We start from the raw sequence: 57,671 nt of genomic DNA, 5'->3' as shown, positions 1-57,671 counted from the left end.
TACTCACGACCGAAGCCAATACACTTTTAGCTGAAATATACAATCATAAAAAAAGAATGCCTGTAGTTTTAAAACGAGAAGAGGAATCCAAATGGTTGAATCATGAACCAATAGAGCATTTTGCATTTCCTTATTCTGCAGATTTAATAGCTGTCAAATTATAAATGGTAATATTCAAAAACTACGGTTGTTTCTACTTTGGTTTCACCACGCTCTTCTAAAACAATATTGCCGCAAGGGATATGATTCTCTACAGCATTCAAAAAAGCTTCTCTCACTGCTTTTGATTCCGCATCCACATCAATTCCCAAAACTGTTTGAGGAACATCAAATCGGAATAAAACCCCATTAAACAAAGCTTCATCAATCCCATCAGCGCCATTATCAGGAACTAAGCCAAAATAGTTTATCGCTTCGGTATCATTCTGCAGCATCTCAACTATTTCATTTTGAAAATGAGAAAATAATTGATCTTCCGGAAGTTCGTTTGGTAAAGTAACGGCAGGGGCATCAATAATTAAAGAAAATATTACAGCATCATTTATCATCTTGATATTTTTTATAAAATTACAAAAAACTTTAGTATCAGGTTTAGTTACCTAAAAAATGTATCTGTCAAAAACAATTTTTAGGTAAATTATTAAACTTGTTCTAACCATTAATTACTGTCTTACCACAATATCTATCAAAATCAATTTCTGGAAATTTATAGGTTTCACTGCTTTGTTTTGGAGCCACTTTATGTTCATTTATCTCATTCTGATTGTGAAATTTCAAGTATTCTGGGAAAAATGGTTCCTTCCTGCTACTTGCTTCTTCAATGCTTATCTGATTAAAAACACTATTTTTCATATCTGTATTGTAAATGCTGTCTGAATTTGAAAGGACCGGAACTACACTTTTGACCATTATAAATCTTTTATCAAACTCTTTTATTGCCACTTCACAATCTAAATAAATACATTTGTCAATTGTATTTATTAATTCTAATTTGAGTTGGTTTTGTAGTTCTTTGTTTTCAATAATCTTTACATCCATTTTTTGACCCACTATTTGTCCAAGAATTAGTAGTAATTGGTGTGCGATTGGCCTATTGTTTATAAATCGGTTACGCTCTTCTAATTCACGCTCCTTTTTCTTGTTCTGTCTTGCCAAAGTGGCTTTCGAAGTTCTATTTGTTGTCGTAATCGGGTTAAGAGGTAAGCTCTTTATAGCAGTATTATAAAGAGCTTCCCTTTTAACTGTTTTTCGTGGGCTTCGCTCAATTCCATTACACAACGAATTAAACTTTTTAACGATAACATACACCAGTAAATTGTTTCTTTTATGTCCTTTAACAGATAGTTCATTTAGAAATCCATAATCATCATTTGAAATTCTTTCTTCTATTAAAAAATATAATTCCTTCAAATTATGGTTGTAATTCACAATTCCTCTAGCTGTATTTAATGACTTAACAAAATCACTTTTAACTTTAAATTTTAGTTCTTCAATTAATTCATAATCTCTCGCTTTTGTTAAAATATGTGAAGGATCATATTGATATCGCTTTACCTTGTAATACATTGCTCTTACATTATAGACAATATTAGTACATTCCCTAATATGCTTCAATATTAAATAGATGTGCCTAGGATTTGTAGTTTGTTTATTTAAATATTGTAAAGTTGAAAACATAACTTTACAATTAATATTAAATGAGGCATCATCAAGATAAAAATCATTCGTATTAAATGAGGCACTTATATATTTGTATTTTGCATCATAAAACCGAAAACCACATGCCGCCCCAAGCATGTTTGGTTTTGAATAATCATGTCTTGCAATTAAATTTAAGCCTTTTGGAATACTATTCATGTAGGCATAAGGCAGCCGTTTATTAGACAATTTAAAACTTTCTTTGCAGACAGGCCGCTTTAGCACCTTGAAGCCAAAATCACAATTTTGATTGACTTTTAAATTATAGGACTCCGCTTTTAGCTTTGTATCTAAAAATAGTAAGGCATCGTGCAACCTCGCTCCTCGCTCCAAATTATTTTGTTTAACAAAAGTATTGATAGCATTTTCCTCACGACGTGTCATAAATTGATAAAATTTTAAATGATCATTGTGAGTATAATATAGCAACATTGTAATATGTTCCTGAGAATAACCACACGAAATAAAAAATTTGGTCGTAAAATATTTTAGTTTGTATTCGCTACTGTTGCAAATTTTGTTAAACATGATTTTTGCTTCACTTCTGGAAATAGATTGTGACTTCATTAAATTATTATAGACCTTATCTTTTAACTTAGCGCCGGATAATGCATCCAAAAATGTTGGAAATGCACATTTGATATCACATTCAATAATTTTAAAAGGCGCCAAGGGTCTTAACTGTCTGGACATCTTGGTCAAAGGATTGTACTCTCGGTTATCTTTTATTTTAATTTTAAAATGAGTTGTAGAGAGGTCCAACTCTTTACACACCAGAAACAAAATACCAAAATACCACTGACTCACTAAAGAAAAGCCATTTATTGGAATTTGTATGATTTTTGCCTGGTCAATATCATTGTATTTTTTTTCTAAATAATCTCTATCGAAATTATAACTATCAATTGGAAGTTTGTCTCCCGTTTTTAAATAATGGTTAACAAAATCAATATGTTGGTGGTGTCCGAAATGTTCCGAATTAAAATACCAAGCACTTTGGATGATCAGCCAGCAATGCCTGTAGTAGGGCGCATTGTTTAACTTGTAAAAGGTAACGTCAATTTCATGAATTGCTGTGTAATCTGTCAAATTATCTGCATCTAAAAAGCCCTTGACCATATCCAAGGTGTAAATGTGATCTGTAAATTTACCCGTGAATATCTCAGAGAAAAAATAGGCCATTGCCAAACGTACTATTTCAGAGAATGGGATACCATTTCCATTTCTATTATCACCTTTAATATCATGTAAGGCATAAATAAAATTGGTCGCTATGTCAACGGATACCCGATTTTGAATATCCGTTTTTAAATTAGAACAATTAAAAAAGTCTAATATACACCATTTTGGAATGTACTTTTGGTGTCTGCTATTGTGTGAAGCCGCTTCCAAAACCGTTAAAAATTTAATGGTTTAACAGCCTGAAGTACCTGTTCTCTTGAGTAAAAAACTCGGTTACCAATTCCTAGACTCTTTAATTTCCCGCTTTTGGTGTGTTTCCACAATGTTGAAAAATTAATGCTCAGTAGAGCACAAACTTCCTTGCGGGTCATCAAATCATTTAGGGGTTGTGGATTTTCAACTTGTTTAAGTTGCATTAATGGATAGAGAGCATCAACTAACTCTTGTAGTGAAATGCCTTGTAAAAAAATTTGTTTCATTGTAATTCGGTTTAGTGAATCACAATGATATTTAGCCATTAGGGTATTATAAAAACATGCAAAAGGCAAAAATTAGGCAAATTTTAGGCAAAAAACATTTATTTAAACCTCATTGCGAAAATCAGCTGCAAATGCATTTAAAACTGGAATCTCATTGTCTTCAAAATCAAACTCAGCTGTCCTAAAAGTGGTTAATTTTATGTTGTGTTTTGATTCAATAAAAGTTTTATATTGATCAATGGTAAATGAAAATACGTAGATATTTTTATCAACCTTATTTTTAAGATAGTAGAAAATATTTATAAATTTTACTTTGCCTTTTTTTTCATAATTATCAATTAAATAATTGAAAAGTTCAAAACATTTTTCGTTCCAGTGGTTTCTATTGAAATCAGGTTTGTTTTTAATTTTATTTTTATTTGATTCAACTACGGTATCTTCTGTTTTTAAAAAGTTTTCAGTATTGGAAAATAAAAGCTTATCCACTTTTTTATTTATAAATTGCTGTTTCAATTCATTTTTACGTTCAATAAGATTTGGGAGAATGAATTTATTTAAAAAATTGAAGTCATTTGATTCATAACCTTTTGTTTGCTCTATTAAATGAAAAAAATGGGTCATTTTATTATGTCGTATTGCCTGATTAATTTTCTCTAAATCATGCCCCTCATTAAGCAAATCTTTTATCTGTATGTCCAATAATAATTTTGCATCAATCATTTCTCTGATGATAAATTCATATTCGGATTGAGTCTCAAATGGAAAATCATAGGACTCGTCAATAGTAATTAACATTCCGCTTTTAAGTTTAAAATCTTGATTACCGGTTAATACTCCTGCCAGTTTTAGATTCAAAACATTATTACAATCCCAGCTGAATAATAGGTTAATGTCTGATAATATTGCAACTGATAATTTCAAAAATTCCATATCAGCGCTATTATCGGCCCAATCATTCAACAAAACAGTATTGGTCAATATTTCTTGAGTTAAATCTGTAATATAGGTTGGTTTATTTTTTGCCATAAAAATTGCTATTATTATTCAGCGTTTTTTCTAATTACCTTCATAACAGGAGGCGCTTGTATTTTAGGTGTTAATTTACTGAAATATTCTAACATATGATAAGCACTATCGTAGGAAGTCTTACCGATGTATGCCAAGAACATTCTCTCAGAACCATGCCCTGTAATATCCTTTAAAATTGGAGTTGGAATACGCCCATAAAAATTGGTTGCAAAAGAGCGTCTACAGATGTGACTGCTAACCATTTTATATTTTGGGTAAGTATCTTTGACATTTGGTTTTCCTTGATTAATTTTTTTACGCCCTTTAGTTGGAGTGTGGAGCTCTGCCGCTTCGCAAATGTCTTTTATGTATTCATTAAAATGAACAAGTGATGTTTTGTACGGCAAACCACTTTCTATAACATGGATAGCTTCCGGCAATAAAGGTATTGCCACTATTTTGCCAGTTTTTTGTTGTTTTAATTCAATAATTTTTATGCCATTGATTTCTTTGATATTTTTTTGGGTGATGTTCAGCAAATCGCCGCCCCGCTGTCCGATCAAGCAACCCAACAAAAGCCATTTACGGGCATTAATTAATGCTTCCCTGATAAGGGGTGCTTTTTTGATTGCTTCTTGTTCTTCTTCGCTTAAAAAAACGATGTCTTCTGGTTCTTTACTTTCTGATATTCCTTTGATATTTTTAATCTGTGGGGAGGTTTCTATATCATTTTTGGAAGCATCCAGACAAATCGTTCTGACATTGGCAATGTTTTTGCCGACGTAGTTCGGGGAATAGCCCAGATTAAACAACCACATTTTGTATTTTTCCACCCACTTTAAATCAATCTCTTTAATCAATATGCTTTTCTTGTTTAAAGCATCTCCTTCATACCGCCCAATGGTCTTCTTAAAAAGTTTTAAATTCTGGACGCGTCCGTTACTCAATCCAAGTCCTTTTTTGGCGTTTTGTTTGAATGGTGCTTCGTCAATGTATTTTTGAATATAGGCCGTCAAAACGTCCAAATCGACCACGGGAATTTTATTGTTGTACAAATCAATTTGAAGTTGCAGCCACTCGCCATCAAATTCGATTCCGGCACTAATGGTTTTATTGTGTGCTTCATTGATAAAAAGGGCTAATTTTTCCAATTTTGATTTTAACCCTTTCAAATCTTCATTGCTCGTTTTTGGCAATGATTTGTCCTCGCTCCAATCTTTGGCATCGATCATAAAACCCGTTTTGCGTTTCAACACAATATTTCGGTTAATGGAATACCGAACATAGATATTGGAGTTTTCTTTTTTGCTCTGAAGCAAGAATTTTACAGTAGCCATTTTTTGATTATTTTAGTCCAATCAAATATAGCTAAATAATATAAATCTAGTCAACCGTTAGTCAACCGATTTCATATTTAATCATATTTGGTCATATTCGGATACATCTAAAAAAATACAAAGCATTGATTAACAGTGGTTTTAAGTGTTTTTAAAAATATCGAAATATGTGGGTAATGTCCCCGCCGTGGTCACAAAACAAAATGCTTCTGAAACAATCAAGTATACTTGAAGGTTTCAGAAGCATTTTGCTTTTTACAAAAAATCATTTTATGGAAAATAATGAGGCGATAATAGTAAACAATCGTTTTTTTCAATTTTGAAAAACATTTCCTAACGCGTTTAAAAAAAAAATAACCATCAAAATTCCCACGGACAGGCTTCCTGCAAAAAAGAAGAAAGTACCAATGTATAAAAATGTTGTATTGTTTTTTGCTTTTATAGGTTTACCGCTTTGTCTTTCTGGTGCTGTGTTTCCCATCTTTAGTGCTGTATTAATTCGATAAATAATGATTCCATTGAAAATCTCTACTTATGCAAAATTACGGGTATCAAAAGGCTTTCACAATACCAACTTTTAGTGATTTTTTAATTGAATCTAAGATTGATAAAGTTTATTCAAAATAAAACCCATTTCTATTCGTTAACTAAATAACTAAAAAAAGAATTGTACCTTTATATAATTGTTACCTATTAATAATTAAAGAAATTCCCCCAATTTCAAACCTTAAATTTTATGAGAAAATTAGTCCTACTAGCATTATTATTAAGTTCCTTAGCAGGATGGAGTCAAAATCCAATCGCTTATGACTTATTTGACAAAGCGTTAAAGAAAGCAGAAGTCGGAAACAACAAAGGCGCCATCGATGATTACAGCAAAGCGATTAGAATTGATCCTTTATTCGCCTCGGCCTACTTGAACAGAGCTCTTTTGAAACAAAAATTAGGCGACATTAAAGGTGCTTTAAACGATGTAGACACAACAATAAAAGTAGAACCTAAAAGAAGTGATGCTTACACCACAAGAGCCGACATTAACTATAAAGCGAAGAATTACAAAAGTACTATCGAAGATTGCACCATGTCTATTAGTTTAAACGAAAAGGATTATATCGCGTATAATTTAAGAGGCCTTTCTAATTTTCATTCTAAAAATAAGAAAAATGCCTGTGCCGATTTTACAAAAGCAATCCAATTAGGCAGTCAGAGTGCCGTAAAAAACAAAAAAATGTTTTGTAAATAACAGGTTGACACAAATTATTCAAAATTTACCCCATAAAAAAAGCGTCTTGAAACTATCAAGACGCTTTTCATTAACTGTAAACCCGTTTATTTCAGTAATTGCTGTAATGGTTTCAATTGTTCTAAATCGATGTTGGATTGTTGTAACACACTTATCATATTCATCACACTCGTAGGGTTCATATCTTTACCCAAAATTCGGACCACCGCAAAACCATTTTCTTTTTTATTGGCATAAAAAACAAATTCCTCGATGTGTTCATCGGTACCAACAAAGCTAACCGAAGCACCTTCTTTGCCTGAACCAAATTTCATCAGTTGCTGATACTTTTTGTCTTTTAAAATTAAGTCAACTTTGGCGCGTTCCGTTTCAAACTCCGCCTTGTTGGTCTCATTTAATCTGAAAGCCAGCACATTCATTTTGTCAAAGGATTTCAAAGCATCAATTTGTGCCACTGACAATTTTGTTTTATCCACATTCAAAATATCGGGAGAAACATCAAGTGCAACAAAATTTTTATTTTCGGTGTTTTCCACAAAATACTTTTGCAAGGTTGGCTCCGAGTTGCAACTAATCAGGAACAAACTGATAATTAGTGCAATTCCATAGATCATTTTCATCTTATTTTTTACCTTTAGTTGCTTTCTTCAAGTCATCGCCTCCAGGAATTCTCATCTTATCGGTAAGAATCGAAATTTCATTCAAATCAAAAGTACCGGTCAGAGACATTAGAACCGTATCGTCATTTTTAGCCCCTTCAATAAACATCAGTAATTCTTTTATTTGTGAATCAGTTGAACCTGATTTTACCAAAATTTTTATGTTTCTGCCATTCTCATTTACGCGCATCAACTCTTCTAAGCCGGCTGATTTGATGTACTTGTCAGCAACTAATTTCATTTCTCCTTCTACTCGAGTGCTTTTGGTAGTGAAAACTTTTAAATTATCAAGCTTTTTAATTAACGCCAAGTATTGTTGGGTTTCTTTATCAGAAGCGTCAACTTTTACTTTACTCATCAAGTCAAACATTTTTTTATTGACAATAATTGAGGTTACATCATCTTGTCCGTCGAATTTATCGAAGGCTGTTTGCGCAAAAATTGGACTCGCAATAAAAACCAGTAATACGATGATTAAAAACTTTTTAGCTGAACTTAGACGTGAGTTCTTTTGAATCTGTTTTGCTGGTGTGCAAAAACTTGGATTGGGATTGATTGATTTCATTTTTTTTAATTTGTTTACTTTTATTTTAATTGACTGTAGCGTTTTACGCCTTGATTATTATTTTTCGGAAGATATTAAATGCCTCCGGATTTATTTTTTTCTTTTCTGAACACTTTATTTTTAGCAATTTGGTATTCTTCAATATACTGTACACTTTCTATGCCAACGTTTACATTATTCGACAATAAAGACAACGCTTTTTGAGTTGCTTTGAAAGCTAGTTCAGGATCATCATAGGTTCCTAAATCTTTATTTTCAGTCACCGGTTCCGAATCATAATACATATACGTTCCTATTCCCATCAAAACAACAACCGAAGCTGCAATAGAGACCCAGACTAAATTCCTTTTTTTATTCCTGTTTTCAACTGTACTAATTTCGAATGCTGGAATTTCCTGCTTGAACTGCTGCACTTTTGCAACAGCAAAATGGTTAAATAATGATGCATATTGTTGTAAATGTGGAGCAACTTCGGGTGACGCAAAATAATCCTGCAATTCTTGCTCGTCATTAAGCGTGGTTTCCCCTTCAAAATATTTTTCTAATAACGTTTCTACTTTATATAATTCCATAATTATGTGTTTTTGTCATGTATTCTCGTATCGTTTTTCGTGCTCTGGAAAGTGAAACTCTAATGGCACTCTCGGTCATATTAAGCATTTTAGCCATTTCTTCAAATTCGTACTGCTCAATATCCCTGAGTTGAATAATCATTCGTTGTTGCTCTGGCAATTGACTTATACTTCTTTCAACCCAATTCAAACTATCATTATCTTCCAGTTTCTTGTCTAAAGCGGGAGCTGCATCTGTATAGTTAGTAGAAACAATTTTCAGATTATCTGCTCGTTTGGATTTCAATTGGTCTAAACAATAATTTTTTGTAATGGTCATCGCAAATGCCTCAATACTGCTGCAACTGGAAAGCCCTCCATTCTTGCTCCATAATTTCACCAAAACTTCTTGAGTCGCATCTTCGGCTTCCTCGGTACTCACCAGCAATCGCTTGGCCAACCTGAAGACTTTGTCTTTGAAAGGAGCCACAATTAGCACAAACTCATTTTGGTTCATAAAAATTAGGTATTAAACTGATTATATAATTAAGACGATTCAAATTTATTTTTGCAACATAGAACATAAAATAAAACTAAAGTTAGTATTTTTACGTTAATTAAGATTAAAACAAATATATGAGAACTGCATTCAAATTTACACTTTTATTATTCATCGCTACGTTTACATTCCAAAGTTGTCAGGACAATGATGATATTGCACCGCCAGCCAGTTTAGAAATCCAGGATTTCATCTGGAAAGGCATGAACCAATACTATTTATGGCAAGCTGATGTTCCAAATTTAGCAGATAACCGTTTTGCAGATCAAACTGCATTAAACACTTTTCTAAGAGGTTATCCGGTTCCTGAGGATTTATTTGCTGCTTTAAGAGTGAGTACTTCTATCGATAAATTCAGTTGGATTGTAAGTGATTATTTAGAGCTCGAAGGAACTCTTCAAGGAACTACAAAAAACAACGGAATCGATTTTGGTTTAAGCTTTAAACCAGGAAGTACTACCGAAATATTTGGTTATGTTCGTTATATTATTGCAAATTCAGATGCTTCTACTAAAAATATTAAGCGTGGTGATTTTTTTACGGCTGTAAATGGAACACAACTGACTGTCAGCAATTATAAATCATTACTTTTTGGTGCCAACGAAAGTTACACGCTAAATCTTGCGGAATTCAGCGGAACTACAATTGTTGGGAATGAAAAATCAGTCTCATTAACAAAAACAGTACTTTCTGAAAACCCAATTTTAATCAATAAAGTAATCACTTCTGGTGCTCACAAAATAGGATATTTGATGTACAATGGTTTTTATGCCAATTATGACAAGCAGTTAAACGATGCTTTTGCTGCTCTAAAATCACAAGGAGTTACGGACTTAGTATTAGATTTAAGATACAATAGTGGTGGTTCCGTGCAATCTGCGACACGATTGGCAAGTATGATTACTGGACAATTGACAGGAAAAGTTTTTGCAAAACAACAATGGAATGCGAAAATCAATGCCTATTTCGAAGCTGAAAATCCAAGTGCTTTATTCAATTATTTTACAGATAAAATTGAGTCAACAACAATAAACAGCTTGAACTTAACTAAAGTTTACATCTTAACTAGCGCAAGTTCAGCATCAGCAAGCGAACTTGTAATCAATGGATTAGAACCTCACATCAATGTAATACAAATTGGTGATGTAACGGTAGGAAAAAATGTTGGATCTGTTACTCTTTATGATTCCCCAAGTTTTGGTTCAGAAAATAGAAATCCAAACCATAGATATGCGATGCAGCCTATTGTATTAAAAATTGTCAACTCAGTTGGGTTTGGAGATTATTTCAAAGGATTGCAACCTGATTTTTCAGTAAAAGAGACTTTGAGCACATTAGGCGTTCTTGGTGACACAGCTGAACCTTTATTAAGCACAGCTATCGGAAAAATAACCGGGACATCACGTATGTCAAGACAAATCCCAGGAAAAGAATTTGACTTTTTCACTGATGCAAAATCGATAAAAGGAATGCAAAACCAAATGTATATTGAGAAAGCACCGGAAGGACTTTTGAAAGCTTTGGAATAAAAATACCGTTACACAATAAATCTTACTTTTTATAAGTTATTATTGAATAACCAATTAAAACAAAATCAAATGAAAAAAGCAATTCCGTTCTTTCTGACTTTTGCAACCATTGTATCTTTTGCATTCGTAACAACAAACACTGGAAAATCCAAACATATCAATGTTGTTATTGATGCCGGGCACGGCGGATCCGATTTTGGAGCTACTTCGAGCAGCAGCAATGAAAAACAAATTGTAGCCCAAATAACGGATAAAATCAAATTTTTGAATAAAAACGAAAATGTTACTATTCACCTCACGAGAATTGGAGATCAATTTCTTTCTTTGAGCGACCGTTCTGCACTGATTAACAAGATTAAACCTGATTTAGTTTTGTCATTGCATATTAATCAAAATGCAAATGTAGCAAAATCAGGAATGGAATTTTATGTTGCTACAGAGTCGATTGCGAACGAAAAGTCAAATGAAATTGCGGTTGAACTTCGCAACAAATTTATCCGCAATACTACTATAAAATCATCTGAAGTAAAGAAAGCTCCCTTTTATATTTTAAAAAAATCGGAAGTTCCGGCAGTACTTGTTGAATTGGGTTATATGTCTAATCTTGATGATAGAGAATATTTAACAAATGATTTGGAACAAAACAAAATTGCAGCAACTATCGTAGAATTCATTTCAGAGTTGAAATAACAATAAGTTACAAACAAGAAAAGGCTTTCAGCGATGAAAGCCTTTTTCTGTTTACATAGATTCGAATTACAATTTGATATTCATACCTAATTTAAAATTTCTTCCTAAAGTATTATAGCCTACATTTTCAATAAAATCAGCGTTCAACATATTGCTTACCGCACCAAAAACGGACAATCTGTTTTTTACCAATTCATACCGAACAGAGGAATTTATTAACTGATACGAACCTAAAACAATCTTTGTTGTAGCAAAGCTGTTTCCATCAAAAAAAGCATCATTTCTACTGTCAACATATTGATAATCTAGGTTCAAAAACAACCTATTATTGATTTGAAAATCCAATGCTGAATTCACTTTATGTTTGGGAATCAATCGATCCAGTGCGCTATCCACTTGCGTAAAAGTATAATTTGAATTCCAGTGGATTTTTTCGCTCAAGGCAAAAGAGGCTTCGATTTCAACTCCTTTCGCTTTATTCAATCCGTCAATATTAATGTAGTTCGAATCAAAAGTTACCGGATTGAAATAAAATCCAATGAAATTAGTTTGCTCACGGTAAAAAGCAACTGTATTCAGTTTTATTTTTTTATTCGATAATAGCGTCTCAAAACCTGCTTCCAAAGTCCTATTTTTCTCTGGTGTCAAATTGGAATTTCCATATTCAGAATACAATTGATACAAACTTGGCGTTACAAAAGCAGTGCTGTAAGATGCTAAAATCTTCAGTGGAATCGATTTAAAATCATACGATGGATTTACACTATAAACCAATTGATTACCATATTGACTGTGGATATTCAACCGCGCTCCAGCATTCAAATTCAACCCAAAATCCGTGGTAAAAACACCCGTGACATAAGGATCAATCATATTGAATTTAGTAGCTTCCTTCAAAATTCCGCCAAAAGGAGTGATGCTATTCATGTCATGAAACTGATATTGCGCTCCGGCAACTAGGAAGAAAGATTCTGAAAATTCGTATTTGTTATAACCATCTACGTTGACACTTCGGGATTCATACTCCGAAAATCCTGGCGTATTTGAATAAAAATCGAAGTCGTTATATGTACGTACGATTTTGTTAAAGCTGGAATTCATAACAAATTCCCCTTTGGAATATTTGTATTTTGGTAAAAAACCAAAACGAAATTGTTCCGATTCTGTGGAATTCAAATCGGTATCATTTGTACCGGTGTTATCAAAAGAAGCATCATAATCAGAGCCTATTTTATCATAATTACCAAAGAAATCTAATGTCAATTTTTCTGTAACTTTGTATCCTAACTTTGCAAGATAATTGATTCTGGAAAAACGATCCTCTTCGTAATTGTCAGATGGATTTACAGGAGCAATTTGTGACATTCCACTTATTTCAGCACTATTTAAAGACACAAAATAATTCACCTTATTAGCATTTCCGTTAACCGAAAAACCTTGATTGTAATTTTGTGAGCTGGTTTTATCAGTATTTGAAGTATTATTGGTTCCCACATTTACATACGCATTCCCTTCAATAGATTTCTTGCCTGATTTTTTCAAAGTAATATTTATTACTCCAGTTGCAGCGCCTGAACCATACAACGTGCTGGCTGCACCTTTCATAATTTCAACACTTTCCACCTGCTCCACCGGAAGCAAACGCAAATCATATTCAAAACTAATTCCTGACGCATCATTCACCGGAATTCCATCAATAAGAATCAACACTTGATTGTTTTTTCCACCCCGAATGTAATACCCTAAATTTTTGCCGGCAACACTTTGGTTCCCGTTAATTTCTAATCCCGCAACAGAGCTTAAAATGTTTGCCAGGCTTTGTCCGGCCTTGTTTTTTAAATCCTCAGCTGTAATTTTAGTGATTACTTTTCCTGATTTTTCTTTTGCTAAAGCAAATTTGGAGTCGGAAACCACCACTTCTTTCAATTCATCTTCAGAAGTGATAGTTTGATTTTGTTGCGCAAAAGCACAGGTTGTCATTAATACGAATAACGTACTAATACGAACGATTTTTTTGTTCATTTTATTAAACATTTAGTAACAGCTATTTTCTGCTACATGACTAAAAAAGGGGAGAAAAGCATAGAATTACCCATACCCAAACCTTTTTTCCCGAAAGTTTGATACTCGATGTAGTAGGCAGGTCTCCTGGCTTGCGTCTTGTTGTTTACCTTCTCATTCGTGATTTAGGATTGTAGATTTTTTATTAAGGATTTTTCAATCCTAATTCCCAAATCATTAATTCTTGAATTTTCGAACAATGGTTTTGTAGTTAACAACAAGCTTGATAGCTTACAGTTGCGGGTACAGCCCAGGATTTTAAATTCTTGATTTAGGATTCTTGATTTAGGATTTAACTCCTGAAATCTGAATCCTGAAATCTGTAATCTTTCACCTGATTCCCTTTTAATGCTGGTTTGAAAAAACAAAACAGCAACCTCATTACGGGTGCAAATATAGCTTTATGATTGGAATAAAAAATAAAATTTGATTTTTAAAACGGATTAAATATACCTTTGCAGTTCTTGAAAATCATTTTATGAAATCATTTTTATTAAAATTTACGCTCTTTTTATTTGTCGTCACTTTAGGTGGATGCAAACAAAATGACAAGACTTCCACTGTTGCAATTACAACCTCAACTAACGAAGTTCAGTATGCGGAAGGTTTGGAAATCTATAAATACCCAGGCTATACAATTGTAAAAGTCACCCGACCTTGGCCAGAAGCCAATGAAAATTTCACTTATGTTTTACAAGAAAAAAACGGTATTATTCCGGATAGTTTAAAACAGTTTTCCATCATTCCAATTCCAATACAATCGATTGTTGTTACCTCGACCACTCACATTCCGGCACTTGAAATGCTGGGCGTCGAAAATACTTTGGTTGGTTTCCCGAACACCAATTATATTTCATCTGAGAAAACCAGAAAACGCATTGATTCCGGAAAAGTAAAAGAAGTAGGAACCAATGAAACTCTAAACACCGAAGTTTTGATAGATATGGCTCCAAATGCCATCGTCAGTTTTGGTTTGAATGACAGTAATCCAACGCTCGATAATCTTCAAAAAAGCGGTTTGAAAGTACTGTTAAATGGCGATTGGGCAGAACAATCACCACTTGGAAAAGCGGAATGGATCAAGTTTTTTGGGGCCTTGTACGGATTAGATTCCAAAGCAAATACTATCTTTTCCGAAATCGAAAAGGAATACACAAACACTTTGACTTTAGCCAAAAAAACAACTTCAAAACCTACCGTTTTGAGCGGTGCAATGTTTCAGGATCAATGGTATGTGCCTCAAGGCGACAGTTGGGCAGCATTATTTTTAAAAGACGCGTATTCAAATTATTTGTGGGCTGACTCAAAGGGAACTGGTAGTTTGCCCTTGCCATTTGAAAAAATTTTAGAAAAAGCTAAAAATGCCGAATATTGGATTGCTCCCGGAGATTTTTCTTCGTTAAAACAAATGAGCGACAGTAATCCGCATTACAGTGAATTTGCCTCTTTTAAAAATAAAAAAGTATATTCGTACGGCATAAATAAAGGCGCAAAAGGTGGGATTTTATATTTCGAATGGTCTCCTACCCGACCTGATTGGGTCCTGAAAGATTTGATTAAAATTTTTCATCCAGAGTTGCTACCAAATCACAAACTTTTTTTCTTTCAGAAATTAGAATAAATTGACCAAAACCAACCGAAATACCGTGCTCTTTATCTTCCTGACCATCGGGATGATTTTTTTGTTTCTCATAAACATCAGTTTAGGATCCGTTTCCATTCCTGTAAAAGATGTTTTTAGGAGTCTAACCGGAGAAAATGCGAGCAAAGAAACCTGGGAATATATCATAATTAATTACCGCTTACCAAAAGCCACTGCCGCTATTCTTGTTGGAATGGGATTATCCATCAGCGGCTTATTAATGCAAACATTATTTAGAAATCCATTGGCTGGGCCTTACGTACTTGGATTGAGTTCCGGTGCCAGTTTAGGTGTTGCAATCGTCATTTTGGGCGCAACACTGTTACCGCCATTTTTAGCGACACTTTTACTTTCTTCTTACGGGATTATTCTGGCATCAAGTCTGGGTAGTTTTACAGTTTTACTGGCTGTTTTAGCCGTTTCCCATCGGTTGCGAGATACCATGGCCATTTTAATTGTTGGACTAATGTTTGGAAGTTTAACCAGCGCCATTGTTGGAACGCTGACGTATTTTAGCACTGCAGAACAATTGCAGAAATTTACATTCTGGTCTTTAGGAAATCTTGGCAATTTGTCTTGGACCTCCATTTCTCTTTTGTCCATCTTTGTGGCCATTGGGTTATTGCTAAGTTTGCTCAGCATCAAACCTTTAAATTCCTTACTTCTGGGAGAAAATTATGCCAAAAGTTTAGGTTTAAATTATAAAAAATCACGATTGATTATCATTTTTGCGACCAGTATTTTAGCGGGAAGCATTACTGCTTTTGCAGGGCCAATTGCATTTATAGGATTAGCTGTGCCACATATTGCAAAATTGGTTTTTCAGACCAGTAATCACACTATTTTATTTTGGAGCACGATACTTTTCGGAGCGATTATCATGCTTATTTGCGACAGTATTTCGCAACTTCCCGGCAGTGATTTTACGTTACCAATCAATGCTGTGACTTCCATATTTGGCGCACCGATTGTAATTTGGCTGTTAATCAGCAAACGTAAAATGATCGGATAATGGAAAATAAAATCATCTTACAGGCTTCCCAAATCAGTATTGGTTATTCTCACAAAAGAGAAAATACCATTGTTGCTTCAAACATTGATTTGTGTTTAGAAAAAGGTAAACTGATTGCTTTAATTGGCGCAAACGGAATTGGTAAATCGACGCTTTTACGAACGATAACCGGTATTCAAAAAACGATTTCAGGAACCGTTATGTTCAATGGGACAAACATTTATGAAATAGACGCTTTAACTTTAGCCCAAAATCTGAGTGTGGTTCTAACTGAAAAATTGCCTCCCAGTAATCTTACTGTTTTTGAATTGATTGCTTTGGGAAGACAGCCATACACGAATTGGATTGGAAAATTAACCGCTGAAGATATCGTGAAAGTGAATGAAGCGATGGAATTGACTCAAATAACTCATTTAGCGGCCAAAAGGCATTACGAAATTAGTGATGGGCAACTGCAAATAGTGTTAATTGCTCGAGCTTTAGCGCAAGATACACCGTTGATTATTCTAGATGAACCCACAACACACTTGGATTTATTGCATAAAGTGGTACTGTTTAAACTCTTGAAAAAACTCACTCAGGAAACTCAAAAATGCATCCTTTTTTCTACTCACGATATTGACATGGCGATACAATTGAGTGACGAAATGATCATTATGACTCCGGAAAATATAGTTCAAGATCAACCGTGTAATTTTATTCTGAAAGGTACTTTTAATACCCTTTTTAAAGACGAGCATATTGTTTTTGATGCTGATAAAGGGAAATTTATAATTTCTTAAAACTTCAAACTAAGTTGTCTTTTTGCTTCTCCAATGACAAAGGCCACCGAATTTGCGATGTTGAAACTTCTGATCAATGAAGACATAGGAATCGTAAGATGATTCGGGAATTCGTTTAAAACAGCTTCACTCAAACCTTTACTTTCTTTTCCAAAAACCAACCAGTCCCCATCCTGAAAATCAGTTTCCAAATACGATTTTTCAGCATGGGAACTCATCAGGAAAACTCGGGACAAATCAGGAATCTGAGCTTTCCATTCAGCTACATTTTGATATTCGGTTACATCCAGATGCACCCAATAATCTAAACCGGAACGTTTTAAGTTTTTATCATTAATAAGAAATCCAAAAGGGTGAATTAAGTGTAAGCGGCTTTCGGTGCCAACGCACAATCGGCCAATATTTCCGGTATTATTTGGTATTTCGGGTTCTACTAAAACGATATTTAACATTATAATTATTGTTATTTTTTATTATTACTTCTCATTCAAATCGACTGCAAAATCAGGCACTTCTAAAACTTCGCCAGCCTGTAAATCATAGAGTTGTAGATTTCCTATTCGGACCCGAACTAAACGCAACGTAGGAAAACCAACAGCTGCGGTCATTTTTCGGACTTGACGAAACTTCCCTTCATAAACCGTTATTGATGCCCAGGAAGTTGGACCGTGACGTTCGTCACGTATTTTTTTTCCTCTGGCTCCAAATGCGGGGATTTGATTTATTAATGACGCTTTGCAAGGTTTCGTTATATATTTCGTGCCATTAAAACCTATTTCGACACCTTTTTGCAATTGCTCAATCGCTTCCTGATTGATAACCCCATCGACTTGGACATAATATTCCTTGTCGACTTTCTTGCTCCGAATGATTTCGCTCATCATCCCATCAGTAGTCAGCAACAATAATCCTTCGGAATCTTCGTCAAGACGGCCAATTGCCATTGTTCCTTTGGGAAAATCATACAGTTCTCCCAGCAGTTTCTTTTTCCTTTTTAACTCGTAAATAAACTGACTTAAATATCCGTAAGGCTTGTGAATGATGAAGTGCGAATGGGACATTTTATTAAATTATTTGTGCGTGCAAAGATAGTTTTGTTTTCGCTGGATTAAAAACTGTGAAGCCATACATTTATTGGTGTAAACAAAAAGCTATGTTAAATAATTCGATTATATCGCAATAATGACGTACTATTAACAAAGTTATCAGAATTAATTTTAAAATTACAGAATATGGAAAGCAACGATTTAGGTTCAAAGAAAACAAATAACAAGCAAAATACAAACGAGGGATTTAGCGGTCAGAATCTAGCCCAAAATACGAATCCTGAAGTATCCCATTTAAAATCAGAAGTGGAAACTGATTCACATGGAAATCAAAAAATTGTACAAAGAGCACGAAATATAGAAGGAACTTTAGAACAAAATGAGGATACTACTCCTAAAAATTTAAGTTCTGATACCGCAAATGTTTCTGAAGAACAAGCTAAAAAAATGGTAGAAAATAAAGATCATAACTCGGATATCACTCCTAATCGTTATCCAAATGAACATCCTGATAATAAGGAAGACAGAGGGAATATTAAACTGGATGATTAAAAATTGATTTTTTTTAAAAAGGCCAATATGAAAACCGATTCATATTGGCCTTTTTTATTTTTAAATATTTTAAAAAAGTAAAATAAGTGGATTTTATTTAGCTATTATTTATGGATAGCCCCTTTTACTTACGGTTTTACTTGGTTAATTTTATAATATTCTCTTAACTTAAGATATATTATTTTTACCGCTTAATCCAATTGTAAAACTATGAAACACAATTACTATTTTAGGCATTTAGTAGCTTTTTTAAGTTTTTTTTGTTGCTTTTCGGCCTCCGTTTTTGCACAAGCAACATCCCCTCTAACCCAAGATTTACCTTTTTCTCAAAATTTTTTAACTTTAGATGCGGCCTCTGCTGTATATCCTGCGGGATTTCAAGGTTGGACAGCCAGTATAACACCGGGAAGCTCGTTTAACACCACAGCTACACAAGTTGCAGACAGAGCATTAGTTGCCAGCAGTACAGCTGGAACATCGAGTGGAAACATCCACAATTATGACGGAAAAATTGGTTTTCTGAATACTGGTTCGTTAGATTTAGCTTTAGGATTTGCTTTCAAAACAGTTGGTAGATCCAGAATTGCCGTAGAATATGATGCCATGGTAATTCGTAATCCCTATAACGGAACTACAAATTCTCGTATCAATGAATTAGTACTGCAATACAGAGTCGGTACTACCGATGCTTTTAGTACTTTATTACCAACTATGTACTCTAGCGGTATAACTGCACAAACTGCGGGTACAACAGGACTAAACATTCAAAAAATCAAAATTGTTCTGCCAACGGAATGTGACAATAAAGAATTAATTCAGATTCGATGGATTTCAAGACAAGTTTCCGGTGGTGGTTCCCGCCCTTCGTTTGCCGTTGACAACATTAGTGTAAATAATGATGTTACGCCTGCTGTAAATGCGGATGGATTTCCAAAAATTAGCAACATCCTGTCTGATGGATTTGATTTTTCAACTCAATTGAACGAAACTGGAAAGACCTATTTTGTTGTATTATCATCAGGAAGTGCGGCCCCAAGCGCAGCACAGATAAAAGCAGGAACAAATGCTACTGATACAGCGGCTTTACAAGCAGGTGTAATCGAAATTACAGCTGCTACTGTTGCGTATGTAAAAAACATCACGGGATTAACTTTGGCAACGGCTTATGTCGTGTATTCTATATCTGAAGATGCCAGTGAAAACATTCAAACTGAAAGCAACAAACTGGATGTAGTAACTTCCAGCGTCGTAGTTCCATCTTTATCAACTACTAAAACTGCTTTAGATTTTAGTTTTGTTGAGCAAAATTTCAGTTCAACTGCATTAAATTATCAGATTGAGGCGTTTAATATTACTGGAGCGGTAACTTTGACAGCATCCGGGAACTTTACAATTTCTAAGAATGAAACTACCAATTTTCAAACGGCATTGGTTTTTCCGTCACAAGATTTCAATAATAATACAACTTCTACCATTTATGTACGATTTACGCCTTCTACAACTGGTGTATTTACAGGACAAATTAGTCATGAATCTACTGGCGCTTCCACAAAGACAGTGGCTTTATCAGGAACAGGAATTAATCCGTACATTCAAGATTTTAATGATTCAAAGGTTCTTACAAACAGTGGATGGACAGAATATAGTGTGGCCGGTGATAAGATTAAATGGGTGAGCACAAATACCCGTTTTAACAGTTCACCAGCAGCAGTACAAATGAATGGATATTCAGAAACTGGAGCCAGTAAAGATTGGTTAATTTCTCCTAATTTACGTTTAGACACTTTTGACAAATTCCCATTATTGTCTTTTTATTCGCGTAAATTTTTTGCAGGAACACCACTTAAATTAATGGTTTCTGTTGATTACGATGGAAAAAGCAACCCGGAAACAGCAACTTGGATCACTCTTGAAGGAGATTTTCCAACTACTACGGGAACATTTAAACAATCCCAATACATCAACTTAGCAGCTTATAAAACCAATCATACTTATGTGGCTTGGGTATATGAAACTATCGTTTCTGGCGGTTATGATACTGCTGAATGGACTGTTGACGATGTGAAAATATCTAATGAAGCGTCATTTTTAGCTTCAAATCCTAATTTTAATTTTGGAGAAGTAGCAGCAAATACCGCATCAACAAGCCAATCTTTTATTTTTATGGCTGGTGGTTACGGCGATATTACAGTTACGGCTCCTGCTGATTACCAGTTGTCTGTTGACAACAGTAATTTCCAATCCAGTGTATCGGTTTCAGCTGCTGACGGAGTTGCTGGAAAAATAATTTATGCTCGTTTTTTCCCTTCGTCAAAAGCATTGAGTATTTCAGGTCGTTTGACAGTTGTTGGAACAGGATTGAACCAAGAAACAGGATCTTTAAAGGGTTCTTCATTGCCTAAAACAGAAACATTTGATATTGTAACCTACAACTTAGAATTTTTTGGAAGCAATGTAATCGGTTCAACGGGAACTGAATTTGGTCCAACTGACGATGCATTGCAAATTGAAAATGTAGCAAAAGTCATGAATACTTTAAATGCTGATGTTTATTCCGTTCAAGAGGTTTCTGATGATGCCGCTTTAGAGACATTAATCCAAAAAATAAGCATCAACGGAAAAACTTTTGCCAAAGTAATTTCTCCGGCTTGGTCCTATTCTTTCAATGCTCCTACACCTGACTTCCCTGCTCAAAAATTAGTGGTTCTTTACAATACTCAAACAAGTTCAGTAAAAAAGAGTCGAGTAATGTTCAGCAAACTTTTTGATGATATTCGTGCAGGAAATGCAACTTTACCCGATTACCCAGGCGGAAATAGCGCTAGTTTTTTCTCCTCTGGTCGCTTACCGCAAATGGTTGAAATTGAAACTAATATTGGCGGTGTGAAAAAAGATATAAAAATCATTAACATTCACGCCAGAGCAAATAGTGGCAGCGATATCGCACGATACAATATGAGGAAATATGACGCTGAATTGTTGAAAGATAGTTTAGATGTTCATTATCCTGATGCCAACTTGATAATTTTAGGTGATTATAATGATGATGTAGATGAATCCGTAATTGCAGGAAACCCTTCTTCGTACCAAAAAATGATCGAAGATGTCGCACGTTATAACCCTTTGACTTTAGAAATCAGTAAAACAGGAGCTTTTAGCTATTTGTCTTCAGGTGGTTTCTTAGATCACATTACAATTTCAAATGAGTTAACGTCGGATTATGTTGCAAATTCAACTTCCGTTTACGACCCTCGGTTGGATGTGGCAAATTATGTCAATACCACTTCTGATCATGGACCCGTGATTGCACGTTTTAAACTTAAAGCAGATGCAGCCTTATCAACAAATGACTTGATTGCAACAAACGGATTGTCTGTAGTTACGTATCCAAATCCAGCTTCAGAATCTTTTAGTGTCGTCATTATTTCAGAAAATGCACACGACTTAAAGCTTAACATTTATGATATTTCAGGCCGATCGATGGGACATACAATTAAATTAAAAGGCGTTAACAGCGAAAATGCAACTCGAATAGACATTGCTAAATTGCCAGTAGGAATATATATTTATACCCTTTCCAATGATAATAAAGTCGTTTTTAAAGACAAAATAGTTAAAAAATAAAATATCAGTTTTAGCATTCAAAAAGAGCCGGATTTCAAAAACGAAATTTGGCTTTTTTATTTAATATATTTTAAAATTCAGCCTGTTTGAATCATCACAATTAATACCTTTCTATAAAAAAACTTACATTAGTATTTTGATTTCCGAAAGGAAACCAAGAAACTTTTGTTTATTTTTACAACCTTACAAAAAGAAATTCTATGTCAGATATGTTTCCGTTTTTATTGATTTTCATTGTTGCGCTCGCCATTGGTATTTTCATGGGTAAACTCATTTTCTCTGCTCGATTTCAATCGGAAAAAATCAGTTTAGAAGAAAAACTGATTGCATTTACTTCCCAATTTAATCAACTGAAAGAGCAGTTTACAGCTGATAAATCCATTTTCGAAAAGCGATTAGAAAACATTAATACTGAGAAAGAAAGCATTCGAAGTGAAAAAGACAGTTTAGCCATTCAACTTTCAAAAAAAGAAGTTGATTTTAAGAATCTTTGGGAACGCAACAAAGAACAAAAAGAAGAAGTGGAAAAACTACAAGAAAAATTCACCAAGGAATTTGAGAATCTTGCCAATAAAATATTAGAAGAAAAGTCCAATAAATTTACGGAACAGAACAAGGAAAACATGAAGAATATCTTGACACCTTTGCAGGATAAAATTCAATTGTTCGAAAAAAAAGTCGAAGATACCCATAAAGAAAGCATTGATTACCATGCGGCTTTGCGCCAACAAATTCTGGGCTTACGAGAAATGAATATCCAGATGAGTAAGGAAACCATTAACCTGACCAAGGCATTGAAGGGCGACAGCAAGATGCAAGGAAATTGGGGCGAATTGGTTTTGGAACGCGTTCTTGAAAAATCAGGACTAGAAAAAGGCCGTGAATATGAAGTGCAACAGGCTTTCACAACCGAAGATGGCAACCGTGTTTTTCCTGACGTTGTCATTAATCTGCCTGATGGCAAAAAGATGATTGTCGATTCTAAAGTTTCTTTGACAGCATACGAAAAATACATCAATGAGGAAGATGATATTTTAAAAATCAATTATTTAAAAGAGCACGTTAATTCCATCAAACGTCACGTAGAGCAATTGGGCAATAAAAATTACCACGATTTATACCAAATAGAAAGTCCGGATTTCGTCTTATTATTTATCCCTATTGAACCAGCGTTTGCGATGGCACTAAATGAAGATACGAATTTGTACAATAAAGCATTCGAAAAAAACATTGTTATTGTTACGCCTGCGACTTTATTGGCGACTTTGCGAACTATTGACAGCATGTGGACCAATCAGAAACAACAGGAAAACGCACTCGAAATTGCACGACAAGCGGGCGCTTTGTACGATAAATTTGAAGGTTTTGTGGCAGATTTAATCAAAATTGGAAAAAAAATAGACGAGAGCAAAATAGAATACAGCGGGGCGATGAATAAACTCGTGGAAGGAAAAGGAAACTTGATTGTGAGTGTCGAAAAATTGAAAAAAATGGGAGCTAAGGCAAAGAAAGCGCTTCCAGAAAGCATATTGAACCGAGCAGAAAAAGACGAAAATCAATTATTAAACTAAACAAAATGAGAAAATTTTTAATGATTACCACCGTAATAGTTGTACTTTCCATCGTAGGTTACTTTACTTTTTTATACAACGCCACGTACAGCGAAGGAGTTCGTTCCGGCGAATTAATAAAGGTGAGCAATAAAGGAGTGGCTTTCAAAACTTGGGAAGGGGAAATAAGCCAGGGAATTTCCGGCGCACAAATATTTTCTTTTTCAGTACTAGACAGTGAGAAAAAAGTAATTGCTGACTTACAGGAATTTGAAGGGCAGTATGTACAGGTAAATTATGTAGAACGTTACCGAACATTTCCGTGGTGGGGCGATACGCGCTATTTTATCACAGAAGTCAAAAAAGTAAATTCTCCATTTAAAATAAAATAAATGAATCGAACCTTTAAAACAGTAGCTTCCTCAGACATTAGTATTTCAGAATTAATGTTGCCTTCGCATACTAATTTTAGCGGTAAAATTCACGGAGGCTATATCTTATCCCTACTGGATCAGATCGCTTTTGCTTGTGCTTCTAAATTTTCAGGAAATTATTGCGTAACCGCATCGGTTGATACCGTAAATTTCTTGAAACCTATAGAAGTGGGAGAACTTGTAACAATGAAAGCCAGTGTTAATTATGTTGGGAACAGTTCGATGATTATTGGGATTCGGGTAGAAGCAGAAAATATTCAGACTGGAAAAATCAAACATTGCAATTCGTCTTATTTTACGATGGTCGCCAAAGATAATGACGGTAAAAGTATGCTGGTTCCAGGCTTAATTCTGTTGAATATGAATGATGTTCGTCGGTTTTTTAATTGCATCAAACAAATAGCGCTAAAAAAGGAAAGAGACCTGCACGAGGAAGAATTTGATTACAACTCAAAAGAAGCATTAGAAAGTTTAAAAAAATATAACATTAAGCTAGAATTCTAACAAACCAATATTTGTCATCATAGCAGTTTAAAGTTATAATCTTCCAAATTGTGACCCTTAGAATTTCATTAAAATTTCTGATTAAAAAATTTGGCAAAAATTAAATAATTGCACACATATTTCAGTGGTTGAATGCATTTATTTCATCTGTTTTTTTGTAACTTTAAGTAATTTAATTCATAAATCGTTATGAAAAAAATTACACTGATAGTACTTCTCATCATCGCAATTGCAACTTCTGCTCAAGAAAAAATGGTTTCCTACATGGGAATCACAAACTTTGAGGCCTCCATTCCTTTATTTGAAGAAGTAAAAGCTGTAAATGATAAAACAACCTGTATTTTAATAACAAAAACAGGTGAAATAGCTTGTTGGGTCAACATCAAAGACTTTAAATTTAAAAGAGATTTGATGGGAGAGCATTTCAACAAAAACTACATGGAAAGCAATCGTTTTCCGCGGGCTGTTTTTAAAGGTAAAATTGATAAATTTGATTTAAAAAACATTAACTCAGAATCCAATCCCTACCAAATTACCGGTAAAATAATCCTTCGCGGGCGAACTAAAAAAATTGTGATTAACGGCACCCTGAAAAAAGTAGATAAAGGGATTGAACTTTATTCCGCATTTCCCTTGAACACAGACGATTTCAACATTGAAATTCCTTTTATGGTGCGCAGCAAAATCTCAAAAAACGTCAACACACGACTTATTTGTGTCTTACAATAAAGCTATTTTGTTAAACAATCCCTCAAAGCTTCTTCTAAATTTTTAAATTTAAATTCGAAACCAGTTTGTTGAATTTTCTCTGAAGAAATTCTTCTTCCAGTTAAGACAATAACAGCCATTTCTCCCATTACTAACTTTAATACAAAGGCAGGAACATTGGGCAACCATATAGAATAGCCAAAAACACCTGCTAGTGTTTTAGAAAAAAGAGTGTTGGTTGTATTATCCGTTGTGGCTGCGTTGTATGGCCCTTCCATATTTGGATCTGAAACTGCTTGCAGATAGATGTTACATAAATCATCCACATGAATCCACGGCATGTATTGCTTTCCGGAACCCAATGCAGAACCCAATCGAAACTTAAACAAGGGAATAAGTTTTTTCAAAAAGCCATCATTTTTTCCTAACACTAATCCAGTGCGAATTTTGACGGTACGGATACTTAAATTTTCGATAAAATCTAGAGAATCTTCCCATTTCTGACAAGTATATCCTAAGAAATCATTTGCAGGCGGCATGTTTTCCGAACAAATCTCTTCTCCGTTTACAGCGCCATAAATTCCAACGGCAGAAGCTGAAATAAAGGCGTCCAGTTTTTTATTGTTCTTTTTTAAAACGGAGTACAACAATTGAGTTGATTTTTCCCGACTATCAATAATTGCCGCTTTTCGTTTGGCTGTCCATCTTTTCTCCGCAATATTTTCTCCTGCTAAGTGAATGATGTAATCTGCGTTCAAAACAGCCTTTTCATCTATTGTCTGATTCGTAACATCCCATTTGTAATAGAAAATATCTCCTTTACTTTGTTTTTCACTCCTGCTTAATATGGAAACAGAGTACCCTTTGGCTACCAATAACGCAGTCAAATTTCTTCCAATAAATCCCGAACCGCCGCTTATTAATACATTTTTTTTCATGATAGTGTAAAGCTAATGATTTATAATGATATAAAATTATATTAAATTTTGTTTAACTTTATTAATATATCGTTAAACATTTCATACCTTTATACTTTAATTTGAAAAACACTAAAAATGGCTATTAAAAAAACAATAATAACAAAGGACAAAATAGTTTCAATGTACATGAATTATGTACTCGATCATAGCGAAAAACCCAAGTCAGTCTATCATTTTACAAAATTGAATGATTTTACCGAAGCAGAATTCTATATATTTTTTGGAACTATAGAAAGTATTGAGAAAGAAATTTTCAAAATGTTCATTGAAAAAACAGTCGAGTTACTTCATAAGAATAAGGAATACGAGATGTATGATATGAAAAGCAAAATGCTTAGTTTTTACTTTACCTTTTTCGAAATATTGACTGCTAACCGAAGCTACGTGGTTCTTGTTCTAAAAGAGCACAACAATCAGTTGAAAAAACTAATGCAATTATCCGGACTCAGAAGCAGCTTCAAAAACTTTCTGACTGAAATCATTTCTGACGACTTTAGAACGCAACAAGAAAAGCTTCAAAATTTCCAAGAGAAAACATTTCAGGAAACATCATGGATTCAACTTTTATTAACGCTGAAATTCTGGCTGGATGATTCTTCACCTTCTTTCGAAAAAACAGACATTTATATCGAAAAATCGGTGAAAGTGACTTTTGAATTAATGAACATTGCGCCTATTGACAGCTTAATCGATTTTGGAAAATTTATTTTCAAAGAAAAAATTTATAACAAGTAATGAAAACTATAGACTATATCCCTACATCAAAAATTGAAAGGGCTACAAAACTGGTGCAAACCGGTGCAAAAGTTGGTGTAAACTACCTTAAATATTACGGAGAAAAAATGGTCAATTCTGATTTGACTCGTGATAAATTAAATGAAGATAACGCAGAAGATATTTATGACGGATTGAAAAGTTTGAAAGGAAGTGCGCTGAAAGTTGCCCAAATGCTAAGCATGGACAAAAGCTTTTTGCCACAAGCTTACGTTGAAAAATTTTCGTTGTCCCAATTTTCCGTTCCACCACTTTCAGCTCCATTAGTATTGAAAACGTTCAAGACAAATTTTGGAAAAACACCGTATGAAATTTTTGATGAGTTCAATGCTAATTCCGTTAACGCAGCAAGTATCGGACAAGTTCATGTTGCGGTAAAAAATGGTAAAAAACTGGCGGTAAAAATCCAATATCCTGGCGTTGCCAATAGTATTTCATCAGATTTATCGATGGTAAAACCTATTGCTATCAGAATGTTCAACCTTCAGGGGAAAGATTCGGATAAATATTTTAAGGAAGTCGAGGACAAATTGATTGAGGAAACCAATTATTTATTGGAATTAAAGCAAAGTCAAGAAGTCGTTGCCGCGTGCAAAAAGATTGAAAACTTGGTTTTTCCAAATTACTATTCTGAATTTTCTTCGGAGAAGATTATTACGATGGATTGGATGACAGGAATTCATCTTTCAGAATTTACCAAAATAAATACCAGTCCGGAAAAAGCCAATAAAATTGGTCAGGCATTATGGGATTTCTACATGTACCAAATTCATATTTTGAAAAAAGTACACGCTGATCCACATCCGGGAAATTTCTTGGTGAATGAAGAAAATCAATTAGTGGCACTGGATTTTGGTTGTATGAAACAAATTCCAATTGATTTTTACACACCCTATTTTGAATTGATTGACAAAAAAGTAATAAATGACCCTAAAATATTTAATGCGAAATTATTTGAATTGGAAATTTTACGTGTAGATGATTCTGCAGCAGAAATAGTTTATTTCACCGAAATGTTTCATGATTTACTGTCCTTATTTACAAAACCTTTTCAAGAGGAAACATTCGATTTTTCCGATGAAACTTTTTTTGAAAGCATCGCAGCATTAGGAGAACGATTTACAAAAGATACTAATCTTCGAAAAATGAATGGCAATCGAGGTTCTAAACATTTCATTTATATGAACCGAACGTTTTTTGGGTTGTACAATTTGATGTTTGATTTGAAAGCGACAATCGTTGTCAATGAATTTGAAAAATATAAATAGTGAAAAAGGAGCATCTTCCGTCAAAAATGTGTTTGGTGTGTAACCGACCATTTACTTGGCGGAAAAAATGGGAAAAGGTTTGGGACGAAGTAAAATATTGTAGCGAAAAATGCAAAAGAAACAAAAAGGGTTAGTTTGGTTTAGAAATGATTTAAGAGTTCACGATAATGAATCGTTGATGAATGCTATTAGTGAAAATGATACTGTACTTGCAGTGTATTGTTTCGATCCAAGGCATTTTGAAAAGACGGGTTTTGGATTTAAAAAAACAGAAAAGTTTCGAGCAAAATTTCTGATTGAATCGGTTAAAGCATTGAAACAAAATCTGGAAAAATTGAATATTCCGCTTTTGGTTTGTCATCAAAAACCGGAAGATGCTATTCAGGAAATTACTGCTCAAAACGAAATTGGTGCTGTTTATTTTCAAGAGGAATGGACAAAAGAAGAAATGGAAGTTTTAGAGAATATTAAATCTAAAGTTCCAGATTCAGTATCGTTTAAGAGCACATATAATCAATTCTTGTTTCATCCAGATACAATTCCGTTCGAAATTCATAAAATTCCAAATGTTTTTACACAATTCAGGAATCAATGTGAGAAATCGACGAAAATCCGACCGGAATTTAAAGTTCAGCCGCTGTCTAAAGAAAATTGGACCACAAACACAACTGTAATTCCTACGATGAAAACATTGGGATTTACTGATTTTGAAGCAGATTCCAGAACCGCATTCCCATTTGGTGGTGGTGAAGATGAAGCGAAAAAACGCCTGCAAAATTATTTTTGGGAAACCAAAAAATTAAGCGTTTATAAATTGACCCGCAACGGATTAATTGGAACAGATTTTAGTTCGAAATTTTCTCCTTGGTTGGCAAACGGTTCTATTTCAGCGAAAACTATTTATTGGGAAATTGTAAAATATGAACAACAAATTGGGAAAAATGATTCGACTTACTGGCTGATATTCGAACTGATTTGGAGGGATTATTTTAAATACGTATCGTTGAAAAATGGCAATTCTATTTTTAAAATTGGAGGGATTTTAGACAAAAATTACGATTGGAAAAATAATACATCTGCCATAAACAATTGGATTAACGGTACAACACATGAGCCTTTTGTTAATGCTAATATGATTGAACTGCGGCAAACAGGCTGGATGAGCAATCGCGGCAGACAAAATGTAGGTTCCTATTTTGCAAAGAATCTGTTGTTAGACTGGCGTATCGGAGCTGCGTATTTTGAAGCAATGCTCATTGATTACGATGTTCACAGCAATTACGGAAACTGGATGTATGTTTCAGGAGTTGGTAATGATCCGAGAGATCGAAAATTTAATATTAAATTACAAGTTGAGAATTACGACGGACAATCAAAATTCCAGAAATTATGGCTACAACAACAATTATTTTAAAAAGTAAATGAATACAAACAAGAAACATATCAATGTGGTTTGGTTTAAGAGAGACCTTCGTTTAGAGGATAACGAAGCGATTTTTAATGCAACAAGAACAGATATACCCACTTTGTTGCTTTATGTATTCGAAAAATCTTTAGAAAACGATGCACATTACAGTTCGAGACATTGGAATTTCATCAAACAATCACTTGTAGATATCAACAAACAACTGGAACAATCGAACACACAGGTTTTAGCGGTGTCTTCAGAGGTGCTTCAGGTTTTTAATATTCTTGAGGAAACATACAAAATTGAAACGGTGTATTCACATCAGGAAACAGGTCTGAAAATTACGTACGAAAGGGATAAAACTTTTAAACGTTTTTGTAAAAACAATCAAATCAATTGGGTTGAAAACACTAATAACGGTATTTTTAGAGCTTTAAGAAACAGGACAAACTGGGTTTCAAAGTGGGAAAAATACATGAATGAACCGCAATTTATTTTTAATTCCAAAGCAGAAAAGTTCCTTAGTACAGAAGCGATAAGTGAACTTGAAAAAGTATTAGAAAAGACAAATTTAGAAACTGTTCCGGATACTATTTTCCAAAAGGGAGGCAGCACCATGGCTGGTAAATATTTACAAAACTTCTTTGAGGAACGCTATCACAATTACAATTCCCATATTTCGAAACCTTTATTGGCTCGAAAAAGTTGTAGCAGATTATCACCATACATAGCTTGGGGAAATTTATCTTCCAGACAAGTTTTGCAAAAAGCGGCAACCTTCAGATTGACTTCTAGCCATAAAAAGCAAATCGATTCATTTGTTTCAAGACTGACTTGGCAGGCACATTTCATCCAAAAATTTGAAATGGAAGAAGTCATGGAGTTTGAAAGTGTCAATAAAGGTTTTCATTCCTTAAAAAAGAAAGTTGATGAAAATTATATTGAAGCCTGGAAAACGGGACAAACAGGATTTCCATTAATTGATGCTTGCATGCGCTGTTTGAATGAAACGGGCTATTTAAACTTTAGAATGCGTGCTATGTTAGTTTCTTTTTTCACGCATAATTTATGGCAGCCTTGGCAAGAAGCCACACAACATTTATCACAAATGTTTTTGGATTTTGAGCCTGGAATACATTTTCCGCAGTTGCAAATGCAGGCTGGTGAAACCGGAATCAATATGTTACGTATCTATAACCCAATAAAGAATAGTTACGAACACGATCCTGATGGTGAATTTATAAAAAAATGGGTGCCCGAATTACGCAATTTACCACGTGCATTTGTACATGAACCTTATAAAATGACCTATTTAGACCAAAGGTTTAATGACTTTGAAGTGGGTATCAATTATCCGAAACCAATTGTAAGTATGGAACGAACGAGAAAATTTGCCAGTGATTTTTTATGGAAAATGAAGAAAAATCCATTAGTAAAAGAGGAAAGTTTCCGCATCCTAAAGTTACACACCATGGCCGATATAGGCGACAGCGAATAATTTCAATAAATCAATAGCAATATCAAATAAATAAATTACCGTGACCATAAAAAAAGAACTTACTGATTTAGACAAAGACCGAATCATAGAAATGGCTTGGGAAGACCGGACCACTTTTGACGCCATATTACTGCAATTTGGATTAAAAGAACAAGAAGTAATTGACCTGATGCGTACCGAAATGAAAGCATCCAGTTTTAGAATGTGGCGTGAAAGAGTACAAGGTCGCAAAACAAAACATGAAAAATTAAGAGATTTTCGAGAAGGTCGGTTTAAATGTACGATGCAGCGACAAATTAACAATAACAAGATTTCCAAGCGATAGAAATTAGTATTCAATGATCAGTAATCTGTTAAAATAATAACATATAAAAAATGAAAAATATATTAATCATTGGCGGTAGTAAAGGAATTGGTAGCGCTATTTTGTTGCAACAATTAGAGACAAACTTGGTTTACAACATCAGCAGAAACGCACCTGCTATAACACATCCCAATCTGAAACATTTTTCCCTGGATGTTTTAAAAGATACACTTCCTGAAATAGAAGCTATAGATACCTTAATTTATTGTCCGGGTTCCATCAATTTGAAACCTATTGGAAGCCTGAGCATTGATGATTTTAGAAACGATTTTGAAATTAATGTCATTGGTGCTGTAAAAACCATTCAGAAATATTTACCTGTTTTAAGAAAGGGATCTAATCCCTCTATAGTTTTGTTTAGCACGGTAGCTGCAAAATTAGGAATGCCGTTTCATGCCAGTATTGCTACTGCAAAAGCGGGAGTGGAAGGATTAGTAAAATCGCTGGGAGCAGAACTGGCATCGGTAGTACGCATCAATGCCATTGCTCCCACGATTACCGAAACAACGCTTGCAGCAGGAATTCTGAGAAATGACCGAATGAAGGAAAATATGGTAGAACGCCACCCGATGAAAGGCTATCTAAAACCGGAAGAAGTAGCGAACATGGCCAACTTCCTAATTTCGGAAAATGCCAGATCCATTTCAGGTCAGGTTTTCGAAATGGATTATGGAATCGTGACTTTTAAAATTTAGATATAAATTAAAAGTTGTCAGATAGCGTTTTTTTCACCATTAAGGAATAAAGGAAGAGCGCTTAATTTCTATTAATTCCTTACTGGTTATAAAAAAAATGTTTTGAAAAGATCCAATAAAATGATTAGCCAAACTTAAAATTGAAATACAGCATACCATGATAAAAGAAATGAAAAGTTACGAAAAAATCGAACAATATGATACTGAAATAACGCAGGCATTAGCAGATAACTATAAAGTAATTATTGAAAATTTAGGCGAAGATGTTACTCGCGAAGGTCTTGAAAAAACACCCGAACGTGTCGCTAAAGCCATGCAATATTTAACTCATGGTTACGGATTAGATCCATTAGAGATATTAAAATCGGCTATGTTTACTGAAGATCATAAACAAATGATTGTGGTAAAAGATATCGAAGTGTACTCCATGTGTGAACACCATATGTTACCATTTTTTGGAAAAGCACACGTAGCGTATATTCCAAACGGGAAAATTGTGGGATTGAGTAAAATCCCGAGAGTCGTGGATGCTTTTGCCAGAAGAATGCAAGTGCAGGAACGATTGACGGACCAAATTAAAAACTGTATTCAGGATGCTTTAAACCCACTTGGAGTAGCAGTAGTGATTGAAGCGCAACACATGTGCATGCAAATGCGCGGTATTCAGAAACAGAACTCAGTTACAACAACATCATCTTTTACAGGAGCTTTCGAGAAAGACAAAACAAGAAAAGAATTTATTAGCTTACTTTCTAACAAATTGAGTTAAATGTAATTATTAACAGATCAAGTTTCTCATTAACTAAAAATAGCTCGCAGATTAAACAAATTATAACTGATTTTTTGATTGGTTTAAAATTGGAATTAATTCGTTTAATACGTAGCAAAAAATACAAACTATGAAAATTCTCTTAACAGGTGCAACAGGTTATATCGGGAAGCGACTTTTACCACTGCTGATAGCGCAAGGACACGATATAATTTGTTGTGTGAGAGATAAAAACAGGTTTTATTGTCCTGTTGAATTTCAAAAAAATGTTACGGTAATTGAAGTTGACTTTCTGAAGCAAGAAACATTGACCGCTATTCCTGCAGCTATTGACGCAGCTTATTATCTGATTCATTCTATGTCGGGATCCGCATCCAATTTTGATGAATTAGAAAGTGAATCAGCATTGAATTTTGTGCAACGCCTGAATGAAACCACAGCCAAACAAGTTATTTATTTGAGCGGAATTGTCAATGACAAATCGCTTTCGAAACATTTATCTTCCAGAAAAAAAGTAGAAGAAATTTTAAATACAGGAACTTTCGCCACAACCACTTTACGAGCTGGAATTATTGTTGGTTCTGGAAGCGCATCGTTCGAAATCATTCGGGATTTAGTGAATAAACTTCCCATAATGATTACGCCAAAATGGCTCAATACTAAGTGCCAACCGATTGCAATTCCTGATGTTCTTGAATTTTTATCCAAATCATTATTAAATCCTGCTACATACAATCAGAGTTTTGATATTGGCGGACCGGATATTTTAACATACAAAGAAATGCTTTTGGGTTTTGCTGAAGCCAAAAAATTAAAGCGATGGATATTTACCATTCCTATAATGACGCCAAAATTATCCTCGTATTGGTTATATTTTGTCACCTCAACATCCTATAGGCTCGCGTCAGCTCTGGTAAGCAGCATGAAAGTGGAAGTCGTTTGTAGTGATAACCGAATAAATGATTTATTGCATGTAACCCCAATGTCTTACAAACAAGCATTATCTCGTGCTTTGATAAAAGTAGACGAAGACAAAGTAGCTTCAAGCTGGAAAGATTCCTTAATAAGCGGACGTTTTAACAGTAACATTTCGGAATATTTGAAGGTTCCAAAAAAGAATTGCTTTATCGACCGTCGCAAAATGGAAATCATCGACCGGGATTTTACCATCAAAAGAATTTGGTCAATCGGTGGCGACACGGGTTGGTATTATGGCGATTGGTTGTGGGATTTACGGGGTTTTATTGACAAATTATACGGTGGCGTAGGTTCCAGAAGAGGGAGAACGAACCGACATGATATTCATTCCGGAGATGCTTTGGATTTTTGGCGTGTTTTGTATGCCAATAAAGAAGAGGGGAAATTAATTTTGTTTGCCGAAATGAAACTTCCTGGTGAAGCTTGGTTAGAATTCAAAATTATCGGAAATACTTTATATCAATCAGCAACTTTCAGACCTGAAGGTATTTGGGGGAAATTATATTGGTATTCTGTTTTGCCGTTTCACGGATTTATCTTTAATGGAATGCTGCAGAAATTAATTAAATAATTTTCTTTTTTAAACATATAAGTCATTTAAGTTTTTAGATAATGTTTTAAAACTTAAATGACTTATATGTTAAATCTTTTTATTTTAAAATTCCAGCTTTGTAAGTTGCAATAGCCCTATCTCTTGCCATCGCGTGCTCTACCATCGGTTTTCCATAACCTAAATCAAATTCTTTGATCCATTTGCGGACGTAGATTCCTTTTTCATCGAATTTTTTTTGTTGTATCTCCGGATTAAAAACACGGAAGTAAGGTGCGGCATCACAACCGGTTCCTGCTGCCCATTGCCAGTTGCCAACGTTAGCAGACATATCGTAATCCAATAATTTCTCAGCAAAATAGGCTTCTCCCCATTGCCACTGAATCATTAAATGTTTGCATAAGAAACTCGCTACTACCATGCGGACTCTGTTGTGCATGTAACCGGTTTCATTGAGCTGACGCATTCCGGCATCAACCATTGGATAACCTGTTGTTCCCGTACACCAACGTTTAAAGTCAGCTTCGTCATTGCGCCACTGAATCCCATCATAAGCCGACTTAAAGTTTTGAGTAACTACTTTTGGAAAACTAAATAATATTTGCATGAAGAATTCTCTCCAAATCAACTCACTCAAAAATACATCGTTTTTATGAAATGCCCAATTGACTAATTTCCGGACGCTAACAGTCCCAAAACGCAAATGTGGAGACAAATAAGAGGTTTTGTCCAAGGCTGGAAAATCTCTAATTTCTTGATAATTTGAGATAAATTTTAAGTTATGAGGCTTTACTTTTAACGAACTCTCTTCGAAACCTATTTGTTCTAAAGTAGGAAAAGTAAAATTGTTTTTGTGGAAATTAGAAAAATGTGCTTCGGTATCGTATTCCTGAACCGGAGTCATTGATTTGTATTTTTCTAACCATTTGTTTTTAAATGGAGTATAAACCGTATATGGCAGTCCATCTGCTTTTGTGATTTCTTTTTCTTCAAATATAACCTGGTCTTTATAAGAATAAGTAATGATTTCATTTGTTTCTAAGAATTCTCGAATTGCCGTGTCACGTTGTATCGCGTACGGTTCGTAATCTTTGTTAAAGAAAACTTCTCTGACATCAAATTCTTGTAAAAGAGAACGCCAAACATCCAAGGTTTTTCCTTTTTTGATTAAAAGTGAGCTTCCTGTTTCCTGTAGTTGCGCATTTATTTTAGAAAGTGATTCGTAAATAAATCCTACTCGGGCATCGTTTTTTGGTAAACTGTCTAAAATGGAATCATCAAAAATAAATAATGGTATTACCAAATATTTAGACTGTAAGGCTTGAAATAAACCAAAGTTATCTTCCAGACGCAAATCGCGTCTGAACCAAAAAACAGAAACTTGTTGTTTGCTCATTATTTTGAATTAAACATTTCGTCCACTGCAGTAACGCGATACGCGAAAATGGATTTCAATTTATTTTTAACGACCAATGTATTCATGATTTGACCCAGAAAACCAAGTGGTAATCCGTAATGTACCACATCCGTCATTTTGGTTCCGTTTGCTGTTGCTTCAAAGAAATGCTTATGATGCCAAAAACTGTATGGACCAAAACGTTGTTCGTCTATGAAATAACTATTTTCCTTTACTTGGGTTATTACAGTCATCCATGACAAAGTGACTCCAAAAAGTGGCGTTACTTTATATTGTATAATTTGCCCTGGATACATGGATTTATGATCGTAATCCGTGATTTGAAAACCCATGCCTTCTGGTGTAATTTTCTGAAGATTTTTTGGGTTGGAGAAAAAAGCCCAACATTCTTCAACAGTTGCATTTACGTGTTGAACGGTTTCTTGTTTGTATATTTTCATGGTTGTGTTTTAAAGATAAATACCTTCATGGAACACTGAGTTCGCGTGAGGGATAAAAGTGGAGCTCTTTTTATAACCACCCTGTCAGGGTTCAAAACCCTGACAGGGTGGTTATAAAAAAGCGGAAACGGATAGCCCGACCCAACTGTAACGCTAGTGAAAGTGAGGTCACGCCCCAATTACTCTTTAAATTTTGTAGTATTTGAAAGGTACAAAAAGCATTCCGAAACATTCTCCGTACTCTTTGCCCAAATGTTTGTGATGTATTTTATGGGCTTTTCGCAAACCGATTAAATACTTGTTGTTGGTGTGTTTAAACCACTTAAACCGTTGATGGATTAAGACATCATGGATCATGAAATAACACAGACCGTAAAACATAATTCCCAGTCCAATGAAGAATTTATAGTTCAAACCTCCTTCGACGCCATAATAAAACAGTACGATACTTGGAACAGCAAAAATTACAAAAAAGATATCATTCCGTTCAAAAACATTCGCGTATTTAGGTTGATGATGATCAGCATGGAAGTACCACATTGATCCATGCATGACATATTTATGGGTGCACCAGGTTACGCATTCCATTATTAAAAAAGTACCTAGAAAAATCAAGAAAAATATCATTTTGTTATGTATTTAAGTGTAACAATTTTTTAAAATAAGCTGTAATTTAAACTAACTTTAATTTATAAGACACAAAAGATTTTGCCAGCAAACCGGCTTTGGTGTAATTAGAAACTCGGATTCTTGCACTTCCTATTTCGTGACAAGGCGTGTTTTCTAACTTTTTTAATAGTTTTTTGTAATACACAAACGCTGTATACACACCAAACTTAGCTTCAATTGGGAGTTTTATAATTCCTTCGTAGGCAACTCTGAAATCTTCTTCGATTTCATTGATGATAGCCGTTTTCGCATTTTCATCAAAAGAATTCAAGTCAACTCCGGGAAAATAATTGCGGTTCAAAACTAAATTATCATCCTTTAAATCTCGCAGGAAATTTACTTTCTGGAACGCAGAACCTAATCGCATCGCTTCACCCTTCAGTTGCTCATATCGTTTATTATCTCCGGCCACAAAAACCTTAAGACACATTAAACCTACGACATCCGCAGAACCGTAAATGTAGGCATCATACTCTGCTTTATTGTGATAATCTGATTTTATCAAATCTAATTTCATACTTTTTAGAAAAGCCTGAATAAGATCATCCGTTATATTATATTGTTTGACCGTGTGCTGGAAAGAGTTTAAGATCGGATTTAGACTTATTCCTCTTTCAAAGGCTTTATAATACTCATCCTCAAACTCAGTGATTAAACTTTCTTTATCGAAACCATGAAAGGTATCTACGATTTCATCCGCAAAACGAACAAAACCATAAATGCTATAAATGGCATCCCTAATACTTGGCGACAACATATACACCGCCAGAGAGAAAGAGGTACTGTAATTTTTAGTAACTAACTTGCTACATTTAAAAGATACATCATCAAATAATTCTTTCATACTATTGCTCTGAAAATTGCTTATTAATTAATTCCGATACTAATTTTCCAGAAATTAGTGCTGGCGGAACGCCTGGTCCCGGAACGGTCAATTGACCGGTAAAATATAAATTCTTAACTTTTTTACTCTTTAACTTTGGTCTCAAAAATGCGGTTTGCATCAAAGTATTTGCCATTCCGTAAGCATTCCCTTTGTACGAATTGTATTCTGACACGAAATCATTTTTACAGAATGATTGTTTAAAAATAATATTATTTTTTACACTTTGCTGTGTTAAAGTTTCAAAACGATCGATTATTTTTTCAAAATATTCTTCTCTTAAGGATTCAGTATCATTGATTCCCGGAGCTAAAGGTACCAGAAAAAAGCCAGATTCCATTCCTTCCGGAGCGGCAGTTTTATCCGTCACGGACGGGAAGTTTGCATAAAACAATGGTTCTTTTGGCCACTGCGGTTCATCATAAATATCTTTGGCGTGTTGGTAAAAATCAACATCAAAAAACAATGCATGATGCGAAATGTTTTCGATTTTTTTGTTGAAACCTACATAAAACAATAACGATGAAGGTGCGAAAACCCTGCTGTCCCAATATTTCTCAGAATACGCTCGGTGTTCCTGATTCAATAAGGTTTCGGTGTGATGGTAATCTGCACCGCTCAAAATCAAATCGGAAGCAATGATTTCACCATTGACCTGAATGGCTACTGCTGTTTTATTTTCGACGATAATTTTTTCGATGTTGGAATTGGTTTGAAATTTCACTCCCAATTCTAACGCTAAATTTTCCATCCCTCGCACGACATCAAACATTCCTGTTTTGGGGTGCCAAGTTCCCAAACCAAAGTCGGCGTAATTCATAAAACTGTAAAACGACGGCGTATCCGAAGGTTTGGCTCCCAGAAACAAAACCGGAAATTCCAGAATTTGAATCAGCCTTTCATTCTTAAATTTTTTCCGAACATCTTTACTAATAGTGCTAAAAAATTGTCCCACTTTCATGGCTGTTTCCACAGTTATCAATTCGAGTGGAGAAACGCCCGGGCGGTATACTAAATCTTTGATGGCGATATCATAATTGCTTTTGGCCTCAGCCATAAAGTCATTCAGTAGTTTACCGCTTCCTTTTTCGATCGCCTCAAAAGCAAATATAATATCTGCTAAATTGTCTGCTATCGTTATGAAATCATCAATTCCGTAATACACTCGGTAAGCAGGAGACAATTTTATGAGTTCATAATAATCAGTGGTTTTTTTTCCAAAATCAGCAAAGAAACGTTCGAAAACGTCTGGCATCCAGTACCAACTTGGTCCCATATCAAACGTAAAACCTTCTCTCTTTAATTGTCTTGCCCTTCCGCCTATCGCATCATTTTTTTCATATACTATAACATCGTGGCCGCTCTGTGCTAAATACGCAGAGGCTGCCAATGCGGAGAACCCAGAACCGATAATTGTAATTTTTTTTATTTTCTTCATTTGTTTAGCAAATATACGAATTGTTTAAACAAAATAATTAAATCCAGTCGACTAATTCCGTAATTGAATTAAAAACATTAATTCGCTCCGAAACTTTTTCTTTTTTAATAAACTCGACCATTCGTCCAATATACCATAATTCAGTGGTATCGTCCAACAACTCATCAGACATTTTTTGAATGTAACTGTCTAAAATATCTTTTTCAGGTTGCACCGTAAGGTACGATACAAAAACAATGGAATCAAAATGCTTTTTCAAATCTTTCAGATTTTCAATCGGCATACTTTCCCCTAAATATATCGTCTTGTAGCCATTCAACAGAATTTCATAATTAAGATACATTAAACCCAATTCGTGAATTTCATTCATAGGAAGTGACAAAACGAAAACTTTATCGAGTTTGGTTTGTTTTAAAATCTGAAGCTTTTCAGTATTTATTAAAAGTTTTTGCTTAATCAAATAGCTGATAAAATGTTCGTGAGCAGGCGTTATAGTATCGGATTGCCACAATAATCCAAGTTCATTCATTAAGGGAATGAAAACTTGATGAAAAATTTCTTTGAATGATTTTTCCGCAATCAACCAATTATAGGTGTTAAAAAAAAGCTCTTGGTCAAAGTTCATCATTGCCATTTTGAACTCACTAATAGCGTGGCTTTTAGCTGTTTTACTCGAAATTATTTCTCGTACTAAAGACGGAATTTTTTCTTGTGGATAAGTCGCTATTTTTGAAATTTTATAACCATAATCATGTAATAATGTGATGTTTAATAGTTTTTGCAAACTCACCAAATCATATAATCGGATATTAGTATCAGTACGCATCGGTTGAAGGATATCATATCTTTTCTCCCAAATTCGTATCGTATGCGCTTTGATCCCTGAAAGGTTTTCGAGATCTTTTATACTAAACACACTTTTTATATTGTTCATCGTTTATCTAAATTTATTAAACAAATGTAAAATAAATTTTTTTATAAACCTTTACAATCAGTCTTAAACTTTTTTTAATTCTACAATTACTTCAAATAGTGTTACACAAAACAAGTTAAATCCCTTGTTTACAAGTGTTAAATGCTGATTTTATCGTCAGTATTTTCATAGACACCCTTTTATAAAATCATCATTAATAACACTTTAAGAATTCTAAATTAAAATATAATTGATCTTTAAATCATTACATTATAAATTAACGTTTGTTTTACAAATTAATTAAGTAAAATGTTCTACCGTTAAATCATAGTGAAGACTATTTTCGGTAAAAGAAAGTATCAAAGTCCAGCTGAAAATTGATGCATTTATTCTATCTAATTCTAAAGAAAGAAATTTAATACTCATTGTGGCATTTTATTTCCCAAAACGCCCAAATCTTTAATACTTGTTTCCGAAACCAATATTCTTGTCTGCCTTTGTTATCGAATTTATTTTACTCACTACTAGTATTACTATTCACTTATTACAAATTAGAAATAACGGTAGAATTAGTATTATTTATAATTTTTTGTTCTAAAATATTTTTGTAAAATAAACATAATTAACTGTAAATCAATAACTTTATATGCTTTTTATTCATTTAAACAAAACTTTTAATTATGTACAATGAAATATTAAAAGATAGAACGGAAGCGGGCTTTTTACTATCCGAGAAATTAAAAAAATACCAAGATACAAATAGCGTAATTCTTGCCGTTCCTAGAGGCGGAGTTCCCGTGGGATTCGTAATTTCAAAAATCTTACATCTTCCTCTGGATATTGTACTCGCAAAAAAAATTGGTCATCCTTCTAATAAAGAATTTGCAATTGGTGCTGTTTCCATGGACTCCATGATTATTGATGAGCATTCAGACATCCCTAAAAAGTACATCGACAATGAAATTATTAGACTTCGGCAACAACTCGATGAAAAATACGGACGTTATATGGGCGACCGAAAACCGCTTGCAATTGAGAATAAAAACGTGATTCTGGTCGATGATGGCATTGCGACAGGAAATACGCTGCTCTCCTGTATCACTATGTTGCGAAAAAAAAATCCGTCGAAAATAATCGTGGCTGTTCCAGTATTACCTTTTGATACTGTACCCCTATTTGAGAAAAATGCTGATGAGTTAATATATTTGACTGCTTCTAAATATTTTAGGGGAGTTGGCAGTTTTTATGAAAAGTTCAACCAGGTGGAAGATGAAGAAGTGACTCAAATGCTGCGCTTAGCTACAACAACTGAGTAGGGCGATTATATAGTTTTTAACATAATTAAAATTAGAAATAATGGAAAAATTAGATTTGGATATTCCTTTATCGAGAGTGACATAAAAAGGAGATTTAATACGACCGGAAATTGCGACCAGAATCGTTTTGTCATCCTACGGAAGTGGCAGCAGCAGACTCAATCACCGAAACAGAATGATAGCAGAACTTATTCAGCAATAAAACATAGGCACTTTCCTTTTTGATTTACTCACCGAGGAAAAAGAAGAAATGCACGAGAATCAGTTTCATATTGATTTACTGAGTGACCGTTTGATAGAAACGACGCAATGGATATTGCAATAGGACAGAACCAGCAAACTGCCCATTGTTTTTTTGGTGCAAGTATTGAAGCGACATCTGCATTGCGGACAGCAGCACATTCCAACGAAAAAATTAAAGCTCTGGTTTCCGATGGCGAGCGTCCATATTAAGCCATAACCGAATTGCCGCAAGTAACTGCTCCTACTCTATTGATTGTGGGAAGTCTTGACACTACGGTAATCATCATGAACAAAATGGCTTTAAAAAAAACTGAAATCCATTAAAGAATTAACCATAGTTCCAGATGCCACACATCTTTTTGAAGAACCTGGAAAATTACAGGAAGTGGCTGATTTATCCATTAATACAAAAAATACCTAACGGAATAGCACTCAATCTTTAAGGCATGAGACTGAAACATCAATTTAAAAACAATTATTATGGCAACAGTAAACACTTATATGACTTTTAATAGCTTTTGCGAAGAAGCATTCCTGTTTTACAAATCAATTTTTGGTGGCGAATTCTCCTATTTTGGAAGATTTAAGGACATGCCAATTACGGATGGCAAAACCTGTTCATCTGCAGAAGCAGAGAAAATAATGCACGTTTCTCTGCCTATCAGTAAAGAAACGGCCATCATGGGAAGCGACAGTTTTGAATCCTTTGGAACTGAAACTATTTATGGAAATAACTTTTCGCTTTCCCTCAATACCGAAAGTAAAGAAGAAGCAGACAAGCTCTTCAATGCCCTTTCAGACGGCGGAAAAATTACAATGCCCATGGAAAACACCTTTTGTAATGCCTATTTTGGTACATTCACTGATAAATTTGGAATCAATTGGATGGTGAATTTTGATTTGGTGAAAGAAAAATAAAATAAGTACCACACAAATATTGGACTAAATTTTCAGCTACGAATTCCACATATTTACACAAATTAATTGGTGCAAACACGTGTAATTAGTGGCTGTCTTATTGGAAAATAAATAATAAAATTTGCGTAAATCCAAATCATCAGCGTCCTTTCAACATTCATTTATTGTATTATCAAAACGCCAATCTTGTTAACTCTTTTTATGGTAATAAAAAAATATGCCGCAAAGCAATTAGGCTTTCATTTTGCCTTCTTGAAACTAATTGCTCTAAAATATGAAATTACTGTCCTATAAAACAATCACTTTTTTTCCTAAATTAGTTGAATCAAAAAAAATGCTATGAAAGAAATAACCAAAGAAGATATCAGTCAGGAAATATTTGACTTATACGATGATTATGCTCATAATAAAATTGAAAGAAGACAATTCGTCGAGAAACTATCTCTTTTTGCGGTAGGAACGCTGACACTTCCTTCACTTCTTAGTTTTATGACACCCAATTACGTGCATTCTATCTTAATCAAGCCAGACGATCCAAGACTAAAATCAGAATTTATAACCTACGATTCTCCTAAAGGCGGCGGAACGATCAAAGGACTTTTATCGCAAGCTACGGCAACCAAAAAGAAACTACCGGGAATAATAGTGGTACATGAAAACCGCGGATTGAATCCGTATATTGAAGATGTAGGAAGAAGAGCCGCTGTGGAAGGCTTCATCACTTTGGCACCGGATGCCTTATCACCTCTGGGCGGTTATCCGGGAAATGATGATGCTGGAAGGGAATTACAAAAAAAACGTACCCGTGAAGAAATGCTCGAAGATTTCATTGCAGCTTACAAATACCTAAAATCACACAAAGATTGTAATGGACATATAGGTGTGGTAGGATTTTGTTTTGGCGGTTGGATTGCCAATATGATGGCGGTCAAAATACCAAAATTATGTGCCGCAGTTCCCTATTACGGGGGACAGCCCACTGCAGCCGAAGCTGAAAAAATTAAAACGCCTATCATGGCGCACTATGCTAGTTTAGACACCCGAGTAAATGACGGTTGGCCCGCTTATGAAGCCATCCTTAAAAAAAACAAAGTAGAACATGTCGCTTATTTCTACGAAGGTGTGAATCATGGTTTTCATAACAATACGACTCCCAGATACGATGAAAAAGCCGCGACTTTATCTTGGACAAGAACGATAGATTTTTTCAAGGAGAAATTGAAGAAATAATTTTATTTTTTTGATATTTAAAAGTCCCGTGATTGGGGCTTTTTTTTTGGAATTAATTTTAATTAATTTTAATTAATTTTAAAGAAAATACTGCATAAAGTAAACCGATTTTTTAACAAATGGGGAAAGCCCATAAAGATAAGGATGGACAAAGGGCCTGAGTTCATTGCTAAAATAACCTTGGTCTGGAGCGAGGTGAATGGGATCGGGTTCAACTATATCCAGCCGGGGAAGCCCACCCAAAACGTCATCATAAAACGTTTCTATGGCAGTTACAGCAGTGGGTCTAAAATGAGTTTATTGCTGAGCACAAATACCATTTCAGGGAACAAACAGAATCATGGATACAGGATTACAACTCCAAAAAGCCCCACGAATTTTTTGGAGGAAAGTCGCAGGTACAACAGGCCTAATTTAATGCCTTTAGGGGCTAGCCCCAGAAGAATTAAAAACGATAACTTTTTTGAAATTTTGAACAAGTACGCAATTCTAATTTCTGGGAGCTTCCAAATTCAGTTAAATAAATCATGACTAATTATTATTATTTTGTTAAATAAATCACAAATTGATAAATATTAAGAAACAATTTTAATTATTTTTGTTTAATCTTTGTGTAAATAAATTAAACAAAAAATATTATGAAAAATTTTAGTAAATTATTTTCTTTATTGTGTTTGCTTTTAGTTAGTGCGGCGTTTTTTAGTGGATGTAGTGATGACGACACTTTACCACAACTCACCGGGGAATCTAAACAATTCATTTTGTTCACTAAATCAAACCCTGCTATTAGCGGAACCGTTACGTTTTCAAAAAGAAATGATAACACTACGCTTATTACTCTTCAATTAAGCGGCACTAGTGCTGGTGGAAGTCATCCTGCACACATCCACGCTGGCACAGCAGCAGAAGGTGGAGCTATTTTACTTGACCTATCTTCTGTTAATGGAAGTACCGGTAAAAGTGAAACGGTTGTTACAGCTTTGAACAATGGCTCACCCATCACTTACGAGCAGTTAATTAATTTAGATGGTTATGTTAATATTCACCTTAGCGGAACTGATCTTGTAACATTGATAGCGCAAGGCGACATTGGTATTAATGAACTTACAAGTACTAGCAAAACATACACCCTAAGTGCCGTTTCTAATAGCGCCATAAGTGGTACTGCGAAATTTACCAAAAGGGTAAGCGGTAAAGCTTTGGTAAGTATTGCGCTAACGGGAACAACTCCAGGGGTTAGTTCTATTGCACATATTCACGTTAATACTGTCGCTCAAACGGGCGGTGTAGTAGTAGATCTAACATCAGTAACTGGATCTACCGGAAAAAGTGATACTAGTGTAAACAAACTCAATACTGGAGTTGCCATAACTTATGATGAGCTTTTGAATTTTAATGGATATATAAATGTTCATGAAAGTGCTAGCGCTTTATCAACATTAATTGCACAAGGTGATATTGGTAAGAATGAACTTACCAACACTAGCAAAACCTATACTCTAAATGCCGTTTCAAATAACGCCATAAGCGGCACAGCGAAATTTACAAAAAGGGTGAGTGGTGAAACTTTAGTAAGTATTTCCCTAACTGGAACAACTGTAGGAGTTAGTTCTCCCGCACACATCCATCTCAATACTGCCGCTCAGGGAGGAGCTATAGCTATTGACCTGACATCCATCATCGGTGCTACTGGAAAGAGTGAGACCAGCGTGAGTAAACTCAATAATGGAACCACCATTATCTATGATGAGCTACTAAATTTTAATGGATACATAAATGTTCATCAAAGTGCTAGCAATCTAGCAACCATAATCGCTCAGGGTAACATTGGAGCTAATGCAGTAAATTCGAATATCGTAAATTACGACATAACCAATACAGGTTCTTCATCTTACTTATTTAATGGTGGGGGTTTGACTAATGGAAATAATCCAAGTTTGACTTTGCAAAGAGGTAAAACGTATAGTTTTACTGTGAATGCACCTGGACATCCTTTCTTAATAAAAACCGTCCAAACGACCGGCAGTGCCAATGGTTACAACAACGGAGTTACCAATAATGGCGCTTCCAGTGGTGTCATATCTTTTACTGTACCCAGTAATGCACCAAACACCTTATATTACATTTGTGAGTTTCATTCCTCAATGACAGGTATTATAACAATTACCAATTAAGTAGTAAACAATAGTATCCAAACAAAGCCAGTACAGATGTACTGGCTTTATTTATTGGAATAATCCCATCCTAAAATAATTAGCCACATCACTTACTTATTTCCGAAAAATGTCGAAAACTTCAGTAGTAAATGTACATCTCTATGATTAAAGACTAGTGACAAATTACAGTTTCATATTTGACAAATAGATTTTTAAATTCTAGCACTCATTGCATTATAACAAATTCCCTTGTATAATCAAAAACTACATAATTGATTCTACCCGCTCTCCGAAGTGTTACTAGAACTAAGCTGGCCAAATGCCTCCGACTTTGACCCTCGCTCTCCGAGGAGTTATTTGGTTTACGCTAGACAAATGTCTCCGACTTTGACCCATAATGATAAGCCACTAACCTTAAACAAAATTCTACAAAAAAAGCCCCAAACGGGGCTTTTTCAATATATAAACCCAGATACCATGAAAAAGCCGCAACTTTGTCGTGGATAAGAAAGATAGATTTTTTCAAAGAGAAACTGAAGAAGAAATAAATTTAGATTTTAACATTTAGAAAGTCCCTTGATTTGGGACTTTTTATTTACGAATGGGTGTCATTTTTAAAGAAAATACTTAAAAATAAAAAAGGATTTTGACTATATTTGAGAGTACAAATTATATATATGAATAAGTTAGTCACAATTACCCACATTAAACCTTTAGTAAATGAAATTAATCACAATATTTCTTTTTTTATTATTTTCAAACTTATGTGTTTATTCTCAAAAAATACCAATCAAAAACAATAGTAAGGAGATCCTTCCTATAGATTTTCATGGTTGCGTAAAAAGTATAAATATTAAAAGTTTTTCATTTAATAAAAAAAATGAAACTATTGATACAACTTCAACGGTTTACAAAGTATTCTTTGCAAAAAATGGCAATATTACAAAACACATATATTTTAACAAATCACGTGATCATCACTGGAGAATAATAGAATATGATGCATTAGAAAGAATTAAGACTATCAAAATCAAAGAAGACAGAAAAACTTGGCTAGCTACAGAACAATTTTTCAATACTTTTTCCAGTTACCCAGATTCAACAAATATATATTCTTACGGAAAGAAAAACAAAGAACAATACGTTAATCTCTTTGCTAAGAAAAAATTAATAAAACAAGAATATTACACCCAAGACACTCTAAGACACTACAACACGTACTTTTACGATAAAAAAAATCGATTAATAAAGGATTATTTTATTAACACAGAGAATGGTTTTGGTATAACTTTAGGCAAAAGTATAACAGGAGATAAGGATGAAAAAACACTAAACTCAAACGATTCTATAATTTATGAATACAAAAAAATAAAAGATACGCTAATTACTATCAAACATCAATCAAAAATTTGGAATGAAATAACAAAAGAAATAAAATCCAATAATTTCTCATTAATCATATTAGAAAAATATAGTCGTGATTTTTTAAATAACTCTAGATATGAATACAAGTCAAAAGATTCTATTTTCGATTGCACATATTTTTATAATGAAAAAAAAGAAATAGTAAGCTTTTACAAAACAATTACAACCCCAACAAGAATAGTTTCCAATTGGAAATCGGGTAGCTATTATTACAATAAAGAAAAAACTGAAACAACAAATATTGAGATTGAATATGATACGTATAATAATTGGATAAAGAAAAAATATTCCATAGACAAAATTTCTACACTTTTAGTTACAAGAGAGATCGAATATTATTGTCATTGAAACACCAGTAATCATCATCTTCAATCTAATTACACAAAATCGAAAAACCCGATACCGCTTACATCACACAATCGTTAGCGCAGTTTTGCAAACTGTGCCCATAACGATAAGCTACTAACACTAAACACAACCCCGATAGCGCTGATATAAGACAATCGTTATCCCAGTTTTGCAAACTGTGCCCACAACAATAAACCACAAAAAAAGCCCCAAACGGGGCTTTTTAAATATTACAAATTCAAGTTTTATTTACTCAAATACATTTTTCTTCTCGAGTACAATTCGTAAAACTGATCGTCTTTCAAGTCATCAATAAACAAGATGCTTTCTCCTGTTGATTTCATTTCTGGTCCTAATGCTTTATTTACATTATGGAATTTACTGAAAGAGAAAACCGGTTGCTTGATGGCGTATCCTTTTAATTGTGGGTTGAAAGTAAAATCGGTTACTTTATTATGCCCTAACATTACTTTAGTCGCATAGTTCACATAAGGTTCTCCGTAAGCTTTTGCAATAAATGGAACCGTACGAGATGCTCTGGGATTTGCTTCAATAATATAAACGATATCGTCTTTTATTGCAAACTGAATGTTGATTAAACCAACCGTTCTCAAAGCCAACGCAATATTCTTGGTATGGTCTTTTATTTGTTGCATTACAAATTCACCTAAGTTAAACGGCGGCAAAGTGGCGTTACTATCTCCAGAGTGTACTCCGCAAGGTTCGATGTGCTCCATAATTCCTATGATGTACACATTTTCGCCATCGCAAATTGCATCAGCTTCAGCTTCAATTGCGCCATCCAAATAATGGTCTAAAAGCAATTTATTTCCTGGAATCGTTTTCAATAAATTGATTACGTGTTCCTCTAATTCTTGTTTGTTGATCACAATTTTCATTCCCTGACCACCCAACACATAAGAAGGACGAATCAATAATGGGAAGTCCAAAACATCTGCTAAAGCAGAAGCTTCGTCAGCAGTTTCAGCAATTCCAAATTGTGGAAAAGGAATTTTTAAATCGGTTAACAATTCTGAGAAACGTCCTCTGTCTTCGGCTAAATCCAAAGCGTCAAAGCTCGTTCCAATAATTTTAATACCGTATTTAGATAATTTTTCAGCCAATTTCAAAGCCGTTTGACCACCTAATTGCACGATTACGCCTTCTGGTTTTTCATGTTGGATAATATCGTAAATATGTTCCCAGAAAACGGGTTCAAAATACAATTTATCGGCTGTGTCAAAATCAGTCGAAACAGTTTCCGGATTACAGTTGATCATGATGGTTTCGTAACCACATTCTTTGGCGGCAAGCACACCGTGAACGCAAGAGTAATCAAACTCGATTCCTTGTCCAATTCTATTTGGCCCTGACCCAAGAACAATTATTTTCTTTTTATCAGTAACAATACTTTCGTTGTCAACGTAACGAGTACCGTCCGCTTTTTCTATTTCGGCTTCAAAAGTCGAGTAATAATAAGGTGTTTTTGCTTTAAACTCCGCCGCACAAGTATCTACTAATTTAAACACACGATTGATGTTCATTGTAGTTCGCAAAGTATGCACTTGGCTTTCTAAACAACCTACCATGTGAGCAATCTGTCTGTCGGCAAAACCTTTTTGTTTCGCTTCCAATAACAATTCTCTTGGCAAAGAATCAACTTTATAATTTGAAATTTCTTTTTCTAAAGTGTATAACTCTTCATATTGTTTCAAGAACCACATATCAATTTTAGTGATTTCATGAATGCGACTCAATGGAATTCCCAGCGCAATAGCATCATAAATCACAAAAACACGATCCCAACTCGCAAAAGTCAGTTTCTCGATAATCTGTTCGTAGTTCGTGTATCCTTTTCCGTCAGCACCCAAACCATTTCTTTTAATTTCCAAAGATTGAGTCGCTTTGTGTAATGCTTCTTGAAACGAACGTCCAATTCCCATTACCTCACCAACGGATTTCATTTGAAGCCCTAAAGTTCGGTCAGCTCCTTCGAATTTATCAAAGTTCCAACGAGGAATTTTTACAATTACATAATCCAAAGTTGGTTCGAATAAAGCCGAAGTCGATTTGGTAATTTGATTTTGCAATTCATCTAAGTTGTAACCCAAAGCCAGTTTGGAAGCAATTTTAGCAATAGGATACCCCGTTGCTTTTGATGCCAAAGCAGAGGAACGAGACACACGAGGATTAATTTCAATCGCTACAATGTCTTCTTTATCATCTGGTGAAACGGCAAACTGCACGTTACAACCTCCAGCAAAATTTCCGATGCTTCTCATCATCAAGATTGCATAATCACGCATTCTTTGAAAAGTCGTGTCAGACAACGTCATGGCAGGTGCAACAGTGATGGAATCTCCGGTGTGAATTCCCATTGGATCCATATTTTCGATCGAACAAATAATAACAACATTGTCATTTTTATCTCTCAAAAGCTCCAATTCGTATTCTTTCCAACCCATCAAAGCTTTATCAATCAAAACTTCATGAATAGGCGATGCCTCTAACCCACGAGTCAAAAGTTCATTAAAATCTTCTTTTTTATAAACAATAGCTGCTCCTGTTCCTCCTAAAGTAAAGGAAGGGCGAATCACTAAAGGAAAACCAAATTCCTGAGCAATTTCTTTTCCTCTAAGATAAGACGTACATATCTCTGCCGGAGCAGATGGAACACCTATTTTTTTAAGAAGCTGTTTGAATTGTTCTCTATCTTCGGTAATATTGATAGCGTTAACATCAACACCAATTAATTTTACGCCAAAATCCTGCCAAATCCCTTTTTCATCGGCTTCTAAACAGAGATTTAAAGCCGTCTGTCCTCCCATTGTAGGTAAGACTGCATCGATTTGAGGATGCGCTTTTAGGATTTCAATAATTGATTTTGTCGTTAAGGGCAATAAATAAATATGATCCGCCATTGATGGATCGGTCATGATTGTTGCCGGATTGGAGTTTATTAAAATAACTTCAATTCCTTCTTCACGAATAGAACGTGCAGATTGTGATCCCGCGTAATCAAATTCGCATGCTTGACCAATAACAATAGGACCTGAACCTATTATTAAAACTGATTTTATGGATGTATCTTTTGGCATTGTATAGTGATATTGTGTTGTGTAGTTGTTGTTTTGAAAAGATTAAAATTACTGAACTCAAATCTTTTAACTGTAAATCTTAAACATTTTTTAACGAAAAGGTATAAAAAAAGGCGATACTAAAAAAAGTAACGCCTTATTTATGTTTATACAAACATTATTTTTTGTGTCTTGGTTCGCAAGAAACAGTCAATTTATGTCTTCCTTTAGCTCTTCTTCTAGCAAGAACTTTTCTTCCATTCGCAGAAGCCATTCTGTCCATAAATCCGTGCTTATTTCTTCTTTTTCTTTTCGATGGTTGAAACGTTCTTTTGCTCATTGCTTTGTATCTTTAAAATCTTATTTATATGTCTTCTTATTTTGAATAACCGTTATTCTAAAACCGAGTGCAAATATACAAAGACTTTTTTTTCTCACAAGTAGTTTTGTAAAAATATTTTCATTTCATTTTACTATATTTGTGATCTTAAAATAATCACACTATGTTTCACAGAAATATCAAACTTATTATCGCCGGACTTATCATCGCTACTGGCATTTGGCAATTCACAGAAAGCAATATCGGTAATGGAATCTTCCTAATATTATTAAGTGCAATTCCTATATTCCTTTACTTCAAAAACGAATTCATCTTATTGGCTTTCTTAAAACTAAGAAAACAAGATTTTGAAGGTGCCAAAAAATGGTTGGCGTACATCAAAAACCCCGAAACAGCTTTAGTACAAAAACAACAAGGCTATTTCAATTATTTGCACGGAATTATGCTTTCACAAACAAATATCAACAAAGCAGAAAAATATTTCAGAAAAGCAATTGAGTTAGGATTATCAATGGATATGGATTTGGCTGTAGCCAAATTAAACTTAGCCGGAGTTGCCATGACACGCAGAAGAAAATTAGAGGCTACTTCCTTATTGAATGAAGCTAAAAAATTAGACAAACAGAATATGTTGAAAGACCAGATTGTCATGATGAAAGAACAAATGAAAAAAATATAATTTTTTTATACTTATTGAATAAGGGTCAAATGATACACATTTAACCCTTTTTTTATCCCAGTAATTCGTGTGCTTAAAATTCTATCTAAATTTCATTGAATGCCTTATATGATTCAAAAAAACAGCTAATACCCGTTCAAAGGAATTTCGATCTGATATTTTTTACCAGTGTCATTTATTAATTTTGTTTCTCTAAGCCAAGGATTGTGAATCTTCAAAATCTTATAGTTAATTCCTTGACTTTTTGCGAAATCAGCCAAGTCTGTAATCGAACTGTCAATTTTTATTTTTCGGGTTGGCAAAGTTTGATATAAATTTTCGGAAGCAATCACAAACCCATATTTTACCGGATTTTCCATGATTTCTTTCAAAGCTAAAATCCTAAAAACATAGCGAGACGTTTCTTCCGTAAGCAGCAAATCATAATAGTCAGACACTTTTTGGATTCCAATTTGTTTATTGATACCTGACATTCCACCATTGTATGACGCTGCCGCCAAAGTCCAGCTTCCAAATTTTCCTTTGGCACTCAAAAAATAACTGCAAGCCGCTTCCGTTGATTTTTCAAGGTCATAGCGCTGATCTACATTTTCAGTCACTTCCATTCCGCGTTCTTTGGCCGTTTCCGGCATAAATTGCCAAATACCTCTTGCTCCTGCCGGCGAAACTGCATTCACCAATCCGCTTTCAATCACTGCCAAGTATTTAAAATCGTCCGGAATACCATTCTTTTTCAAAATAGGCTCAATTACCGGAAAAGCGCGATTTGCTCTTTTTATCGCTAAAATTGTGGAAGCGTGTAAATTCACATTCACCAGCAATTCCCGATCAAATCGTTCCTTAACATCTGATATTTTTAATGGTGTTTCCTCTCCGGCAAAGTCTAATTTCACAGGAAAAATAGAAACAGTTTCACCTTTAATACTTTTTTGTTTTGCATCATTTGTCGTAGCAAAAACAAATATCCCACTCACAAATACTACGGTAGTTATTACAACCACTTTATTAATTAATTTCATCTTTTTCATTTTTATACCTTTCATATAGTTAGAAAAGTGCGATTACTTCATTTCTGTGCCCAATATAATCGAAGGCAAATTTTCGTTCAACCATTTGTATTTATTCAAAATCATAATGTGCGTCCCGCCTTTTACAACGATACAATCCTTGATATATTTTATAGGAAAAACATCATCCGCATCACCGTGAATGTGAATTACGTTTTCATCAACAATGGTTCTATCCCATAAAATTACTTGCTCCACAGCCCAATTCAAATACCGAATATCCCTAACGGAAAGGAATTTTTCATATAATTTGAGCCGTTGATTTACTTTTTCACCAAAAGAAAACTTAGCCAGACTTTCGATATTTGCAAATAAACTCATCGGAATGAGTTTATACGCTTTGGTGGTTTTAGCAATTTTCAATCTTCGAGGAAATTCAGAATTACACCGTACACTCGAAATAATGATAACTTTGCGTGCGTCCACATATTTTGCCATTTCCTGAACTAAGATTCCACCAAAAGAAACACCAATCAAAACGGGATGTTTATGCTTTATTTTTTTCGTAATTCTCTGGGCATAATGCGTCAATGATTCATTGTCCAGCGGAATTTCCCACTCTAATAAATGGATTTCAAATGTGGCTTCGGGAAGTACAATAAGCTCAAAAATAGCAGCACTTGACGCCAAACCAGGCATTAGATAAACGGGGATTTTACTCATAATTGTTTTAACGATTTTATAACAAAATTTAGTCTTTTTATACCGAATTTTGTATAAAATTAATTTTTTTTATTCAAAACCCATCCGCTTTTTACTTTATATTATCAATAATTTATGACAACGCAACTATTTGAATCAAATACAAGAGGTAATGCCGATTTTGGATGGCTTAAAGCCAATTTCTCTTTTTCGTTCGGCAATTATTTCAACCCTGAGCGTTTACAATTTGGAATGTTACGCGTTTTAAATGATGACACCATTGCTGGCGGTACAGGTTTTGGTACTCATGGTCACGCCAATATGGAAATCATTACCATTCCACTCGAAGGCGGCTTAAAGCACCAGGATAGTATGGGAAATGAAGGCGTTATTCGTTTTGGAGAAGTCCAAGTGATGAGTGCAGGATCCGGAGTGGAACATTCTGAAATGAATGCGAGTCAGAAAGAAGAGGCAAAAACTTTACAACTATGGGTTTTTCCTGACATAGAAAACGTGTCACCAAGATACGACCAGAAATCATTTGATATTGAGAATCAAATCAATACCTTTGTAAACATTGTTTCGCCAAATGATCAAAATGATGGCAACGCACTTTGGGTTTACCAGAAAACCTATTTCCATTTAGGAATATTCGACAGCAATACCAGCGTTACTTACAAAGTAAAAATTCCTAAAAACGGTATTTATTTATTTTTGATTGAAGGCAAAATAGAGGTTAACAACAACGTTTTGAAGGCAAGAGATGCCATGGGAATTACAGATCTTGACGCATTTGAAATCAAGATCAGTTCCAAATCAAAAATACTTTTGGTAGAGGTACCAATGAATCAGAGTTAATTATTATGGATGCAGCAAGCACTATGGAAATCAAAGACAATACTTTTTCAAGACAATTTGAAACTCTAGTCGATCAAGGATTAGTTTCTGTTGAATATTCTTTTCAGGAAAAAAAGATATTTTTAACCAAAATAAATGTTCCTGAAACGTTCGAAGATGAAGAATTTATTTCTAATTTTCTGAAAAATATAATGGAAATTGCGATTGAACGAAAATTGAAAGTGGTTCCTATTCTTCCAAAAATAGTAGTGTTTTTTAAAAAAAATCCTGTTTACAAAGAGTTGCTTCCTCCGGGAATTAGACTGTAACAAAAAGCGGATGTATTCTAAAAATACAGCCGCTTTTTGATTTATAAAGATTCCAACAAAATTATTTTTCTATCTCTCGCATGCTTTCCATTTTCTTATTGGCTAAGAAACCGGCAATATCTTCAAAATGTTCTACTACTCTTTTGTTTCCAAATTCAAAAACCTTTGTCGCTAACCCGTCCAGGAAATCCCTGTCGTGAGAAACTAAAATCAAGGTTCCGTCAAAATCGCGCAAAGCATCTTTGATAATGTCTTTGGTTTTCATATCCAAGTGATTCGAAGGCTCATCCAGAATCAATAAATTGACTGGTTCCAACAATAATTTTATCATCGCCAAACGCGTTTTTTCCCCACCTGAAAGCACTTTTACTTTTTTGGTAACATCATCTCCATGAAACATGAAAGCGCCCAGAATATCTTTGATTTTAGTTCGAACATCACCCACTGCAATATCATCAATGGTTTCAAAAATAGTGGCATTTTCATCTAACAATGAAGCTTGGTTTTGGGCAAAATAACCAATTTTTGCGTTATGACCAATTTCTAAATTACCGCCATTTATTTCAATTTCTTTCATAATGGCTTTGATCATCGTCGATTTTCCTTCCCCATTTTTCCCTACGAAAGCTACTTTTTCACCTCTTTCAATCACCATATTTGCATTCGAAAAAACAACATGATCGCCATACGATTTTGACAAATCTTTAACAATCACAGGATATTGTCCGGAACGGGCTGCTGGGGGAAATTTTAGTTTTAAAGCAGAAGTATCCACCTCATCAACCTGAACAATAACCAGTTTTTCTAACATTTTAACACGAGACTGAACGGCATCCGTTTTAGAAAATGTTCCTTTAAAACGATCGATAAAAGTCCTGTTATCGGCAATCATTCGTTGTTGCTCGTCATACGCCTTTTGCTGATGAATTCTTCTGTCTTTTCTAAGTTCTAAATAATGAGAATATTTGGCTTTATAGTCATAAATTCTTCCCATTGTTACCTCTATTGTACGATTCGTAATATTGTCAACAAAAGCCCTGTCGTGAGAAATCACAACAACAGCTTTCGCTGAATTAATCAAGAAGTCTTCCAGCCATTGAATACTTTCAATATCCATGTGGTTGGTTGGCTCATCCAGTAGTATTAAGTCTGGTTTTTGCAAGAGGATTTTGGCCAATTCGATTCGCATTCTCCATCCTCCAGAAAATTCTGAAGTTTGACGACTAAAATCTTCGCGAACAAATCCCAAACCGATTAGAATTTTTTCAACTTCGGCTTCATAATTTACTTCTTCTATCGCATAGAATTTCTCACTTAAGTCAGAAACTCTTTCGATTAATTTCATGTAAGCATCACTTTCATAATCGGTACGAATCGTCAATTGCTCATTGATTTCATCAATCTCTGCTTTCATTTGGAAAATCTCACCAAACGCTTTTGACGTTTCTTCCATCACCGTTGCTCCGTCCGTAGTTAATAAATGCTGAGGCAAATAGGCCACAACAGCATCTTTTGGTGCCGAAATATTTCCTGTCGAAGGTTTGCTTTGACCTGCAATAATTTTAAGAAGCGTCGATTTTCCGGCTCCATTTTTACCCATAAGGGCAATTTTATCATTTTCATTTATAGCAAAAGAAACATCGCTAAAAAGTGCAGTGCCGCCAAATTGCACCGAAATATCGTTAACTGTAATCATTTAGATTATAAGATTTTTAGATAATTGGATTATCAGATTTTAAAAATGCAAATATAGATTAATTCAGTAAGAAGCCAATTGAATAATTTACAACAATAAAAATTTTAAAACATTGAAATATAAAATTTATTCGACCAACAATAATATTCTTTTTTCATAGTTTTACATTTGATATTCAAACGTTTGAAAAAACTAAACTGATACTAAAATAACACACTTGAATTATTCAAATTATTGAAAATACTCTAAAAAGAATTCTATGAAAAAGACATTACTATTAATTCTTTTATGCTCTTTTAATTTTATTGCGGCACAAGGAAATGACGAAATTGTAAAAAAGGCAAACGAAATACAAACAAAATGGGGCTATAAAGCCAAAAATAAAAACATCATAACCCTAATCGATTTTTCAAAATCAATAGAGGAATCCCGACTTTACGTTATTGATTTAAAAAATAGTAAAATACTCCTGACCACTAATGTTGATCATGGATCCGGCTCTGGAACAGGATTAAAACCTCAATCTTTTAGTAATAATGTAGGAAGCAACGCAACTTCATTAGGATGTTACGTAACCCTACAAACGTATAAAGGAATGTGGGGCTATTCATTAAAACTAAACGGCCTAGAAAGTGATAAAAATTCGAATGCTTTAAAAAGAAATATTGTGGTTCATTCTTCTAAAAGAATGTATAGCAAATTCAGCTTGGGTTGCTTTTCTGTTCCGGATCACAATGCTAACACTCTGATTGACTTAATAAAAGATGGTTCGTTAGTGTATGCTTACCAATAATCAGTTCATTTATTTTTATCTGTATGTCTAGTCCTGAAAAAAGTTGACACGAATTAGATTTTAAAATTACACTAATTATTAACCTCGGAAGTAAAAACTTTCGAGGTTTTTTTCTT

At 34.3% G+C, this 57,671-nt stretch carries 59 protein-coding genes and 1 riboswitch (1 of these 60 running past the window's edge); of the genes, 33 read left to right on the top strand and 26 right to left on the bottom strand.

Annotated features, from left to right (window positions below):
* A protein-coding gene (locus tag BMZ76_RS12040; protein ID WP_091206831.1) for an SOS response-associated peptidase crosses the window boundary here: on the top strand, positions 1–164 show its 3' portion. Its footprint begins 454 nt before the window's first position; 164 of the gene's 618 nt are visible here — the last part of the coding sequence; its start codon lies off the left edge, out of view; its stop codon occupies positions 162–164.
* Here the strand turns inward: BMZ76_RS12040 and BMZ76_RS12035 are convergent.
* The 6 genes from BMZ76_RS12035 to BMZ76_RS15925 form a co-directional block, all read right to left on the bottom strand.
* The gene (locus BMZ76_RS12035; RefSeq protein ID WP_091206828.1) at positions 159–548 is read right to left on the bottom strand and encodes a hypothetical protein; all 390 of its coding nucleotides are present in this window, start codon (positions 546–548) and stop codon (positions 159–161) included. The two genes, BMZ76_RS12040 and BMZ76_RS12035, sit on opposite strands and share 6 nt — an antisense overlap.
* A 103-nt stretch (positions 549–651) precedes the next feature.
* Positions 652–3,090: a hypothetical protein gene (locus BMZ76_RS12030; protein ID WP_091206824.1), complete on the bottom strand. Its 2,439-nt coding sequence runs from the start codon at positions 3,088–3,090 to the stop codon at positions 652–654.
* 5 nt (positions 3,091–3,095) lie between these two features.
* Entirely contained in the window at positions 3,096–3,359 is a 264-nt protein-coding gene (locus tag BMZ76_RS12025) for a helix-turn-helix domain-containing protein (RefSeq protein ID WP_167547459.1), read from the bottom strand.
* Positions 3,360–3,461: 102 nt separating this feature from the next.
* The gene (locus BMZ76_RS12020; protein ID WP_091206817.1) at positions 3,462–4,385 is read right to left on the bottom strand and encodes a hypothetical protein; all 924 of its coding nucleotides are present in this window, start codon (positions 4,383–4,385) and stop codon (positions 3,462–3,464) included.
* A 14-nt stretch (positions 4,386–4,399) separates the two neighbouring features.
* The gene (locus BMZ76_RS12015) at positions 4,400–5,704 is read right to left on the bottom strand and encodes a phage integrase SAM-like domain-containing protein (protein WP_091206814.1); all 1,305 of its coding nucleotides are present in this window, start codon (positions 5,702–5,704) and stop codon (positions 4,400–4,402) included.
* Between the two features lie 313 nt (positions 5,705–6,017).
* Positions 6,018–6,185, bottom strand: a complete 168-nt coding sequence (locus tag BMZ76_RS15925) for a hypothetical protein (protein WP_167547458.1) — start codon at positions 6,183–6,185, stop codon at positions 6,018–6,020.
* 255 nt (positions 6,186–6,440) lie between these two features.
* Here BMZ76_RS15925 and BMZ76_RS12010 point away from each other — a divergent pair, with 255 nt between their 5' ends.
* Positions 6,441–6,947, top strand: a complete 507-nt coding sequence (locus tag BMZ76_RS12010; RefSeq protein WP_091206811.1) for a tetratricopeptide repeat protein — start codon at positions 6,441–6,443, stop codon at positions 6,945–6,947.
* 86 nt (positions 6,948–7,033) lie between these two features.
* On the opposite strand, the gene BMZ76_RS12005 is transcribed toward BMZ76_RS12010, so the two are convergent.
* The 4 genes from BMZ76_RS12005 to BMZ76_RS11990 form a co-directional block, all read right to left on the bottom strand.
* Entirely contained in the window at positions 7,034–7,567 is a 534-nt protein-coding gene (locus tag BMZ76_RS12005; protein WP_091206807.1) for a DUF4252 domain-containing protein, read from the bottom strand.
* A 1-nt stretch (position 7,568) separates the two neighbouring features.
* A complete protein-coding gene (locus tag BMZ76_RS12000) occupies positions 7,569–8,171 on the bottom strand; it encodes a DUF4252 domain-containing protein (protein ID WP_091206804.1) in 603 nt (200 codons plus the stop codon).
* 74 nt (positions 8,172–8,245) lie between these two features.
* Positions 8,246–8,743 carry a hypothetical protein gene (locus BMZ76_RS11995; protein ID WP_091206801.1) on the bottom strand — a complete coding sequence of 166 codons (498 nt, stop codon included), beginning with the start codon at positions 8,741–8,743 and terminating at the stop codon, positions 8,246–8,248.
* Positions 8,730–9,239: an RNA polymerase sigma factor gene (locus BMZ76_RS11990; protein ID WP_091206797.1), complete on the bottom strand. Its 510-nt coding sequence runs from the start codon at positions 9,237–9,239 to the stop codon at positions 8,730–8,732. Before BMZ76_RS11990 ends, BMZ76_RS11995 begins: the two co-directional genes overlap by 14 nt.
* Positions 9,240–9,358: 119 nt before the next feature.
* Between BMZ76_RS11990 and BMZ76_RS11985 the strand changes: the two genes are divergently transcribed.
* Together BMZ76_RS11985 and BMZ76_RS11980 are read left to right on the top strand one after the other, a co-directional pair.
* Complete coding sequence (locus tag BMZ76_RS11985; RefSeq protein WP_091206793.1) at positions 9,359–10,810, top strand: S41 family peptidase; 1,452 nt, start codon at positions 9,359–9,361, stop codon at positions 10,808–10,810.
* A gap of 69 nt (positions 10,811–10,879) precedes the next feature.
* Entirely contained in the window at positions 10,880–11,500 is a 621-nt protein-coding gene (locus tag BMZ76_RS11980; protein ID WP_143071090.1) for an N-acetylmuramoyl-L-alanine amidase family protein, read from the top strand.
* Positions 11,501–11,566: 66 nt separating this feature from the next.
* Here the strand turns inward: BMZ76_RS11980 and BMZ76_RS11975 are convergent, their stop codons facing one another.
* Positions 11,567–13,522 (bottom strand): TonB-dependent receptor plug domain-containing protein, encoded by a 1,956-nt coding sequence (locus tag BMZ76_RS11975; RefSeq protein WP_244281807.1) that lies wholly within the window; start codon positions 13,520–13,522, stop codon positions 11,567–11,569.
* A gap of 99 nt (positions 13,523–13,621) precedes the next feature.
* A riboswitch (cobalamin riboswitch) is annotated at positions 13,622–13,957 on the bottom strand.
* A gap of 82 nt (positions 13,958–14,039) precedes the next feature.
* On the opposite strand from BMZ76_RS11975, the gene BMZ76_RS11970 reads away from it, so the two are divergent.
* Genes BMZ76_RS11970 through BMZ76_RS11960 form a run of 3 tightly spaced genes read left to right on the top strand, consistent with a single transcriptional unit; the run spans position 14,040 to position 16,997 of the window.
* A complete protein-coding gene (locus tag BMZ76_RS11970; RefSeq protein WP_091206784.1) occupies positions 14,040–15,182 on the top strand; it encodes an ABC transporter substrate-binding protein in 1,143 nt (380 codons plus the stop codon).
* A 1-nt stretch (position 15,183) separates the two neighbouring features.
* A complete protein-coding gene (locus BMZ76_RS11965; protein WP_244281806.1) occupies positions 15,184–16,215 on the top strand; it encodes an iron ABC transporter permease in 1,032 nt (343 codons plus the stop codon).
* Positions 16,215–16,997, top strand: coding sequence for an ABC transporter ATP-binding protein (locus tag BMZ76_RS11960; protein WP_091206779.1), 783 nt, complete (start codon positions 16,215–16,217; stop codon positions 16,995–16,997). Before BMZ76_RS11965 ends, BMZ76_RS11960 begins: the two co-directional genes overlap by 1 nt.
* Here BMZ76_RS11960 and BMZ76_RS11955 read toward each other — a convergent pair.
* Together BMZ76_RS11955 and BMZ76_RS11950 are read right to left on the bottom strand one after the other, a co-directional pair.
* Positions 16,994–17,449 (bottom strand): tRNA (cytidine(34)-2'-O)-methyltransferase, encoded by a 456-nt coding sequence (locus BMZ76_RS11955; protein ID WP_091206776.1) that lies wholly within the window; start codon positions 17,447–17,449, stop codon positions 16,994–16,996. The two genes, BMZ76_RS11960 and BMZ76_RS11955, sit on opposite strands and share 4 nt — an antisense overlap.
* Before the next feature lie 24 nt (positions 17,450–17,473).
* On the bottom strand, positions 17,474–18,058 hold the full coding sequence (locus BMZ76_RS11950; protein WP_091206771.1) for a pseudouridine synthase: 585 nt from the start codon (positions 18,056–18,058) through the stop codon (positions 17,474–17,476).
* A gap of 171 nt (positions 18,059–18,229) precedes the next feature.
* Here BMZ76_RS11950 and BMZ76_RS11945 point away from each other — a divergent pair, with 171 nt between their 5' ends.
* The 6 genes from BMZ76_RS11945 to BMZ76_RS11920 all read left to right on the top strand — a co-directional run bounded on the left by BMZ76_RS11945 (position 18,230) and on the right by BMZ76_RS11920 (position 25,436).
* Positions 18,230–18,595, top strand: coding sequence for a hypothetical protein (locus BMZ76_RS11945; RefSeq protein WP_091206768.1), 366 nt, complete (start codon positions 18,230–18,232; stop codon positions 18,593–18,595).
* A 210-nt stretch (positions 18,596–18,805) separates the two neighbouring features.
* Entirely contained in the window at positions 18,806–22,219 is a 3,414-nt protein-coding gene (locus BMZ76_RS11940) for a T9SS-dependent choice-of-anchor J family protein (RefSeq protein WP_091206765.1), read from the top strand.
* 200 nt (positions 22,220–22,419) lie between these two features.
* Entirely contained in the window at positions 22,420–23,790 is a 1,371-nt protein-coding gene (gene rmuC, locus BMZ76_RS11935) for a DNA recombination protein RmuC (protein ID WP_091206760.1), read from the top strand.
* Between the two features lie 5 nt (positions 23,791–23,795).
* Complete coding sequence (locus tag BMZ76_RS11930; RefSeq protein WP_091206756.1) at positions 23,796–24,161, top strand: 6-phosphogluconate dehydrogenase; 366 nt, start codon at positions 23,796–23,798, stop codon at positions 24,159–24,161.
* Complete coding sequence (locus BMZ76_RS11925; RefSeq protein WP_091206753.1) at positions 24,162–24,707, top strand: acyl-CoA thioesterase; 546 nt, start codon at positions 24,162–24,164, stop codon at positions 24,705–24,707.
* A 189-nt stretch (positions 24,708–24,896) separates the two neighbouring features.
* Positions 24,897–25,436, top strand: a complete 540-nt coding sequence (locus tag BMZ76_RS11920) for a YceI family protein (protein WP_091206749.1) — start codon at positions 24,897–24,899, stop codon at positions 25,434–25,436.
* A 2-nt stretch (positions 25,437–25,438) separates the two neighbouring features.
* On the opposite strand, the gene BMZ76_RS11915 is transcribed toward BMZ76_RS11920, so the two are convergent.
* Positions 25,439–26,353: a TIGR01777 family oxidoreductase gene (locus BMZ76_RS11915; RefSeq protein WP_091206745.1), complete on the bottom strand. Its 915-nt coding sequence runs from the start codon at positions 26,351–26,353 to the stop codon at positions 25,439–25,441.
* A gap of 117 nt (positions 26,354–26,470) precedes the next feature.
* On the opposite strand from BMZ76_RS11915, the gene BMZ76_RS11910 reads away from it, so the two are divergent.
* The 9 genes from BMZ76_RS11910 (at position 26,471) to BMZ76_RS11870 (ending at position 34,720) form a co-directional block, all read left to right on the top strand.
* Complete coding sequence (locus BMZ76_RS11910; RefSeq protein ID WP_091206742.1) at positions 26,471–27,130, top strand: TetR family transcriptional regulator C-terminal domain-containing protein; 660 nt, start codon at positions 26,471–26,473, stop codon at positions 27,128–27,130.
* The gene (locus BMZ76_RS11905) at positions 27,130–28,437 is read left to right on the top strand and encodes an ABC1 kinase family protein (RefSeq protein WP_091206739.1); all 1,308 of its coding nucleotides are present in this window, start codon (positions 27,130–27,132) and stop codon (positions 28,435–28,437) included. The genes BMZ76_RS11910 and BMZ76_RS11905 overlap by 1 nt, the downstream gene beginning before the upstream one ends.
* A complete protein-coding gene (locus BMZ76_RS11900) occupies positions 28,437–28,571 on the top strand; it encodes a DUF2256 domain-containing protein (protein WP_091206734.1) in 135 nt (44 codons plus the stop codon). Before BMZ76_RS11905 ends, BMZ76_RS11900 begins: the two co-directional genes overlap by 1 nt.
* Positions 28,547–29,851 carry a DASH family cryptochrome gene (locus BMZ76_RS11895; protein ID WP_091206731.1) on the top strand — a complete coding sequence of 435 codons (1,305 nt, stop codon included), beginning with the start codon at positions 28,547–28,549 and terminating at the stop codon, positions 29,849–29,851. Before BMZ76_RS11900 ends, BMZ76_RS11895 begins: the two co-directional genes overlap by 25 nt.
* A gap of 7 nt (positions 29,852–29,858) precedes the next feature.
* Positions 29,859–31,343 carry a cryptochrome/deoxyribodipyrimidine photo-lyase family protein gene (locus tag BMZ76_RS11890; RefSeq protein WP_091206727.1) on the top strand — a complete coding sequence of 495 codons (1,485 nt, stop codon included), beginning with the start codon at positions 29,859–29,861 and terminating at the stop codon, positions 31,341–31,343.
* A 40-nt stretch (positions 31,344–31,383) separates the two neighbouring features.
* Entirely contained in the window at positions 31,384–31,668 is a 285-nt protein-coding gene (locus BMZ76_RS11885; RefSeq protein ID WP_262987286.1) for a TIGR03643 family protein, read from the top strand.
* Positions 31,669–31,718: 50 nt separating this feature from the next.
* Positions 31,719–32,402: an SDR family NAD(P)-dependent oxidoreductase gene (locus BMZ76_RS11880; RefSeq protein WP_091206724.1), complete on the top strand. Its 684-nt coding sequence runs from the start codon at positions 31,719–31,721 to the stop codon at positions 32,400–32,402.
* A 157-nt stretch (positions 32,403–32,559) separates the two neighbouring features.
* Positions 32,560–33,171: a GTP cyclohydrolase I FolE gene (folE, locus tag BMZ76_RS11875; protein WP_244281805.1), complete on the top strand. Its 612-nt coding sequence runs from the start codon at positions 32,560–32,562 to the stop codon at positions 33,169–33,171.
* Positions 33,172–33,301: 130 nt separating this feature from the next.
* Positions 33,302–34,720, top strand: coding sequence for an SDR family oxidoreductase (locus tag BMZ76_RS11870; protein WP_091206722.1), 1,419 nt, complete (start codon positions 33,302–33,304; stop codon positions 34,718–34,720).
* A 79-nt stretch (positions 34,721–34,799) separates the two neighbouring features.
* On the opposite strand, the gene BMZ76_RS11865 is transcribed toward BMZ76_RS11870, so the two are convergent.
* From BMZ76_RS11865 to BMZ76_RS16315, 7 genes are all read right to left on the bottom strand, one after another.
* Complete coding sequence (locus BMZ76_RS11865; RefSeq protein WP_091206717.1) at positions 34,800–36,095, bottom strand: cryptochrome/photolyase family protein; 1,296 nt, start codon at positions 36,093–36,095, stop codon at positions 34,800–34,802.
* A complete protein-coding gene (locus BMZ76_RS11860) occupies positions 36,095–36,556 on the bottom strand; it encodes an SRPBCC family protein (protein WP_091206713.1) in 462 nt (153 codons plus the stop codon). Before BMZ76_RS11860 ends, BMZ76_RS11865 begins: the two co-directional genes overlap by 1 nt.
* A 186-nt stretch (positions 36,557–36,742) precedes the next feature.
* On the bottom strand, positions 36,743–37,183 hold the full coding sequence (locus BMZ76_RS11855; RefSeq protein ID WP_091206710.1) for a sterol desaturase family protein: 441 nt from the start codon (positions 37,181–37,183) through the stop codon (positions 36,743–36,745).
* Between the two features lie 46 nt (positions 37,184–37,229).
* Positions 37,230–38,069, bottom strand: a complete 840-nt coding sequence (locus BMZ76_RS11850) for a phytoene/squalene synthase family protein (protein WP_091206707.1) — start codon at positions 38,067–38,069, stop codon at positions 37,230–37,232.
* A gap of 1 nt (position 38,070) precedes the next feature.
* Positions 38,071–39,546, bottom strand: coding sequence for a phytoene desaturase family protein (locus BMZ76_RS11845; RefSeq protein ID WP_091206703.1), 1,476 nt, complete (start codon positions 39,544–39,546; stop codon positions 38,071–38,073).
* 37 nt (positions 39,547–39,583) lie between these two features.
* On the bottom strand, positions 39,584–40,480 hold the full coding sequence (locus BMZ76_RS11840; protein ID WP_091206700.1) for a MerR family transcriptional regulator: 897 nt from the start codon (positions 40,478–40,480) through the stop codon (positions 39,584–39,586).
* A gap of 279 nt (positions 40,481–40,759) precedes the next feature.
* Positions 40,760–40,885, bottom strand: a complete 126-nt coding sequence (locus BMZ76_RS16315; protein ID WP_262987285.1) for a hypothetical protein — start codon at positions 40,883–40,885, stop codon at positions 40,760–40,762.
* A 254-nt stretch (positions 40,886–41,139) separates the two neighbouring features.
* On the opposite strand from BMZ76_RS16315, the gene BMZ76_RS11835 reads away from it, so the two are divergent.
* The 7 genes from BMZ76_RS11835 (at position 41,140) to BMZ76_RS11805 (ending at position 48,095) form a co-directional block, all read left to right on the top strand.
* Positions 41,140–41,775: a phosphoribosyltransferase gene (locus BMZ76_RS11835; RefSeq protein WP_091206697.1), complete on the top strand. Its 636-nt coding sequence runs from the start codon at positions 41,140–41,142 to the stop codon at positions 41,773–41,775.
* A 309-nt stretch (positions 41,776–42,084) separates the two neighbouring features.
* On the top strand, positions 42,085–42,228 hold the full coding sequence (locus BMZ76_RS16200) for a hypothetical protein (protein WP_244281804.1): 144 nt from the start codon (positions 42,085–42,087) through the stop codon (positions 42,226–42,228).
* A gap of 270 nt (positions 42,229–42,498) precedes the next feature.
* The gene (locus tag BMZ76_RS11825) at positions 42,499–42,936 is read left to right on the top strand and encodes a VOC family protein (RefSeq protein ID WP_091206694.1); all 438 of its coding nucleotides are present in this window, start codon (positions 42,499–42,501) and stop codon (positions 42,934–42,936) included.
* Between the two features lie 339 nt (positions 42,937–43,275).
* A complete protein-coding gene (locus BMZ76_RS11820; RefSeq protein ID WP_091206690.1) occupies positions 43,276–44,166 on the top strand; it encodes a dienelactone hydrolase family protein in 891 nt (296 codons plus the stop codon).
* A gap of 144 nt (positions 44,167–44,310) precedes the next feature.
* Complete coding sequence (locus BMZ76_RS15920) at positions 44,311–44,697, top strand: integrase core domain-containing protein (RefSeq protein ID WP_091206687.1); 387 nt, start codon at positions 44,311–44,313, stop codon at positions 44,695–44,697.
* A gap of 107 nt (positions 44,698–44,804) precedes the next feature.
* Positions 44,805–46,340 carry a CHRD domain-containing protein gene (locus tag BMZ76_RS11810; RefSeq protein ID WP_091206683.1) on the top strand — a complete coding sequence of 512 codons (1,536 nt, stop codon included), beginning with the start codon at positions 44,805–44,807 and terminating at the stop codon, positions 46,338–46,340.
* A gap of 702 nt (positions 46,341–47,042) precedes the next feature.
* The gene (locus BMZ76_RS11805) at positions 47,043–48,095 is read left to right on the top strand and encodes a hypothetical protein (protein WP_091206680.1); all 1,053 of its coding nucleotides are present in this window, start codon (positions 47,043–47,045) and stop codon (positions 48,093–48,095) included.
* 245 nt (positions 48,096–48,340) lie between these two features.
* Here the strand turns inward: BMZ76_RS11805 and carB are convergent, their stop codons facing one another.
* Together carB and rpmH are read right to left on the bottom strand one after the other, a co-directional pair.
* On the bottom strand, positions 48,341–51,193 hold the full coding sequence (gene carB, locus BMZ76_RS11800) for a carbamoyl-phosphate synthase large subunit (protein ID WP_091206677.1): 2,853 nt from the start codon (positions 51,191–51,193) through the stop codon (positions 48,341–48,343).
* Between the two features lie 157 nt (positions 51,194–51,350).
* Positions 51,351–51,512 carry a 50S ribosomal protein L34 gene (rpmH, locus tag BMZ76_RS11795; protein ID WP_007136275.1) on the bottom strand — a complete coding sequence of 54 codons (162 nt, stop codon included), beginning with the start codon at positions 51,510–51,512 and terminating at the stop codon, positions 51,351–51,353.
* A gap of 163 nt (positions 51,513–51,675) precedes the next feature.
* Here rpmH and BMZ76_RS11790 point away from each other — a divergent pair, with 163 nt between their 5' ends.
* Positions 51,676–52,191 carry a hypothetical protein gene (locus BMZ76_RS11790; RefSeq protein WP_091206674.1) on the top strand — a complete coding sequence of 172 codons (516 nt, stop codon included), beginning with the start codon at positions 51,676–51,678 and terminating at the stop codon, positions 52,189–52,191.
* Positions 52,192–52,316: 125 nt separating this feature from the next.
* Here BMZ76_RS11790 and BMZ76_RS11785 read toward each other — a convergent pair whose 3' ends face one another.
* Both BMZ76_RS11785 and BMZ76_RS11780 read right to left on the bottom strand, forming a co-directional pair.
* Entirely contained in the window at positions 52,317–53,210 is an 894-nt protein-coding gene (locus BMZ76_RS11785) for a lytic transglycosylase domain-containing protein (RefSeq protein ID WP_091206957.1), read from the bottom strand.
* 42 nt (positions 53,211–53,252) lie between these two features.
* Positions 53,253–53,921 (bottom strand): alpha/beta hydrolase, encoded by a 669-nt coding sequence (locus BMZ76_RS11780; RefSeq protein WP_091206670.1) that lies wholly within the window; start codon positions 53,919–53,921, stop codon positions 53,253–53,255.
* Positions 53,922–54,035: 114 nt separating this feature from the next.
* On the opposite strand from BMZ76_RS11780, the gene BMZ76_RS11775 reads away from it, so the two are divergent.
* Entirely contained in the window at positions 54,036–54,758 is a 723-nt protein-coding gene (locus tag BMZ76_RS11775) for a pirin family protein (protein WP_091206667.1), read from the top strand.
* A gap of 23 nt (positions 54,759–54,781) precedes the next feature.
* Positions 54,782–55,066 (top strand): GNAT family N-acetyltransferase, encoded by a 285-nt coding sequence (locus BMZ76_RS11770; RefSeq protein ID WP_091206953.1) that lies wholly within the window; start codon positions 54,782–54,784, stop codon positions 55,064–55,066.
* A gap of 61 nt (positions 55,067–55,127) precedes the next feature.
* Here the strand turns inward: BMZ76_RS11770 and BMZ76_RS11765 are convergent, their stop codons facing one another.
* The gene (locus BMZ76_RS11765; RefSeq protein ID WP_091206662.1) at positions 55,128–56,762 is read right to left on the bottom strand and encodes an ABC-F family ATP-binding cassette domain-containing protein; all 1,635 of its coding nucleotides are present in this window, start codon (positions 56,760–56,762) and stop codon (positions 55,128–55,130) included.
* 259 nt (positions 56,763–57,021) lie between these two features.
* On the opposite strand from BMZ76_RS11765, the gene BMZ76_RS11760 reads away from it, so the two are divergent.
* On the top strand, positions 57,022–57,555 hold the full coding sequence (locus BMZ76_RS11760) for a murein L,D-transpeptidase catalytic domain family protein (protein WP_091206659.1): 534 nt from the start codon (positions 57,022–57,024) through the stop codon (positions 57,553–57,555).
* Positions 57,556–57,671 lie beyond the last annotated feature (116 nt).

This window comes from Flavobacterium xueshanense (genome assembly GCF_900112975.1).
GTDB lineage: Bacteria > Bacteroidota > Bacteroidia > Flavobacteriales > Flavobacteriaceae > Flavobacterium > Flavobacterium xueshanense.
Note: the sequence above shows the minus strand (reverse complement) of the source record. Positions and strands in the feature narration are given on the sequence as shown.

What these genes read in the sequence shown, in the direction of transcription:
- BMZ76_RS11920 (WP_091206749.1), top strand. Translation starts at nt 24,897, where the DNA reads ATGAAAAAAATTACACTGATAGTACTTCTCATCATCGCAATTGCAACT.
- folE (WP_244281805.1), top strand. Translation starts at nt 32,560, where the DNA reads ATGATAAAAGAAATGAAAAGTTACGAAAAAATCGAACAATATGATACT.
- BMZ76_RS11835 (WP_091206697.1), top strand. Translation starts at nt 41,140, where the DNA reads ATGTACAATGAAATATTAAAAGATAGAACGGAAGCGGGCTTTTTACTA.
- BMZ76_RS11910 (WP_091206742.1), top strand. Translation starts at nt 26,471, where the DNA reads ATGGCTATTAAAAAAACAATAATAACAAAGGACAAAATAGTTTCAATG.
- BMZ76_RS11975 (WP_244281807.1), bottom strand. Translation starts at nt 13,522, where the DNA reads ATGAACAAAAAAATCGTTCGTATTAGTACGTTATTCGTATTAATGACA.
- BMZ76_RS11790 (WP_091206674.1), top strand. Translation starts at nt 51,676, where the DNA reads ATGTTTCACAGAAATATCAAACTTATTATCGCCGGACTTATCATCGCT.
- BMZ76_RS11810 (WP_091206683.1), top strand. Translation starts at nt 44,805, where the DNA reads ATGAAAAATTTTAGTAAATTATTTTCTTTATTGTGTTTGCTTTTAGTT.
- BMZ76_RS11865 (WP_091206717.1), bottom strand. Translation starts at nt 36,095, where the DNA reads ATGAGCAAACAACAAGTTTCTGTTTTTTGGTTCAGACGCGATTTGCGT.
- BMZ76_RS16200 (WP_244281804.1), top strand. Translation starts at nt 42,085, where the DNA reads ATGGATATTGCAATAGGACAGAACCAGCAAACTGCCCATTGTTTTTTT.
- BMZ76_RS12015 (WP_091206814.1), bottom strand. Translation starts at nt 5,704, where the DNA reads ATGGCTACTGTAAAATTCTTGCTTCAGAGCAAAAAAGAAAACTCCAAT.
- BMZ76_RS11945 (WP_091206768.1), top strand. Translation starts at nt 18,230, where the DNA reads ATGGAAAGCAACGATTTAGGTTCAAAGAAAACAAATAACAAGCAAAAT.
- BMZ76_RS11925 (WP_091206753.1), top strand. Translation starts at nt 24,162, where the DNA reads ATGAATCGAACCTTTAAAACAGTAGCTTCCTCAGACATTAGTATTTCA.
- BMZ76_RS11890 (WP_091206727.1), top strand. Translation starts at nt 29,859, where the DNA reads ATGAATACAAACAAGAAACATATCAATGTGGTTTGGTTTAAGAGAGAC.
- BMZ76_RS11845 (WP_091206703.1), bottom strand. Translation starts at nt 39,546, where the DNA reads ATGAAGAAAATAAAAAAAATTACAATTATCGGTTCTGGGTTCTCCGCA.
- carB (WP_091206677.1), bottom strand. Translation starts at nt 51,193, where the DNA reads ATGCCAAAAGATACATCCATAAAATCAGTTTTAATAATAGGTTCAGGT.
- BMZ76_RS15920 (WP_091206687.1), top strand. Translation starts at nt 44,311, where the DNA reads ATGGACAAAGGGCCTGAGTTCATTGCTAAAATAACCTTGGTCTGGAGC.
- BMZ76_RS11980 (WP_143071090.1), top strand. Translation starts at nt 10,880, where the DNA reads ATGAAAAAAGCAATTCCGTTCTTTCTGACTTTTGCAACCATTGTATCT.
- BMZ76_RS11765 (WP_091206662.1), bottom strand. Translation starts at nt 56,762, where the DNA reads ATGATTACAGTTAACGATATTTCGGTGCAATTTGGCGGCACTGCACTT.
- BMZ76_RS11990 (WP_091206797.1), bottom strand. Translation starts at nt 9,239, where the DNA reads ATGAACCAAAATGAGTTTGTGCTAATTGTGGCTCCTTTCAAAGACAAA.
- BMZ76_RS11825 (WP_091206694.1), top strand. Translation starts at nt 42,499, where the DNA reads ATGGCAACAGTAAACACTTATATGACTTTTAATAGCTTTTGCGAAGAA.
- BMZ76_RS12005 (WP_091206807.1), bottom strand. Translation starts at nt 7,567, where the DNA reads ATGAAAATGATCTATGGAATTGCACTAATTATCAGTTTGTTCCTGATT.
- BMZ76_RS11950 (WP_091206771.1), bottom strand. Translation starts at nt 18,058, where the DNA reads ATGTCCCATTCGCACTTCATCATTCACAAGCCTTACGGATATTTAAGT.
- BMZ76_RS15925 (WP_167547458.1), bottom strand. Translation starts at nt 6,185, where the DNA reads ATGGGAAACACAGCACCAGAAAGACAAAGCGGTAAACCTATAAAAGCA.
- rmuC (WP_091206760.1), top strand. Translation starts at nt 22,420, where the DNA reads ATGTCAGATATGTTTCCGTTTTTATTGATTTTCATTGTTGCGCTCGCC.
- BMZ76_RS11850 (WP_091206707.1), bottom strand. Translation starts at nt 38,069, where the DNA reads ATGAAAGAATTATTTGATGATGTATCTTTTAAATGTAGCAAGTTAGTT.
- BMZ76_RS12025 (WP_167547459.1), bottom strand. Translation starts at nt 3,359, where the DNA reads ATGAAACAAATTTTTTTACAAGGCATTTCACTACAAGAGTTAGTTGAT.
- BMZ76_RS11995 (WP_091206801.1), bottom strand. Translation starts at nt 8,743, where the DNA reads ATGGAATTATATAAAGTAGAAACGTTATTAGAAAAATATTTTGAAGGG.
- BMZ76_RS11770 (WP_091206953.1), top strand. Translation starts at nt 54,782, where the DNA reads ATGGAAATCAAAGACAATACTTTTTCAAGACAATTTGAAACTCTAGTC.
- BMZ76_RS11915 (WP_091206745.1), bottom strand. Translation starts at nt 26,353, where the DNA reads ATGAAAAAAAATGTATTAATAAGCGGCGGTTCGGGATTTATTGGAAGA.
- BMZ76_RS12020 (WP_091206817.1), bottom strand. Translation starts at nt 4,385, where the DNA reads ATGGCAAAAAATAAACCAACCTATATTACAGATTTAACTCAAGAAATA.
- BMZ76_RS11970 (WP_091206784.1), top strand. Translation starts at nt 14,040, where the DNA reads ATGAAATCATTTTTATTAAAATTTACGCTCTTTTTATTTGTCGTCACT.
- BMZ76_RS11760 (WP_091206659.1), top strand. Translation starts at nt 57,022, where the DNA reads ATGAAAAAGACATTACTATTAATTCTTTTATGCTCTTTTAATTTTATT.
- BMZ76_RS11820 (WP_091206690.1), top strand. Translation starts at nt 43,276, where the DNA reads ATGAAAGAAATAACCAAAGAAGATATCAGTCAGGAAATATTTGACTTA.
- BMZ76_RS11895 (WP_091206731.1), top strand. Translation starts at nt 28,547, where the DNA reads ATGCAAAAGAAACAAAAAGGGTTAGTTTGGTTTAGAAATGATTTAAGA.
- BMZ76_RS11870 (WP_091206722.1), top strand. Translation starts at nt 33,302, where the DNA reads ATGAAAATTCTCTTAACAGGTGCAACAGGTTATATCGGGAAGCGACTT.
- BMZ76_RS12035 (WP_091206828.1), bottom strand. Translation starts at nt 548, where the DNA reads ATGATAAATGATGCTGTAATATTTTCTTTAATTATTGATGCCCCTGCC.
- BMZ76_RS12000 (WP_091206804.1), bottom strand. Translation starts at nt 8,171, where the DNA reads ATGAAATCAATCAATCCCAATCCAAGTTTTTGCACACCAGCAAAACAG.
- BMZ76_RS11930 (WP_091206756.1), top strand. Translation starts at nt 23,796, where the DNA reads ATGAGAAAATTTTTAATGATTACCACCGTAATAGTTGTACTTTCCATC.
- BMZ76_RS11780 (WP_091206670.1), bottom strand. Translation starts at nt 53,921, where the DNA reads ATGAGTAAAATCCCCGTTTATCTAATGCCTGGTTTGGCGTCAAGTGCT.
- rpmH (WP_007136275.1), bottom strand. Translation starts at nt 51,512, where the DNA reads ATGAGCAAAAGAACGTTTCAACCATCGAAAAGAAAAAGAAGAAATAAG.
- BMZ76_RS12010 (WP_091206811.1), top strand. Translation starts at nt 6,441, where the DNA reads ATGAGAAAATTAGTCCTACTAGCATTATTATTAAGTTCCTTAGCAGGA.
- BMZ76_RS11985 (WP_091206793.1), top strand. Translation starts at nt 9,359, where the DNA reads ATGAGAACTGCATTCAAATTTACACTTTTATTATTCATCGCTACGTTT.
- BMZ76_RS11860 (WP_091206713.1), bottom strand. Translation starts at nt 36,556, where the DNA reads ATGAAAATATACAAACAAGAAACCGTTCAACACGTAAATGCAACTGTT.
- BMZ76_RS11855 (WP_091206710.1), bottom strand. Translation starts at nt 37,183, where the DNA reads ATGATATTTTTCTTGATTTTTCTAGGTACTTTTTTAATAATGGAATGC.
- BMZ76_RS11785 (WP_091206957.1), bottom strand. Translation starts at nt 53,210, where the DNA reads ATGAAATTAATTAATAAAGTGGTTGTAATAACTACCGTAGTATTTGTG.
- BMZ76_RS11840 (WP_091206700.1), bottom strand. Translation starts at nt 40,480, where the DNA reads ATGAACAATATAAAAAGTGTGTTTAGTATAAAAGATCTCGAAAACCTT.
- BMZ76_RS11940 (WP_091206765.1), top strand. Translation starts at nt 18,806, where the DNA reads ATGAAACACAATTACTATTTTAGGCATTTAGTAGCTTTTTTAAGTTTT.
- BMZ76_RS11955 (WP_091206776.1), bottom strand. Translation starts at nt 17,449, where the DNA reads ATGTTAAATATCGTTTTAGTAGAACCCGAAATACCAAATAATACCGGA.
- BMZ76_RS11880 (WP_091206724.1), top strand. Translation starts at nt 31,719, where the DNA reads ATGAAAAATATATTAATCATTGGCGGTAGTAAAGGAATTGGTAGCGCT.
- BMZ76_RS11775 (WP_091206667.1), top strand. Translation starts at nt 54,036, where the DNA reads ATGACAACGCAACTATTTGAATCAAATACAAGAGGTAATGCCGATTTT.
- BMZ76_RS16315 (WP_262987285.1), bottom strand. Translation starts at nt 40,885, where the DNA reads ATGAGTATTAAATTTCTTTCTTTAGAATTAGATAGAATAAATGCATCA.
- BMZ76_RS11805 (WP_091206680.1), top strand. Translation starts at nt 47,043, where the DNA reads ATGAAATTAATCACAATATTTCTTTTTTTATTATTTTCAAACTTATGT.
- BMZ76_RS11960 (WP_091206779.1), top strand. Translation starts at nt 16,215, where the DNA reads ATGGAAAATAAAATCATCTTACAGGCTTCCCAAATCAGTATTGGTTAT.
- BMZ76_RS11905 (WP_091206739.1), top strand. Translation starts at nt 27,130, where the DNA reads ATGAAAACTATAGACTATATCCCTACATCAAAAATTGAAAGGGCTACA.